This is a genomic window from Marinobacter sp. M1C (assembly GCF_023314135.1).
In the GTDB taxonomy this organism is placed as follows: domain Bacteria; phylum Pseudomonadota; class Gammaproteobacteria; order Pseudomonadales; family Oleiphilaceae; genus Marinobacter.
In genome coordinates, this window is sequence record NZ_CP092289.1 from 173015 (window position 1) to 228727 (window position 55713).

58 protein-coding genes and 3 pseudogenes (2 of these 61 only partly in view) are annotated in these 55713 nt (G+C 53.5%); 34 read left to right on the top strand and 27 right to left on the bottom strand.

Annotated elements, in window-relative coordinates; translation table 11 throughout:
* On the top strand, nucleotides 1–1650 hold the 3' portion of the coding sequence (locus tag MIH19_RS00700; protein ID WP_249007083.1) for an EAL domain-containing protein. The gene continues 696 nt to the left of window position 1, outside the view; only the last 1650 of its 2346 coding nucleotides appear in the window; the start codon falls outside the window, past its left edge; it ends in the stop codon at nucleotides 1648–1650.
* A gap of 39 nt (nucleotides 1651–1689) precedes the next feature.
* On the opposite strand, the gene MIH19_RS00705 is transcribed toward MIH19_RS00700, so the two are convergent.
* Complete coding sequence (locus MIH19_RS00705; RefSeq protein WP_249007084.1) at nucleotides 1690–3027, bottom strand: NAD(P)/FAD-dependent oxidoreductase; 1338 nt, start codon at nucleotides 3025–3027, stop codon at nucleotides 1690–1692.
* 211 nt (nucleotides 3028–3238) lie between these two features.
* Complete coding sequence (locus MIH19_RS00710) at nucleotides 3239–3982, bottom strand: fused MFS/spermidine synthase (RefSeq protein ID WP_249007085.1); 744 nt, start codon at nucleotides 3980–3982, stop codon at nucleotides 3239–3241.
* A gap of 176 nt (nucleotides 3983–4158) precedes the next feature.
* Here MIH19_RS00710 and MIH19_RS00715 point away from each other — a divergent pair, with 176 nt between their 5' ends.
* The 4 genes from MIH19_RS00715 to MIH19_RS00730 all read left to right on the top strand — a co-directional run bounded on the left by MIH19_RS00715 (nucleotide 4159) and on the right by MIH19_RS00730 (nucleotide 7313).
* Nucleotides 4159–4794 (top strand): YbhB/YbcL family Raf kinase inhibitor-like protein, encoded by a 636-nt coding sequence (locus MIH19_RS00715; protein WP_249007086.1) that lies wholly within the window; start codon nucleotides 4159–4161, stop codon nucleotides 4792–4794.
* A 103-nt stretch (nucleotides 4795–4897) separates the two neighbouring features.
* On the top strand, nucleotides 4898–5854 hold the full coding sequence (locus MIH19_RS00720) for a sulfurtransferase (protein ID WP_249007087.1): 957 nt from the start codon (nucleotides 4898–4900) through the stop codon (nucleotides 5852–5854).
* A 36-nt stretch (nucleotides 5855–5890) separates the two neighbouring features.
* Complete coding sequence (locus tag MIH19_RS00725) at nucleotides 5891–7102, top strand: YeeE/YedE family protein (RefSeq protein ID WP_249007088.1); 1212 nt, start codon at nucleotides 5891–5893, stop codon at nucleotides 7100–7102.
* Nucleotides 7103–7118: 16 nt separating this feature from the next.
* Complete coding sequence (locus MIH19_RS00730; RefSeq protein WP_249007089.1) at nucleotides 7119–7313, top strand: hypothetical protein; 195 nt, start codon at nucleotides 7119–7121, stop codon at nucleotides 7311–7313.
* 23 nt (nucleotides 7314–7336) lie between these two features.
* On the opposite strand, the gene MIH19_RS00735 is transcribed toward MIH19_RS00730, so the two are convergent.
* Nucleotides 7337–7930, bottom strand: a complete 594-nt coding sequence (locus MIH19_RS00735) for a TetR/AcrR family transcriptional regulator (RefSeq protein WP_249007090.1) — start codon at nucleotides 7928–7930, stop codon at nucleotides 7337–7339.
* Nucleotides 7931–8069: 139 nt separating this feature from the next.
* Here MIH19_RS00735 and MIH19_RS00740 point away from each other — a divergent pair, with 139 nt between their 5' ends.
* From MIH19_RS00740 to MIH19_RS00770, 7 genes are all read left to right on the top strand, one after another.
* On the top strand, nucleotides 8070–8762 hold the full coding sequence (locus MIH19_RS00740; protein WP_249007091.1) for a TVP38/TMEM64 family protein: 693 nt from the start codon (nucleotides 8070–8072) through the stop codon (nucleotides 8760–8762).
* 94 nt (nucleotides 8763–8856) lie between these two features.
* Nucleotides 8857–9702, top strand: coding sequence for a DUF547 domain-containing protein (locus MIH19_RS00745; protein WP_249007092.1), 846 nt, complete (start codon nucleotides 8857–8859; stop codon nucleotides 9700–9702).
* A 231-nt stretch (nucleotides 9703–9933) separates the two neighbouring features.
* A complete protein-coding gene (locus MIH19_RS00750) occupies nucleotides 9934–11013 on the top strand; it encodes a phosphotransferase (RefSeq protein ID WP_249007093.1) in 1080 nt (359 codons plus the stop codon).
* 58 nt (nucleotides 11014–11071) lie between these two features.
* Nucleotides 11072–12274, top strand: coding sequence for an ABC transporter substrate-binding protein (locus MIH19_RS00755; protein ID WP_249007094.1), 1203 nt, complete (start codon nucleotides 11072–11074; stop codon nucleotides 12272–12274).
* A 29-nt stretch (nucleotides 12275–12303) separates the two neighbouring features.
* Entirely contained in the window at nucleotides 12304–13980 is a 1677-nt protein-coding gene (locus MIH19_RS00760; RefSeq protein ID WP_249007095.1) for an ABC transporter permease, read from the top strand.
* Nucleotides 13947–14609 (top strand): ATP-binding cassette domain-containing protein, encoded by a 663-nt coding sequence (locus MIH19_RS00765; RefSeq protein ID WP_249007096.1) that lies wholly within the window; start codon nucleotides 13947–13949, stop codon nucleotides 14607–14609. Before MIH19_RS00760 ends, MIH19_RS00765 begins: the two co-directional genes overlap by 34 nt.
* Nucleotides 14610–14737: 128 nt before the next feature.
* The gene (locus tag MIH19_RS00770; RefSeq protein WP_249007097.1) at nucleotides 14738–15436 is read left to right on the top strand and encodes an SDR family NAD(P)-dependent oxidoreductase; all 699 of its coding nucleotides are present in this window, start codon (nucleotides 14738–14740) and stop codon (nucleotides 15434–15436) included.
* 25 nt (nucleotides 15437–15461) lie between these two features.
* On the opposite strand, the gene MIH19_RS00775 is transcribed toward MIH19_RS00770, so the two are convergent.
* From MIH19_RS00775 to merR, 3 genes are all read right to left on the bottom strand, one after another.
* Nucleotides 15462–15614, bottom strand: a complete 153-nt coding sequence (locus MIH19_RS00775; protein ID WP_014869468.1) for a hypothetical protein — start codon at nucleotides 15612–15614, stop codon at nucleotides 15462–15464.
* Nucleotides 15602–17287 (bottom strand): acetolactate synthase large subunit, encoded by a 1686-nt coding sequence (locus tag MIH19_RS00780; protein WP_249007098.1) that lies wholly within the window; start codon nucleotides 17285–17287, stop codon nucleotides 15602–15604. The genes MIH19_RS00775 and MIH19_RS00780 overlap by 13 nt, the downstream gene beginning before the upstream one ends.
* Nucleotides 17288–17403: 116 nt before the next feature.
* Complete coding sequence (merR, locus tag MIH19_RS00785; RefSeq protein ID WP_249007099.1) at nucleotides 17404–17841, bottom strand: Hg(II)-responsive transcriptional regulator; 438 nt, start codon at nucleotides 17839–17841, stop codon at nucleotides 17404–17406.
* A gap of 73 nt (nucleotides 17842–17914) precedes the next feature.
* Here merR and MIH19_RS00790 point away from each other — a divergent pair.
* The 6 genes and pseudogenes from MIH19_RS00790 to MIH19_RS00815 form a co-directional block, all read left to right on the top strand.
* Nucleotides 17915–18126: pseudogene (locus MIH19_RS00790) on the top strand (mercuric transporter MerT family protein); the annotation flags it as partial.
* Nucleotides 18051–18332, top strand: a complete 282-nt coding sequence (gene merP / locus MIH19_RS00795; protein WP_249007100.1) for a mercury resistance system periplasmic binding protein MerP — start codon at nucleotides 18051–18053, stop codon at nucleotides 18330–18332. The pseudogene MIH19_RS00790 and the gene merP, both read left to right, overlap by 76 nt.
* Nucleotides 18333–18334: 2 nt before the next feature.
* The gene (merF, locus tag MIH19_RS00800) at nucleotides 18335–18583 is read left to right on the top strand and encodes a mercury resistance system transport protein MerF (protein ID WP_249007101.1); all 249 of its coding nucleotides are present in this window, start codon (nucleotides 18335–18337) and stop codon (nucleotides 18581–18583) included.
* A complete protein-coding gene (gene merA, locus MIH19_RS00805) occupies nucleotides 18580–19983 on the top strand; it encodes a mercury(II) reductase (RefSeq protein WP_249007102.1) in 1404 nt (467 codons plus the stop codon). The genes merF and merA overlap by 4 nt, the downstream gene beginning before the upstream one ends.
* Before the next feature lie 237 nt (nucleotides 19984–20220).
* Nucleotides 20221–20607 (top strand): hypothetical protein, encoded by a 387-nt coding sequence (locus MIH19_RS00810; protein ID WP_249007103.1) that lies wholly within the window; start codon nucleotides 20221–20223, stop codon nucleotides 20605–20607.
* A 774-nt stretch (nucleotides 20608–21381) separates the two neighbouring features.
* Nucleotides 21382–22320, top strand: a pseudogene (locus MIH19_RS00815) (group II intron maturase-specific domain-containing protein).
* Nucleotides 22321–22458: 138 nt separating this feature from the next.
* On the opposite strand, the gene MIH19_RS00820 reads toward MIH19_RS00815, so the two are convergent.
* The 5 genes from MIH19_RS00820 to MIH19_RS00840 all read right to left on the bottom strand — a co-directional run bounded on the left by MIH19_RS00820 (nucleotide 22459) and on the right by MIH19_RS00840 (nucleotide 25257).
* Entirely contained in the window at nucleotides 22459–23214 is a 756-nt protein-coding gene (locus MIH19_RS00820) for a YiiX/YebB-like N1pC/P60 family cysteine hydrolase (RefSeq protein WP_249007104.1), read from the bottom strand.
* A gap of 87 nt (nucleotides 23215–23301) precedes the next feature.
* Nucleotides 23302–23712, bottom strand: coding sequence for a hypothetical protein (locus tag MIH19_RS00825; RefSeq protein ID WP_249007105.1), 411 nt, complete (start codon nucleotides 23710–23712; stop codon nucleotides 23302–23304).
* A gap of 262 nt (nucleotides 23713–23974) precedes the next feature.
* Entirely contained in the window at nucleotides 23975–24286 is a 312-nt protein-coding gene (locus MIH19_RS00830) for an EthD family reductase (RefSeq protein WP_249007106.1), read from the bottom strand.
* 96 nt (nucleotides 24287–24382) lie between these two features.
* Complete coding sequence (locus tag MIH19_RS00835) at nucleotides 24383–24643, bottom strand: zf-HC2 domain-containing protein (protein WP_249007107.1); 261 nt, start codon at nucleotides 24641–24643, stop codon at nucleotides 24383–24385.
* Entirely contained in the window at nucleotides 24637–25257 is a 621-nt protein-coding gene (locus MIH19_RS00840; protein WP_249007108.1) for an RNA polymerase sigma factor, read from the bottom strand. The genes MIH19_RS00835 and MIH19_RS00840 overlap by 7 nt, the downstream gene beginning before the upstream one ends.
* A gap of 187 nt (nucleotides 25258–25444) precedes the next feature.
* Between MIH19_RS00840 and MIH19_RS00845 the strand changes: the two genes are divergently transcribed.
* Both MIH19_RS00845 and MIH19_RS00850 read left to right on the top strand, forming a co-directional pair.
* A complete protein-coding gene (locus MIH19_RS00845) occupies nucleotides 25445–27595 on the top strand; it encodes a bifunctional TVP38/TMEM64 family protein/FAD-dependent oxidoreductase (protein ID WP_249007109.1) in 2151 nt (716 codons plus the stop codon).
* Nucleotides 27596–27703: 108 nt separating this feature from the next.
* On the top strand, nucleotides 27704–28684 hold the full coding sequence (locus MIH19_RS00850) for a radical SAM protein (RefSeq protein WP_249007110.1): 981 nt from the start codon (nucleotides 27704–27706) through the stop codon (nucleotides 28682–28684).
* A 184-nt stretch (nucleotides 28685–28868) separates the two neighbouring features.
* Here the strand turns inward: MIH19_RS00850 and MIH19_RS00855 are convergent, their stop codons facing one another.
* Nucleotides 28869–29348 carry a MaoC family dehydratase gene (locus tag MIH19_RS00855; protein ID WP_249007111.1) on the bottom strand — a complete coding sequence of 160 codons (480 nt, stop codon included), beginning with the start codon at nucleotides 29346–29348 and terminating at the stop codon, nucleotides 28869–28871.
* An 87-nt stretch (nucleotides 29349–29435) separates the two neighbouring features.
* On the opposite strand from MIH19_RS00855, the gene MIH19_RS00860 reads away from it, so the two are divergent.
* The 3 genes from MIH19_RS00860 (at nucleotide 29436) to MIH19_RS00870 (ending at nucleotide 33332) form a co-directional block, all read left to right on the top strand.
* The gene (locus MIH19_RS00860; RefSeq protein WP_249007112.1) at nucleotides 29436–30839 is read left to right on the top strand and encodes a sodium:solute symporter; all 1404 of its coding nucleotides are present in this window, start codon (nucleotides 29436–29438) and stop codon (nucleotides 30837–30839) included.
* A 322-nt stretch (nucleotides 30840–31161) separates the two neighbouring features.
* A complete protein-coding gene (gene ectA / locus MIH19_RS00865; protein ID WP_249007113.1) occupies nucleotides 31162–31677 on the top strand; it encodes a diaminobutyrate acetyltransferase in 516 nt (171 codons plus the stop codon).
* 194 nt (nucleotides 31678–31871) lie between these two features.
* Entirely contained in the window at nucleotides 31872–33332 is a 1461-nt protein-coding gene (locus MIH19_RS00870; protein ID WP_249007114.1) for an aspartate kinase, read from the top strand.
* A 123-nt stretch (nucleotides 33333–33455) separates the two neighbouring features.
* Here the strand turns inward: MIH19_RS00870 and MIH19_RS00875 are convergent, their stop codons facing one another.
* From MIH19_RS00875 to pdxH, 4 genes are read right to left on the bottom strand one after another with little or no spacing between them, the layout of a single operon-like run.
* On the bottom strand, nucleotides 33456–33911 hold the full coding sequence (locus MIH19_RS00875) for a DUF3429 domain-containing protein (RefSeq protein ID WP_249007115.1): 456 nt from the start codon (nucleotides 33909–33911) through the stop codon (nucleotides 33456–33458).
* A complete protein-coding gene (locus MIH19_RS00880; RefSeq protein WP_249007116.1) occupies nucleotides 33908–34213 on the bottom strand; it encodes a DUF6482 family protein in 306 nt (101 codons plus the stop codon). The genes MIH19_RS00875 and MIH19_RS00880 overlap by 4 nt, the downstream gene beginning before the upstream one ends.
* Before the next feature lie 57 nt (nucleotides 34214–34270).
* Complete coding sequence (locus MIH19_RS00885; RefSeq protein ID WP_249007117.1) at nucleotides 34271–35032, bottom strand: 4'-phosphopantetheinyl transferase superfamily protein; 762 nt, start codon at nucleotides 35030–35032, stop codon at nucleotides 34271–34273.
* Entirely contained in the window at nucleotides 35033–35680 is a 648-nt protein-coding gene (gene pdxH / locus MIH19_RS00890) for a pyridoxamine 5'-phosphate oxidase (RefSeq protein WP_249007118.1), read from the bottom strand.
* A gap of 154 nt (nucleotides 35681–35834) precedes the next feature.
* Here pdxH and MIH19_RS00895 point away from each other — a divergent pair, with 154 nt between their 5' ends.
* Nucleotides 35835–38564, top strand: a complete 2730-nt coding sequence (locus MIH19_RS00895; RefSeq protein ID WP_249007119.1) for a DUF748 domain-containing protein — start codon at nucleotides 35835–35837, stop codon at nucleotides 38562–38564.
* A 5-nt stretch (nucleotides 38565–38569) separates the two neighbouring features.
* Nucleotides 38570–39166: a 5'-deoxynucleotidase gene (gene yfbR, locus MIH19_RS00900; RefSeq protein WP_249007120.1), complete on the top strand. Its 597-nt coding sequence runs from the start codon at nucleotides 38570–38572 to the stop codon at nucleotides 39164–39166.
* Nucleotides 39167–39341: 175 nt separating this feature from the next.
* Here the strand turns inward: yfbR and MIH19_RS00905 are convergent, their stop codons facing one another.
* A complete protein-coding gene (locus MIH19_RS00905) occupies nucleotides 39342–40652 on the bottom strand; it encodes a CHC2 zinc finger domain-containing protein (RefSeq protein WP_249007121.1) in 1311 nt (436 codons plus the stop codon).
* A 122-nt stretch (nucleotides 40653–40774) separates the two neighbouring features.
* On the opposite strand from MIH19_RS00905, the gene MIH19_RS00910 reads away from it, so the two are divergent.
* Nucleotides 40775–41161: a helix-turn-helix transcriptional regulator gene (locus tag MIH19_RS00910; protein ID WP_249007122.1), complete on the top strand. Its 387-nt coding sequence runs from the start codon at nucleotides 40775–40777 to the stop codon at nucleotides 41159–41161.
* 26 nt (nucleotides 41162–41187) lie between these two features.
* Here MIH19_RS00910 and MIH19_RS00915 read toward each other — a convergent pair whose 3' ends face one another.
* The 6 genes from MIH19_RS00915 to MIH19_RS00940 form a co-directional block, all read right to left on the bottom strand.
* Nucleotides 41188–41811: a DUF4272 domain-containing protein gene (locus MIH19_RS00915; RefSeq protein WP_249007123.1), complete on the bottom strand. Its 624-nt coding sequence runs from the start codon at nucleotides 41809–41811 to the stop codon at nucleotides 41188–41190.
* 11 nt (nucleotides 41812–41822) lie between these two features.
* Nucleotides 41823–42116 carry an HNH endonuclease gene (locus MIH19_RS00920; RefSeq protein ID WP_249009076.1) on the bottom strand — a complete coding sequence of 98 codons (294 nt, stop codon included), beginning with the start codon at nucleotides 42114–42116 and terminating at the stop codon, nucleotides 41823–41825.
* Between the two features lie 46 nt (nucleotides 42117–42162).
* Nucleotides 42163–42594: a hypothetical protein gene (locus MIH19_RS00925; protein WP_249007124.1), complete on the bottom strand. Its 432-nt coding sequence runs from the start codon at nucleotides 42592–42594 to the stop codon at nucleotides 42163–42165.
* Between the two features lie 5 nt (nucleotides 42595–42599).
* Nucleotides 42600–43487 (bottom strand): RHS repeat-associated core domain-containing protein, encoded by an 888-nt coding sequence (locus MIH19_RS00930; protein ID WP_249007125.1) that lies wholly within the window; start codon nucleotides 43485–43487, stop codon nucleotides 42600–42602.
* Between the two features lie 19 nt (nucleotides 43488–43506).
* Nucleotides 43507–44604 carry a hypothetical protein gene (locus tag MIH19_RS00935; protein ID WP_249007126.1) on the bottom strand — a complete coding sequence of 366 codons (1098 nt, stop codon included), beginning with the start codon at nucleotides 44602–44604 and terminating at the stop codon, nucleotides 43507–43509.
* Between the two features lie 220 nt (nucleotides 44605–44824).
* Entirely contained in the window at nucleotides 44825–45382 is a 558-nt protein-coding gene (locus tag MIH19_RS00940; RefSeq protein WP_249007127.1) for a hypothetical protein, read from the bottom strand.
* A 909-nt stretch (nucleotides 45383–46291) separates the two neighbouring features.
* Here MIH19_RS00940 and MIH19_RS00945 point away from each other — a divergent pair.
* A complete protein-coding gene (locus tag MIH19_RS00945) occupies nucleotides 46292–46699 on the top strand; it encodes a transposase (RefSeq protein ID WP_249006779.1) in 408 nt (135 codons plus the stop codon).
* Entirely contained in the window at nucleotides 46696–47517 is an 822-nt protein-coding gene (locus MIH19_RS00950; protein WP_249007128.1) for a DDE-type integrase/transposase/recombinase, read from the top strand. The genes MIH19_RS00945 and MIH19_RS00950 overlap by 4 nt, the downstream gene beginning before the upstream one ends.
* A 338-nt stretch (nucleotides 47518–47855) precedes the next feature.
* Here the strand turns inward: MIH19_RS00950 and MIH19_RS00955 are convergent, their stop codons facing one another.
* A complete protein-coding gene (locus tag MIH19_RS00955) occupies nucleotides 47856–48770 on the bottom strand; it encodes a LysR family transcriptional regulator (RefSeq protein ID WP_249007129.1) in 915 nt (304 codons plus the stop codon).
* 94 nt (nucleotides 48771–48864) lie between these two features.
* Here MIH19_RS00955 and MIH19_RS00960 point away from each other — a divergent pair, with 94 nt between their 5' ends.
* Nucleotides 48865–50112: an MFS transporter gene (locus MIH19_RS00960; protein WP_249007130.1), complete on the top strand. Its 1248-nt coding sequence runs from the start codon at nucleotides 48865–48867 to the stop codon at nucleotides 50110–50112.
* Between the two features lie 60 nt (nucleotides 50113–50172).
* The gene (locus MIH19_RS00965) at nucleotides 50173–50853 is read left to right on the top strand and encodes a glutathione S-transferase (RefSeq protein WP_249007131.1); all 681 of its coding nucleotides are present in this window, start codon (nucleotides 50173–50175) and stop codon (nucleotides 50851–50853) included.
* 441 nt (nucleotides 50854–51294) lie between these two features.
* Here the strand turns inward: MIH19_RS00965 and MIH19_RS00970 are convergent.
* A pseudogene (locus tag MIH19_RS00970) lies at nucleotides 51295–52389 on the bottom strand (IS3 family transposase).
* 225 nt (nucleotides 52390–52614) lie between these two features.
* On the opposite strand from MIH19_RS00970, the gene MIH19_RS00975 reads away from it, so the two are divergent.
* Both MIH19_RS00975 and MIH19_RS00980 read left to right on the top strand, forming a co-directional pair.
* Nucleotides 52615–52905, top strand: a complete 291-nt coding sequence (locus tag MIH19_RS00975; RefSeq protein ID WP_249007132.1) for a type II toxin-antitoxin system RelE/ParE family toxin — start codon at nucleotides 52615–52617, stop codon at nucleotides 52903–52905.
* A gap of 9 nt (nucleotides 52906–52914) precedes the next feature.
* Entirely contained in the window at nucleotides 52915–53205 is a 291-nt protein-coding gene (locus MIH19_RS00980) for a HigA family addiction module antitoxin (protein WP_249007133.1), read from the top strand.
* A gap of 49 nt (nucleotides 53206–53254) precedes the next feature.
* On the opposite strand, the gene MIH19_RS00985 is transcribed toward MIH19_RS00980, so the two are convergent.
* Nucleotides 53255–53656 (bottom strand): PIN domain nuclease, encoded by a 402-nt coding sequence (locus MIH19_RS00985; protein WP_249007134.1) that lies wholly within the window; start codon nucleotides 53654–53656, stop codon nucleotides 53255–53257.
* Nucleotides 53653–53847 (bottom strand): type II toxin-antitoxin system VapB family antitoxin, encoded by a 195-nt coding sequence (locus MIH19_RS00990; RefSeq protein ID WP_249007135.1) that lies wholly within the window; start codon nucleotides 53845–53847, stop codon nucleotides 53653–53655. The genes MIH19_RS00985 and MIH19_RS00990 overlap by 4 nt, the downstream gene beginning before the upstream one ends.
* Nucleotides 53848–53996: 149 nt before the next feature.
* Here MIH19_RS00990 and MIH19_RS00995 point away from each other — a divergent pair, with 149 nt between their 5' ends.
* On the top strand, nucleotides 53997–54314 hold the full coding sequence (locus tag MIH19_RS00995; RefSeq protein WP_249007136.1) for an antibiotic biosynthesis monooxygenase: 318 nt from the start codon (nucleotides 53997–53999) through the stop codon (nucleotides 54312–54314).
* 556 nt (nucleotides 54315–54870) lie between these two features.
* Nucleotides 54871–55713, top strand: partial view of a group II intron reverse transcriptase/maturase gene (gene ltrA, locus MIH19_RS01000; RefSeq protein ID WP_249009077.1) — the 5' portion only. It continues 486 nt past the right edge of the window; only the first 843 of its 1329 coding nucleotides appear in the window; its start codon is at nucleotides 54871–54873; its stop codon lies off the right edge, out of view.

Below are 55713 nucleotides of genomic sequence, written 5' to 3' on the forward strand. Positions count from 1 at the left end.
ATTTCGTGGAGCCCGGAATCAGCAGACCGCTCTCAGCAGCGCAAAACAAGCGGTTTGTTGTTTGAACGGCTGAATAGCCTGATCGATACATCAATGCTGTCAGACGACGTGTTGATCAGTGACGGGTTTGAAAGCGATAGCCAGGCTGCGGGATTGCCACCCGGCCACCCGCAGATTACCCGCTACATGGGCGTTCCCATATTTTCCGGCGATAACCGCGTTGGTTTGGTGGGGCTTGCCAATCGCCCGGAGGGGTATACCAAAAAATTGGCCATCGAGCTTGAACCACTGCTGCAGACGGTGGGCCAGTTGATTGAGCGTAAGCGCATGTACAAGGAGCGGCAGGAACACCAGAAAGGTCTTGAACAGGCAGCAAATTTCGATTCTCTGACAGGTTTGCCCAATCGCAGGCGGTTAACCGAACTGTTCGAACAGGAGCTGACGCTCGCAGACCAGCGCCAAGGCGCCCTGTCCATTTGCTTTATTGACCTGGACTGTTTTAAAGAGATAAATGACAACTACGGTCACTCAGTAGGCGATGCGGTTTTGAAAACCGTTGCTGCGCGGCTTCAGCACGTTCTTCGCGAGTGCGACATTATCGCCCGCTTGGGGGGTGATGAATTCGTAGCCATTATCCGTGATGTCGAAAATAACGCGGTTTACGAGCGTATGCTTGAAGCGATTCGGCGCCCGATAAACCACCAGGGTGTCACGCTTAATCTTGCGGCCAGTATGGGTGTTACCTTATACCCAAGAGACCAGTCCGCATCGGATCTGCTCTTGAGGCATGCTGATCAGGCTATGTACGCGGCAAAAGATGCCGGTCGCAATCGCTACAGCATTTTTGATTTCGAAACGTACGTGAGCCGGGTTGAGCAGGGGCGGGTTTTAGAGCAAACCGCCAAGGCGCTGGGCGAAAGCCAGTTTGAAATGTACCTGCAACCTAAAATTGTTCTGGCTAACCATCAGGTGGAAGGCTTCGAGGCCTTGATTCGCTGGAATCACCCAGAGAAAGGGTTACTTGGGCCGATCAGATTTTTGCCACAATTGGAGCACACTGAATACGCCGCGGCGGTAGGCCGGTTTGTCATTGCAGATGCTGTGGCCAAGCTGCAGCACTGGAAACAGCTGGGGTTGCCTTATTCACTGAGTATCAACCTGAGCCCTACGCACCTTCTTAGCGATAGGTTGGTAGAGGATTTACAGGTGGCTTTGCAGGGTTGCGATTCAGATGTACGCTCGCGCCTGATTATTGAGCTGCTGGAAACCACGGCGTTAAATGATCCGGGAAGAATCATGGGCATTCTGTTGCAATGCCGGGATCTGGGCGTGCAAGTATCCCTGGATGATTTTGGTACCGGCTATTCCTCGCTAGACCATTTTCGTCGCCTGCCGGCGCAGGAAATCAAGATCGACCGTTCGTTTGTTAGCGACATGCTCAACAATGCGGATGATGAGATGATCGTAAAATCCATCATCAGCTTGTCAAAAAACTTTAATCGCCGAGTCGTGGCAGAGGGCATTGAAACCTTGGCCATGCAGGACAAACTGATCGAAATGGGTTGTGAGCAGGCTCAGGGTTTTTTCTATACAAAACCCCTTCCTGCAATCGCTGCTCTGGCCTGGGCCGAGGCTTATCAGAAGCGTTAATCGATTTCAGCTCGGCAATACAATCCGCCTCTGAAAACCTCAGTGCAGCTTTAAACGCGGCTGCATCGCACGGCTAATTTTGTCCATCAACCAGATAACGCCGGTACGCAGGAAACCGTGCAGGGCCACCTGATGCATGCGATACAAAGACACGTAAAACAGTCGCGCTACCTTGCCTTCAATGTACATGCTGCGCCCCGACAAACTACCCATCAGGTTACCTACGGTGGTGTAGCGGCTGAAGTTGATCAAAGAGCCGTGGTCGTTGTATACAAATGGCACAGCTGCTTTGCCTTGCAGGCGGTTGCACAGAGTTTTGAATAGCGCGTCGGCCTGCTGGTGTGCAGCCTGGGCGCGAGGAGGTACCGGGCGTTCTGAACCTGGTTGAGGACAGGCGGCGCAATCGCCAAGAGCAAAAATATCCGTGTCATTGGTGGTTTGCAGGGTTTGTAGCACCACCAATTGATTACTACGATTCACTTCCATACCTTCCAGTTTACTCAGAAACACAGGTGCTTTGATGCCAGCGGCCCAGATGGTCATGTCGGATGGCAGCTCGGTGCCGTCTTTCATCACAATAATATCTTTTTTTATTTCGCTGACCGGTTGGCCCGTCAGCACCTTTACGTGCTGATGTTCCAGCTCGCGAGTTGCCGCAGAAGACAGTCGTGTGGGCAGCGCAGGCAAAATACGGTCGGCCGCTTCAATCACTGAAATAGACACGTCAGACGCACGCAGGTGGTTCATGCCGTACACCGGCAGTTCGCGCGAGGCCAGGCGCAATTCGGCTGCCAGCTCCACACCGGTGGCGCCGGCGCCAATAATGTTGATGTGCAGGCGGTGTTGGCGGCCTTGCTGAGCTTCGTGGTTTTTACGCAAAAATGCGTTTAACATCAGGTTATGAAAGCGCCGGGCCTGTATCAGACTGTCCAGAAACAGGCAGTTTTCCTGTGCCCCGGGGGTGCCAAAATCGTTCGCGGTACTGCCTACGGAAATCACCAGCGTGTCGTAGGCAATTTCCCTTTCGGGCACGACTTCTACGTCGTCTTCACCCATAAACGGCGCAACCACCAGGGTTTTAGTGGCGCGGTTCAGGCCGCTCATGCGGCCGAGCTGAAATTCGTAATGATGTTTGCGAGCGTGGGCGCGGTAATTGATTTCGTTGGCATTGGCGTCTAGGGAGCCGGAGGCAACTTCGTGCAGCAGAGGTTTCCAAACGTGGGTCAGACCGTCATCCACCAGGGTAATACGGGCTTTGCCTTTTTTCCCCAGCGTGTTGCCAAGGCTGGTGATCAGCTCAAGGCCGCCGGCACCGCCGCCAACGATGACTATGTGGTGCGGACTATTATTATTGGGTTTATTTTTCGGAGCAATCATCGCATTGGGCCTTTACAGAAAAGAAAACAAAGCGCTCTTGCTACTGCCGTATAAAAGCGCTTTGTTGTCGTGACTGAGACCCATAGCAAGCGTGTGATATTAACGCGCCATGCGCCAGCAGACAATGAACACCACGTAAGCAATGTTGCTGAGTTATTGCACCTGTAAAGACATTAGAGGCGCCGTGCGCGTTATTCCAAGCGACTCATTTTTATTCTAGCCAATGCACTTTGGTCATCAGTTTCCGCCAGCCAATGGGCAGCGTGCGCTCCAGAGCGTTCAGTTTCGGATCTTTGGCATTGATGGTGTCGAGCGGCTGCCTACTGGCGTAAAGCACGGTGTTATTGGTTTTGCTGCGGAACACCAGCAATACCGGAAAATGCTTCTTCAACTGGCGGAACCAGGCGTCGTTGGGTACGGGTGGGCGATGGTAGTTCAGCGCCAGCCAGCCGTCGCCCGTTAATACCCGGGCGCAGTTGTCCATAAAAACCCGCTGTGACTGGGCCGGGCTCATACGGTCGGCGTTGTACAGGTCGGCCAGGATCATATCGCTGCTGGCGTCGGGCATTTGCTCCAGCGCAACGCGGGCGTCGGCGACGGTAACCTGCATGCGGTCGGTTTGCGGCAGGCTGAAAAATTCTCGCGCCACATCCACCACAATCTGTCGCAGTTCCACCACGTGTACGGTGCATTTGGGGTTCAGATGATGAAACGCACTCGCCAGCGCGCCTCCACCCAGGCCCAGAACGGTTACCCGGGCCGGCATATAGAAGGCGGCAGGCAGCATCATGGCGCGACTGTATTCGTGCACGGGCAGGTGGGGAGTGCGGCGGTCTATCTTGCTCTGTTCAAAAATGGAGTTAAATGTGAGAACACGATGTTTGCGTTCGTCAATGACCAGCACACTGCCCAGGGCATCTCGCACGTGATGAATAATTTCTCCGTTATTGAACATAAGGCAGACTATGGTTCCATGCTGTAGTGATGACTAAAAAGTGACCGTTGATAAAAAATGGCTGTTATATGGTTGGCCTTTGTATCACAGATTCGCTGTAATTCTGCCACAATGGAGAGGAAAACGTTGACGATCAATTGCTGACCAAAGGCGGTCAGGGCTAAGGAGAATTTGACGTGAAACTGACAGTGTCAGGAATTGAAGACGGTAAAGCGGTGCCAGAGAAGTTCGCCTTTGGCGTGTTCAATGAAGATGACCACATGAGTTTTGGCGCCAACCGCAGCCCGGAAATGGTCTGGGATCAAGTGCCGGAAGGCACGCGCAGCTTTGCGATTATTATGTTCGATCCAGATGTCCCCAGCATCGCAGACGATGCCAATCAGGAAGGTAAAACCATCTCCAAAGACATTCCGCGGGTGGACTTCTTCCACTGGCTGCTGATAGATATTCCTGCTCGGATGCGCTGCTTGCCGGAAGGCGAAGACAGCGACGGCGTTACTCCGAAGGGCAAAGAGTTCGGCGGCGGCCCGGTAGGCGTGCGCGGTGTGAACAACTTCACCCAGTTTCTGGCAGGCAATCCGGATATGGCCGGCACCTACTTTGGCTACGACGGCCCGTGCCCGCCCTGGAACGACGAACTGCTGCACCACTATCATTATGAAGTGTTTGCGCTAGATGTAGAGTCTTTGGGCCTTAGCGGCGAGTTTGACGGCGAAGCGGTACGCAAGGCCATGAAAGGCCGTGTGCTAGACAGCACTCGGGTGGTTGGCCACTACACGCTGAATCCCGAATTGCCCGAGTGCCAGAAATGATTATGATTAGGTTATGCTAAAAAAGAATAAAAATCTGTGTATTAATTCGTTTTTGTGACGATCATAATGCCACTTCGTTTGAGCCTATGTCTGGAGTGGTGTTATGGCCCGTTTTCTTGTTTCCTTCCTTATTCTGTTCAGCTCGCTGGCAACAGCTGCTGCCAGCGACTTACCTCCATTGGTAGATGCCGACTGGCTGCAACAGCAGCGCCAGCAGTCTGAACTGGTTATTGTCGATATCCGCTCCGGGATTGATAACGGCGGCGACCGCAGCGCGTTTCGCAAGGCTCACATTCCCGGCTCGGTTTATAGCAGCTACACCGACGATGGCTGGCGTGAAAGCCGTGATGGCGTAACTGGTGTTATGCCCCCGGTGTCCAGCCTGGAGCGACTGATCAGCGGTCTGGGCATCAATAATGGCGACACGGTTGTACTTGTGCCAGCCGGAACCGGCCCCACCGACTTTGGCAGTGCTGCCCGGGTGTACTGGACTTTCAAGGTACTGGGCCACGATGCGGTGACCATTTTGAACGGCGGCTTCGCCGGCTGGAATGAGGCCGGATTTGAAGTGGCCAGTGGTGAAGGCGCCCAGCGTCCTTTCGGTGCTTTCAAAGGCGAGCTACAACCAAAGCTGCTGGCCACGCTTGAGGAAGTGGACGACGCTCGCCAGAATCAAGGCCAGCTGGTAGACGCCCGCCCGGCGGACTATTTTACCGGTAAGGAAAAATCATCGGCGGCCAAAGCTGCTGGCACCATTCCGGGTGCGATGAATCTTCCCCATCAAAACTTTCTCAGCCAGCAGGGCAAAGCCTGGTACCTGAACTCCGACACCATTGCCGGCCAGCTGCAAAGCACCAGTCTGGATCGCGACAAGCGCGCTATTGCCTTCTGCAACACCGCCCACTGGGCCGCCACCGACTGGTTTGTGCTGAGTGAACTGGCCGGATTTGACGAAGTGGCGCTGTACGACGGCTCCATGGCAGAGTGGTCTCAAAACAGCGATCGGCCGATGCAGGCGGAGAAGAAAGGTTTAGCGAAACTGCTCGACGTATTTAATTGATTCCGTGTGATGTTTTAGACAGCAAGAGAGAATGGCATGAGTGAAGTTGCTGCCCCCACTTCGGCGATTCAATCGCCCTGGCAGGTAGATCGTTTTGTTGTCGTAACAGCACTGGTCGGTTTTGCCCTTCTGGGCGGATTAATCTGGCTGGAAACCGCACCGTACATGGTAGCGCTGTTTGCGATTGGTACTGTGCTGGGTATGGCGTTGTATCAGGGCGCGTTTGGTTTTACCGCCGGATGGCGCAATCTTGTTGTGCACAAGCGCGGCGCCGGCATGCGGGCTCAGTTGCTGCTGTTTGGGGTAACCTCCATTGTGATGGTGCCGCTGCTTTACAGCGGTCAACCCGGTTTGATTGGTGCAGTAGCGCCGGTAGGCACCTCACTGGTGGTGGGTTCCTTTATTTTTGGTTTGGGCATGCAGCTGGGTGGTGGCTGTGGCTCTGGTACCTTGTTCACTGTAGGTGCGGGCAATCTGCGGATGGTCATCACCCTGGTATTCTTCATCATCGGTACGGTGGTGGGTTCTATCCACTTGCCCTGGTGGCTGGATCAGCCCGGGTTTGACCCGGTGCCGCTGGTCGCGAGTTTTGGCGTTACCGGCGCCATAGTGCTGCAGTTGGTCGGCTTGCTATTGATTGCTCGCTGGGTCAGTCGCATTGAGCGCAAAGCCCACGGCCAAGTGGCCAGCGATGAGCTGTTGTGGAAACAGAAAGGTCAGGGTTTCTGGCGCACGCTGGTAACCGGCCGTTGGCCGTTCACCTGGGCCATTCTGATTCTAGCCGCCGGTAATATTCTTACCCTGGCCATCGGTGGGGCGCCCTGGAGCATCACCTTTGCGTTCAACGTATGGGGCGCTAAAGCACTGCAAGCCATCGGCGTTGACATGGGTCAGTTTGAGTTCTGGCAGTGGGAATACCCGGCCATGGCTTTGAAAGATTCGCTGCTCACCAACATTCCATCGGTGATGAATTTTGGCCTGCTATTGGGCGCCATGCTGGCCGCAGGATTGGCTAATCGTTTCAACGAAGCCAGTCGCAACAAGCTGCAAGGTCGCCCGTTTCTGGCGGCGGTGGTGGGCGGCCTGTTGCTGGGCTACGGTGCTCGCTTAGGTTTTGGCTGCAATATCGGTGCACTCTTCTCAGGTATTGGTTCGGCCAGCCTGCACGCCTGGATCTGGTTTGCCTGCGCGTTTGGTGGGTCTTACATTGGTATTCGCCTGCGGCCCTGGTTCCGCCTGCCGAACTGACAACGGGAGCACAGTTATGAATCCAGCTTACCGTAAAGGTCGCGTTCTGGCGTTATTGGGTGCGATTCTGCTGCTCATTGTGGTGGACCACCTGAACAGCCCGACGTTTGCGTTCAACTCGGGCCAGGGCAATGTGCAAACCGCGCTGTCGCAGAAAGACGAATCAGCCTGCGCGCCCTGTGGCGCGCCTTGCCCGTCTACCCGCGACTGACATCAGTCATCGCCCGTCCCGGGTCAGTAAGCGTCAAGAATATGCGCCATATCGTCGCCTAACGCTTCCAGATCTCCGGCAGAGAGGTTCCGCTCGGCAATAGAGCGCAGGCCCATGATCTGACTTTGCATCAGTCGTGCCAGGCGGGCGCAGTCTGTTGCGTCTTTCAGTTCACCCCGTTGTTTGGCTTTCTCCAGCAGTTCCGAGAAAGATTGCTCGATGGCTGCAAGAATTTCCCGGGCCTGTTTTGAATGCCCCGTATGTGTGTTGCTCGCCTCCAGCAGGGTTTTAACGATTAGACAGGCCCGGCTGGGCATTTCGTCTTTATTGATACAGCCACGTGCGATTTTTCGCAGGTAGCCTTTAAGCCCGTCCAGAATGGAATCGTAGCCCGCTATATGCTTTGCCAGCTCCGCACCGCCAGCCTCGGCATAGCGGGCCAAAGCTTCAGAATAGAGGCCATCCTTGCTGCCAAACGTTGCGTAGATGCTGCCGGGACGCATATTCAGTGCGTGCTCAATCTGCTTCATTGAGCTGCAGTGATAGCCCCTTTCCCAGAACAGACCAATGGCCTGGCCAAGGGCCGCTTCCCGATCAAAACTGGGACTTCTCGCCATGGATATCACCGTTAATTGCGGTTTTGAATGTTCGTTCAACTATATATTGAATGATCACTCAGTAACAGGTACCGTTATGATGCTGCTGAAAATTCCCGGAAACCCCTCCCGCTCTCAACGTGGCCGGTAGAATATTCTAATGAACCGTTCCCCATGGGCTTTCCGGCTCACTTTTCTGATCATAGTCGTACTCGTAATGGGGGCCATTTGGCTGCTTCTTCGTCAACTGGGTATGCCTGTTAGTCTGGCGCCAGAGGCGCTGGCTGACTGGCTCAACCAGCAGGGCATGTCCGGGCCGCTGTTGCTGATGCTGTTGATGATCCTCGCGGTGGTTGTCGGACCGATTCCGACACTGCCCATCAGTGCTGCTTCAGGTCTCGTTTACGGCGTGTTCACTGGAACTGCAATCGCAGTGTCGGGTGCCCTCGCCGGGTCTATCATTGCTTTTTATCTGGCGCGGGTACTGGGGCGTGAGGCTGTTCGGCGCAAACTGGGCGATAACCCGGTATTTTCAGCCACCGGTTCCCAGCGTTTTCTGTTCATGGCGGTGACGCTGACGCGCCTGATCCCATTGTTTTCGTTTGCGCTGATCAGTTATGCCGCCGGTGTCACTGCGATATCGTTCTGGCGCTACGCGCTCGCGACAACCCTCGGCATGATCCCCATGACCTTTGTGTTTGCCGGACTGGGCCACAGCTTTGAACTCAGTCCCGTGCTGACGGTGGTTGCCGCGGCCGTCATCCTTGTGGTGATGAGCATCTTGCCGCTGTATCTCGGCAGACGCCCCCACTCCCGGCTGTCTCGTTTTTTGCACCTGGATACTAAGACCTGAGGTTTCGAGCATCGCCTGTGTAACAGAGCGGCGTTGTCTTTGTCTGTAGCCATGATTCTGAAGTATTACTGACGAAACTGACTTGGGAGCGATTATGCGTGGATATCGATTAGTGACAGGCTTTCTTGCATGGATTCTATTGCCAAGCCTGGTATGGGCGGATATCAATCCTGGCCTCTACCAACCCTACCAAAGCCTTTTATCCAACTATCTTATTGAAGAGACATTGCCCGGTAACGGGCTGGTCTCTGCTTTTGATTACCAAGCCGCCTTGGCGGATACAGATTTGGCACAGACGCTGGAACAGCAGCGCAAAGCTCTGGCGGAATTTGATACTGGAGCCCTAGAGGCTCAGAAAGAGTCCGTGGCCTTCTGGGTTAATGCCTACAATTTTTTCATGCTCGAACAGATTCTTACCGAAAGGCCGGATGGCCATCTTGTTTCATCCGTCTGGGATTACGGCGGCCGGGTAAATCCGTTTGTCGACAGTGTTTTTGAGCGGGAGAGCTTTGTGATTGGTGGGGAGCGCTTCAGCCTGAGCCAGATCGAAAAAGGCGTTTTGCTGGGTAAGGATTATCAATCCCGGGGCTGGAAGGATGCGCGGGTTCACTTTGCGGTGAACTGTGCTTCTGTCGGATGCCCACCCCTGCGGAACACGCTCTATACTGCTGACAATCTTGAAGGCTTGCTGGCAGAGAATACCCGGCGCGCATTGAATACCGACCGCCACCTGAAGATACAAGGCGATACCCTCTACGTAACGGAATTGTTCAAGTGGTATCAGGACGATTTCAGCGAGGCGTCCGGTTCCACAAAGGCTTTTATTGAGGAATGGGCGGATTCTGCAGTGGTGAAAGGGGTTGCCGGGACATCGAGTATAAAGTTCATCAACTACGACTGGGCTTTGAACTTGCGAGCTAACTTTCCCGAATTGCGTTAGTTATTGATCGCCAAAAAACGCCTATTATTTTCGGAGTTTCTGTAACTTTCACCAAAGTCATGTGTCCCGAAGATTCAAATTTTTGAATTTTCTGACCGAGCAAGGATCAAAGATCGTGGAATCCATCTATTACGTCCTTTGTTGGCATTGTCACCGACGCTGCAAACACAGCCACGAAACCCGCTCCCGCCCCCAGCGGCGTGCCAGCCGACATGGTGTCGTGGCAGTATCATGACCCGGAATCTGAACCACGGGCAAAGCGGACTGTTCCACGCCCTTGGCGTATCGGAAACGGGCCTTGAAAACCTCCTGGTGGACACCGTCTGGCGCGGACAATCCTTGCGCTTCCTCCCGGACATCGGGTTGGCCCACGCCCATGTGCGTCTTGGCAACAGCGGCCAGTTACTGCGTATTCCCAAACAAAGCCAGGTGGGCCTGGATCCAGAACCGCATCTGGCCCATGAAGCAATCTGTTTTCAGGCGGCGGCGCCCTCTTTGGTGACCCCAGCATTGCACCAGGTGTTACCGGTCAGCCCGGCGCTGCCCCGGGGAGCTTTGGTGCTGGATTATGTGGATGGTGTTCCATTGGCGTTGCCTGAGCATGTGGCGTCTCTGAGCCTGTCATTGGCGAGAATACATTGTGTTGATGTGCCACCAGCCATTCACCGACGCCTGAGCCTTCTTGAAGATCCGTTGGCCAGCATGATTCGGGAAATCCGGACTCAGGTGGAGTTCCTGGCGCGTGCCGGTGTGTCCGCCGACGTTCAGGCCCGGGTGCAGGGGCAGCTTGAGATTGCCACCAGACTGACCGGCCTGAATGAGCGACCGTCAGAAAGCCTGATTACCTTTGATGCCCACCCCGGCAACTTTCTGGTCGATAAAAAAAGCGCCGCCTGGATGGTGGACCTTGAAAAGTGTCGTATCAGTTATCCGGGCTTCGACCTGGCCCACAGCACCCTGTACACCTCGACCACCTGGGACATGAACTCTTACGCCGTTCTGGAGGTCCACGATATCGCCTATGCGTATCAGTCATGGGAGCAGGCTTTCGGTGCCAGGGGCGCCGATCACCGCCCCTGGCATGTGCCGCTTCGCCGACTTATGTGGTTGTGGTCAACGACCTGGTGCGCAAAGTGGCTGGCATTGTCCCGGGATACATCCGGGCCGGACAGGGGCCAGAACTGGTCTGAATCCAACAATGAAGATGCCCTCAATGCCCATGTGCGGGATCGGGCGAACCATTACCTGGAACCGGCGGTTATTGACGCCATCGTATCGGAATTCGATGAACTGGAACGGCTGCTGGCTTAGCCGGTTAGCTGAACAAATTTTGACCAACTAATAACGACAACGACAAACAGAGGTTCTGATGAAGTCTACTTTACTGGCGTTATCCGTGAGTCTGGCGCTGCCGCTGGGCAGCCATGCCGCAGTATCCGATGAATGGCCGGCCATTGTTGAGCAGGCGCGCGGACAAACGGTTTATTTCAACGCGTGGGGCGGTGAATCGAACACCAATAACACCATTCGCTGGGCCGCAGGGCAGGTTGAGGAACGTTACGGTATCGACCTTGTCCACGTGAAGCTGGGCGATACCGCCGAAGCCGTGTCACGTGTCGTTGCAGAGAAACAGGGGGGCAACACCTCCGAAGGTGCCGTTGACCTGATTTGGATCAACGGCGAGAACTTCGCAACGCTCAAGGAGGCAGGCCTGCTGTTTGGTCCCTGGGCCGAGCAACTGCCAAACTTCAGCCTGACAGACCCCGGAAACAACCCCGCAGTAACGACCGATTTTACCGTGCCGGTGGAGGGCATGGAGGCGCCCTGGGGCAAGGCGCAGGTGGTGTTCTATTACGACAAATCGCTGACGGACAACCCTCCGGGCTCGATGCCTGAGCTGCTTGAATGGGCGCAGGAAAATCCCGGTGAGTTTTCCTATCCCAAGCCGCCTCAGTATCTGGGCACCACGTTCCTGAAACAGGCTTTAATTGAACTCACAGGCGATGGAGACGCGCTGTATGGACCGGTTGCCGAGGCAGATTTTGAGGCGGTCACAGCGCCACTCTGGAATTTTCTGGATCAACTTCACCCACACCTTTGGCGGTCCGCCCGTAATTTTCCCGACAATGGTCCGGCCCTGCGTCGCCTGATGGGGGATGGCGAGCTCAGCCTGGCTTTCTCCTTCTGGCCCGCCGAGGTGCCAGCCGCCATCGCCAACAACGAGCTGCCGCCAACGGTGGAGAGCTATGTGCTGGACGGGGGCACCATCGGCAACGTCAGCTTTCTGGCCATACCCTTCAACGCCCAGCATAAGTCAGCCGCCATGGTGGTGGCGAATTTTCTGCTGTCCCCGGAAGCCCAGGCCTACGCGCAGCATCCGGACAACTGGGGCTTCCTGACGGTGCTATCCATGAATCAACTGGACGCCGAACAGAAAGCCCTGTTCGAAGCATTACCGTCGCCTAAGGGCGGAGTGACACCGGCAGAGCTCCAGCAGGTCGTGGAGGAACCTCATGCCAGCTGGGTTGAGGCCCTGGAGGCCGCCTGGCTTGAGCGATACAGCGGCAACTGACCCCATTTGATGATGATCTGAGCTTGCCAATGCTGCGCCTTGCACCCTGGATTATTGTTCTCAGTCTGGTCTTGCCGGTGGTAGGAGGCACCTTGTTTACCGTGCCACCGGCTTTTGGCTACCTGCCTGTACTTGGGGGCGATGACTGGTCGTTTCGTCCGTGGTTTGAGCTGGCGGCAACGCCCGGCATTCTGCGGTCGGTTGCCGTGAGTTTTAGTAGTGGCCTGTTGGCGACCGGCCTGGCGCTGATCATCGTCTTTCTGTTTCTGTCGACCATTGCCAATACCCGGTTTGATCGCTGGATCCAGCGGCTGGTTTCTCCCCTGTTGTCGATCCCCCATGCCGCCGCGGCGTTTGGGTTTGCTTTTCTGGTCGCGCCTTCCGGCTTGCTGCTGCGGTGGCTTTCCCCGTCATTGACCGGGTTTGAGCGTCCACCGGATTGGCTGTTGCTGAATGATCCTTTCGGCATGTCGCTGATCAGCGGCCTGGTGTTCAAGGAAATTCCTTTCCTGCTGCTGGTCAGTCTGGCGGGTTTGCCTCAGCTCAATGCAGGTCAGCGAGTCATGCTGGCACGTTCCCTGGGTTACCTGCCTCGGGTTGCCTGGTTCAAAACGGTGGCTCCGGCACTTTATCCGCTGATCCGACTGCCAGTGTATGCGGTGCTGGCGTTTGCCACGTCCACGGTGGATGTGGCGATGATTCTGGGGCCCAATTTACCTTCCACCCTGAGTGTTCAGGTGATGCAGTGGTTCAATGACCCTGATCTTTCCCGCCGTTTTCTGGCCTCGGCTGGAGCGCTGCTTCAGCTTCTGGTGACCGTATCGACGTTGTCAGTTTGGTGGGGGTTGGAGAAACTGATTGGCGCGGGCTTCAATGCCTGGATAGCCGGCGGCAACCGGCAGCGATCGGATGGCACGTTATGGCTGGCCGGGCGGGGACTCATGTTGATTGCAACGTTGCTTCCGGTGCTGGGGCTATTCGCCCTAGCGCTCAACTCCGTCGCCGGCTTGTGGCGTTTTCCCGACACCTGGCCAGGGTCCATTACCCCGAGCCACTGGCTGCAGGCACTGCCGGATTTGGCCCGGCCGTTCTGGATGACCATGGTCATTGCGACGGCGGCATCTGTGCTGGCGGTGGTCATGGTGCTCGCTGCGTTGGAGCATGAACAGCGGCGGAACCAACCGGCTACACGCGCGCTCTGGCTGCTTTATCTGCCATTGCTGGTGCCGCAGGTGGGCTTTCTGTCCGGCATTACCGTGCTAAGCCAAATAGCGGGGCAGGCGCCGGCGCTCTGGGTGGTGGTCTGGGCCCACCTGCTTTTTGTGTTGCCTTATGTGTATTTGACGCTGGTGGAACCCTACCGTCGCTTTGATTTCCGGTGGGTCATTCTGGGCCGATCGCTGGGACTCTCGGTCAATCAGGCTTTCTGGCGCATTCGATTGCCGATGATGCTGAGGCCGGTGCTGACCGCGATGGCTTTGGGCGTGGCGATCAGCGTCAGTCAGTACCTGCCTACCCAGATGCTGGGGGGCGGGCGCATCGTCACGGTGACGACGGAGGCGGTGGCACTGTCATCGGGCGGGGATCGCCGTCTTATCGGGGTCTGGTCTATGGTGCAGGCCATTACACCTTTCATCGGTTTTCTGCTGGCATTACTGATTCCGAGGTTATTATGGAAAGAACGTCGGGGCATGCAGGCCCTTTAGCTGAGCCTGGCTGCTTACAACTGCAGGACGTTGCCTTGGAGCTGCATGGGCATCGTCTGCTGCATCTTACAGAAACCATCAGTCCCGGTGGAGTGCTAACCGTCATGGGCCCCTCCGGCTCTGGCAAATCGACGCTGCTGGCCTGGATTGCCGGCTTCATGTCGCCCAGCTTTCACGCGACCGGCCGGGCCATTCTGGATGGTGAGGATATTACCGGCCGACCGGCAGAAAAGACCGGGGTCGGCTTGCTGTTCCAGGACCCGTTGCTGTTTCCGCATTTGTCAGTAGCCGGAAACGTAAGATTTGGTGCTCGCGGAGGAAAAGACGACGTCGCCGAGCGGGTGGAAAGTGCGCTTGCCAGTGTTGGCCTGGCGGGGTTCGGACACCGCGACCCCGAGACGCTTTCAGGTGGACAGCGGGCGCGGGTCGCGCTGGTAAGGCTGATCATTTCCCGACCCCGGGCCATCCTGCTGGATGAGCCCTTTTCCAAGCTAGATGCGCCCTTGCGGCGCGAATTGCGCGCTGTCGTTTTTGAGCACCTGCGTCAACAGAATGTGCCTGCGGTGCTGGTAACACACGATCAGGAAGATGCCGACGCGGCTGGCGGTATTATTGTCAGAATCGACTGATTTGTTGGGCCTTGCCATGCAGCAAGGACAATGCAACGAAGCCTGCAACGGCTAGTGGCCTGGTCAAGCCGTTACCTGTAATTTGTAATGAGACGATGTCCAAGATGGTCGAAAAAAAGGAGCGATCAATGAACAAAGTGTGCGTGATTATTGGTGTAGGTCCCGGTAACGGTGAAGCATTGGCCCGCCGTTTCAGTGAGGGCGGCTTCCAGGTGGCGATGCTGGCGCGCAGCCGGGATTACCTCGAATCCCTGGCGCAACAGATTCCGAATACTCATGCCTATGAGTACGATGCCACAGAGATTGATAGCGTAAATTCAACGTTCCAGGCGATCGAGCAGATACTCGGCCCGGTATCGGTGCTGCTCTACAATGCCGGGGCTGGTGTTTTCAAGAATGTGGAGGAGGCCAGCTTCGACGATTTTGAGGCCAGCTGGCGCACCAACGTCCAAGGCCTTGTAGCGGCCACCAAGGCAGTTTTGCCGCAACTGCGCCAGCACGACACGGCCAGTATTGTGGTGACCAGTGCGTCTGCTGCGACCCGGGGGCGGGCAAATTCTGCGCCTTTCGCTTCGGCCAAGGCGGCCCAGCGCAGCCTGGCGCAATCCCTTGCCCGGCAGTTGGGGCCGGAAAGAATTCATGTGGCCAACGTGGTGATTGACGGCGTGGTGGATTTGCCACGTACCCGCGAGTGGCTGCATGACAAAACGGATGATTTTTTCGTCAACCCATCTGCCGTGGCGGATGCCATTTGGACCCTGTGTCACCAGGATCCTTCGGCCTGGACCTTCGAACTGGACATAAGACCGTTCGGGGAAAACTGGTAACGGTGTCGAGATTGCAGTTTAAGGCTCAGTCCGAGGGCGACTGATCCTGAAAGAGTTGATGCGCCTCAGCGAGGGCGCCCATGACCATTTCCGCCGAGTCCATGGGGATCTCGCGGATCACCCTTTGGTCATAAGGCCGAAACACTTGCACACTGTTGGTTGTGTTCACAGTTGGCATGTTTTCTCCTTAAGCATGACGTTGAGGATTTCGTGATTGAGTGAGTAATCCACGGGGAGTTCAATGACGTGAACCCCGGTAGACGCCAAGCATGTGTCCAGAGTTTGTTGAAAGTGCTCATCGTTTTGTATCCGGTAGCCGTGGGCGCCGTAACTTTGGGCGTAAGTAACAAAATCCGGGTTGGCATAATCCAAACCAAAATTATCAAAACCCATGGCATGCTGTTTCCATTTAATCATGCCGTAGGCATTGTCGTTGACGATGATCACCACGAGATTAAGCTTCAGGCGAACAGCGGTTTCCAGCTCCTGTGAGTTCATCATGAAACCGCCATCACCACAAACAGCCACGACTTGAGTATTGGGGTACAGCATTTTAGCCATCATGGCGCTGGACAAGCCCGCGCCCATCGTAGCCAGTGCATTATCCAGCAGCATGGTGTTGGGGAAATAACATTTGTAGTTGCGGGCAAACCATATTTTGTAAACGCCGTTATCCAGGCTAAGCACTGCATCTTCCGCCAGGGTTTCCCGCAGCACATGTACTAAACGTTGCGGCAGCATCGGGAACCGGGTATCGAGAAAATACTTCGACAGATGCTGGTCTACTTCTGTTTTGATGGTTTTGAAAAAGGACAGGTCCCAATGGTTCTTGTTTTCAATAAGCTTCGCCAGTTGCTGCACGGAAAAGGCAATATCTCCCACCACGTTGAGTTGGGGGAAGTACACCGCGTCCACCTCGGCGGGTGAGAAATTCACATGAATTACTTGCTTGCCGCCATGCTCCATAAAGAACGGTGGCTTTTCCACTACATCATGGCCCACATTGATAATCAGATCCGCTCGGTCAATGGCGCAATGCAGGAAATCGTGGTCGGACAAGGCGGCTGATCCCAGGTAAAGGGGATGGCGTTCGTCGACAACACCTTTGCCCATTTGGGTCGTGAAAAACGGAATGCCGGTGGCCTCGACGAAAGTCGTCAATGCCTCGCTGACGCGTTTGCGGTTAGCACCCGCCCCGATCAACAGCAGCGGGCTTTTTGCCGCCTCGATCATACTGGTTGCTTCGCGCAGTGCGTCTTCTGTGGCGTGGGGGCGGCGATGACCAATGGGCGGAAAAACCGTCTCCGCACATTCCTCGTCGGCGATGTCCTCCGGTAATTCCAGATGCACGGCCCCCGGCCTTTCTTCGATGGCCAAGCGAAACGACTCGCGCACCAGTGAGGCGATAGTGTTGCCATTGACAATCTGCTTGGTGAATTTAGTAACCGAGCGCATCAAATCCACCACATCGAGGATTTGAAAGCGACCTTGCTTGCTTGTTTTGATTGGTTTTTGCCCGGTAATCATGAGCATCGGCATGGCGCCCAGCTGGGCGAAAGCCGCCGGCGTGATCAGATTGGTTGCGCCAGGCCCAAGCGTTGCCAGGCAGACGCCGGGCTGACCGGTTAAACGGCCATAAGTGGCGGCCATAAAACCCGCGCCTTGTTCATGGCGGGTGAGAATTAAGCGGATGCTCGAGTTCTTTAATGAATTCAGTAAATCGAGATTTTCTTCGCCGGGAACGCCAAAAATGTACTGGACTCCCTCATTTTCCAACGCTTTTACGAATAAGTCAGATGCTTTCATCAGTCTTGCGCGAGATTTTCTGTCGCTGGGCACGTTGTTGGTCATTGGAAATCCTTATTGGTCAGGCTCAGAATTGGAGATCAAGAAAGTGCACTTCTAGCGCTAAATGTACGCAGTTGCCAGGGCCGCTTTTGGGCTGGCCATTTAGCAACGGGAAAAGCTCATCTTTCGACCCCCTCGTTCGGGACATCACGTTTACCCTGCAGCGAATGAATGATCGGACATCGCTGCGGGTCCTCACCGTACCGGCAACGTTCCACTAGGCTATCCAGAGTGGATTCCATCTGTCGCAAGCTGGCGATCTTGCGTCGCAAATCATCCAGTTTGCGCTCAGCCAGGGCTCGAGTCTCATCACAGTGGGCGCCGTCTTCCAGCTTAAGCAGCCCTCCGATTTCATCCAGACTGAATCCCAGCCATTGGGCCATTCGAATGAAGTGAAGGCGCGCCAATGCCTGCTCGTCGTAATGACGAATGCTGCCATAGGGTTTTTCAGGTTCAGCCACCAGTCCTCTGCGCTGGTAATAACGGATGGTTTCCACACCCATACCGGCGGCCTTGGCCAGTACACCGATAGTCATTGAGCATTGTTTTTTAGACATAGGGCTTGATTCCGTAGCTGACTACGGGAGTAACCTTAACGCCGTCATCCATGTCATGAAAGGAACCATTGTAATGTCAGAATCAAAAGCAGGTCGCGGTTCGCTGATTGCTGGGGGCATTGCAGCTGTCGTGGCCCCTTGGTGTTAATCACGTTGGGCATTTCCGGCGCCTGGATCGGCAACCTGGCCGCCCTGGAACCCTTTCGACCATGGTTCATCGGGGCTGCGCTGGTGGCAATGACTTTTGCCTGGCGTCAGATATACCGGCCTGCGGAGGCCAGCCAGGCATGACCTGCTCGGCCTGCCCAATCACCGTCAAAGTTGTTCTCAACCGGGTCGAGGGAGTGAATGCTGTCGATGTCCGTTATGAAGAACGTGATGCTACGGTCACCTTCGACGATGCGAAAACCTCCGTTGAGGCACTGACTCAAGCCACGACTAACGCAGGCTATCCGTCCACGCTGAAACAAAGCCAGGCGACACAGGAGTAACCATGCACAACCCCAAAACCCTGTTGCGGGTGAGTGTCATTGGCACCGTGCTGGTTGCGCTTTGCTGCTTTACGCCGATATTGGTGATTTTGCTTGGGACGGTAGGCCTGGCTGCGCTGACCGGTTATCTCGACTACGTGCTGTTGCCCGCGCTCGCCTTTTTTATTGGCCTGACCTGCTATGCCGTATGGCGCAAGAAGAAACACGATGCCTGCTGCGATAGCCCATCGACTAAGGAGCAACGTTTATGAGTGACAACAACTTCCACATTGCAGTGATTGGCAGCGGCGGTAGTGCCATGGCCGCCGCCCTGAAGGCGACTGAACGCGGTGCCCGAGTGACACTGATCGAGCGCGGCACCCTCGGCGGAACCTGCGTCAACATTGGCTGTGTGCCCTCCAAAATCATGATCCGGGCGGCCCACATCGCTCATTTGCGCCGCAAAAGTCCATTTGATGAAAGCATCACGGCGACCGAACCCATGATCGACCGGCCCCTGTTGCTGGCCCAACAGCAGGCCCGTGTTGATGAACTGCGCCGCGCCAAGTATGAAGGGATTCTGGCAGACAATCCTGATATCACTGTCGTGCAGGGTGAGGCTCGTTTTAAGGATGCCCGTACGCTGTTGGTCAATGGTACCGACGGCAAGGAACACAAGATCGGCTTTGACCGTGCGTTCATTGGTACCGGTGCGCGACCAACCATTCCCCCGATTCCGGGCTTGTCCGGTACGCTATACTGGACATCCACCACTGCGCTTGCCAGTGACACCATTCCGGACCGACTGATTGTCATCGGGGCCTCGGTGGTGGCGGTGGAACTGGCCCAGGCGTTTGCCCGGCTGGGCAGCGAGGTGACGATTCTGGCACGCAGCCGGCTATTATCTCGTGAAGACCCCGCTGTTGGAGAAGCCATTCAAACAGCGTTTCAGGCTGAGCGTATAAGCGTCCTGAATGACACGCAAGCGAGCCAGGTCAGCTATACCAATGATGAATTCATTGTCGACTCGAATGCCGGGGAGCTGCGGGCCGATCGACTTCTGGTCGCGGTAGGTCGCACCCCGAACACTGAAAGGCTGAACTTGGATGCGATCGACGTAGAGACCGATCACGGTGCCGTCATCGTGAACGAGCAACTCCAGACTCGGGTGCCGGGCATTTACGCCGCTGGAGACTGTACCAACCAGCCCCAGTTTGTTTATGTAGCAGCCGCCGGAGGCAGCCGGGCTGCGGTGAATATGACCGGTGGCGATGCACGGCTGGATCTCAGCGCCATGCCGGCGGTGGTCTTTACCAATCCCCAGGTGGCTACTGTCGGCCTGACAGCAGCCGAGGCCATCAGGCGGGGCTTCAAAGTGGACACCCGTTCGCTCAATCTGGAAAACGTGCCGCGGGCGCTGGTGAATTTCGAGACTGGCGGTTTTATCAAGATGGTGGCCGAGCGTAGCTCAGGACGGTTGCTTGGGGTCCAGGCGGTCACCGGCGAGGCGGGTGAACTGATCCAGACGGCGGTGATGGCATTGCGTGCGCGCATGACAGTGCAAGAGGTGGGCGCCGAGCTGTTTCCCTATCTCACCATGGTGGAGGGGCTGAAGCTCTGTGCCCAAACCTTTACCAAGGACGTCAGCAAGTTGTCTTGTTGTGCCGCCTGACAAAGGTGAATGCACCTCAAGTTCAGGTAGAACATTACGCCACAGGTAGGGCCAGGTAGGCTGCCAAGTCAGTAGGTTATGAAACGAGGTGCCTGCTCTCTACACATTTCGAAGCTCACCGTTATCAACCACGGCCGGTCATTGCGGCCCCTGCCACATTCTCCGGCATCGAGCTTTCACGAATAGGGTTCTGAGCCGCAGAAAAGCTCAGTTCTTGGTGTGACAGTTGCAAATCACATGTGTCTCTATCTTCGAAACGCCAACAATCCCTTCAGCTATCAGACCAACCCGGACGTTAATGCCCTGACCCTGGTTGCCGACATGGTTGAAATCGTGGGCCTCAATAGCAAGCCTGTCGCTTTGGAAACCGGCTCTGTGGTTGAGCGGCTGGTCTGGGAATCCCAAGATGAAATAGCCCGCAGCGGCGGCTTCAAGAACCTGGTTTCCGGAACCGACACGGCGGCGTATCTGCCTTTCATGGCGCTGCCACGACTGTCCGACTGGGTGGTGTCCAGGTATTGTCTGACCGCCCTCTTCAGCAACCACATCTCGAACGCTGGGTGGCGGAAGACACCCTCAGTGAAGGTCAGGTGTATCTATACGACACTCGCCTCGATCACCTGAGCGGTCTGAACGAAACCGCCTCGCTGATCTGGCTGATGGCCACCGAAGGTGCAGGGCCGGACGACATTGCTGCAACCCTTTACAAATCGGCCAGCCGGCAGCAACGGCAACGCTTACCTAAACACTTTCAAGAATTACCTAAACACTTTCAAGAATCAGTACCCTCACTTTGTTGCCATGGGCAAGCGAGACTTCGGTATGGACATGGTGCACCTAGATGAAATGGTCCAGATATGCATGATGGCCGCCGAGCCTCTTTAGTGGGATTCCAAGGAGTTGGCAGCATTGACCGAATACACTCCCCAGGAGCAGCAGAAGTGTATCGATAAGCAGTAGCGTTGTTTGCATTGACAAGTCCATTGTCGATCTTGGGTGGGGCCACGCGCCCCGTTTTTTGTGCGCCCGGCACGGGCGCACTCCTGGAGGTGCAAGTCCTCCCGTAAGCTGGCCACAGCAAACGAAGTGAAGCGCAACTGCGGAAGGGTGACCGACCGTGGGGAGGAAGCGTGGAGCGTAAACCGCGAGCCGATGAACAAGAATCGGATATGAGGCGCTGCTAAGCAGGGCGAGCGGGCAAGAAGCCGCGAAGCTCTTGTGGTCAAGGCAAGGTGGTGTAAATCCGGCGGTTGTGCGGTGAAGGAGTGTGTTCTTACCCGGGGAGATCTCGCCTCATGCCTGAAAGGGCGACGTGGAAACACGGAGCGAGAAGTCAGCAGCGGCCATAGTAGCTCCACCACGGAGCGAAGGGCCGAACGAGAAGGAGCGTCAAACGACTTGACGATGAGGTCTGCCAGGCATCAGATGCCCGCATCCGCGGGGCGGGTCACGCACCGGGAAGGTGAAGCCTTGCCGTGCGTGTCCAGCGATGAAACAGAACTCCCGCGTCGAGATCCGAAGGGCGCAGGGCGAAGCCTGCTAGAGCAGGCGTTCGCGAGAGAGAAGATTGATCCTAGCTTCAGCGAACACAGTCACGGCTTTCGCCCGGGCCGCCGTGCCCACGATGCCGTTCTGTCCGCCCAGCGATACGTCCAGCAAGGCCGCCACATTGTGGTTGATGTGGATTTGTCCAAGTTCTTTGACCGCGTCAATCACGACATTCTGATCGACCGCCTGAGGAAACGCGTGAACGACCCCGGCCTGATCCGGCTGGTGTTTACGTGCGCAGCCAGAAGGCGGGAGAGCGGGTGATGCGGCTGCTGAGGCGCTGCTACGACAAACTGCATTTGAAGATTAACGAATCCAAGAGTGCAGTGACGAGCGTGTTTGGGCGCAAGTTCCTTGGCTATGCTTTATGGCAGGGTCCGAACGGCGAAGTCCGCCGTGCGGTCTCAGCGAAGGCATTGCAAGCGTTCAAGCTGCGGATCCGGCAACTGACTCGACGTTCGGGAGGGCGCAGCATGGAACAAGTGGTGGAGAAGCTTCGACGCTATCTGCTGGGCTGGAAAGGTTACTTCAAGCTGTCGCAAACTCCACGCATCTGGCGCTCGCTGGATGGATGGATGGATACGTCGGCGCTTGAGGGCTATGCAGCTTAAGCAGTGGCGACGAGGTAAGACGATCTATCGGGAGCTGATGCGCCTGGGCGCAAATCCCTGGGTGGCACAATCGGTAGCGGCTCTGAGCCGGCGCTGGTGGCACAATAGCTTGTCTGCTATCCACAACGTGTTGACGGTTGCCTATTTCGATCGGCTGGGTGTGCCAAGACTCTCATGACCTCAACTTCTCGAACCGCCCGGTGCGGACCCGCATGCCGGGTGGTGTGGGAGGGGCGGAGCCTCATGGCTCCCCCCTATCCCGATTTGGATGGCAAAGAATTACAGATGCAGGTTCTGATTGCTTTCAGCCTCGGGGTTAACCGTCCTCCCAGGCGATGGCCCGGTAATCGAATTCGCCTTCAATGGTGGGTTTTACAATTCGGAAATAGGGTGAGGCATCAAAGTCTCTTGGGGTGAACAAAGAGTGGTGCTTAACCCGAAAACGCTCGCGCACGCAGTCGGCACAGTCAGGATCGTTGGCGGGAAGTGTTTCTACGACCGGCAGAATCGGATAGCGCAGCTGCTGAAAACCTTCGGCAATGAACGTTGAACAGATCGCCCGGGTGGGATCGCCGCTTCCGAAGGCGAGCAGTTTGTGCCTGTAGCGGGTTGGCACCGGAGGCGTTGACCACAGGTAACGGGCCAGATCAAACACGTTTTTCATATCGTACTGATGGCCGAGCCTGCTGCACGCGTATTCAGTAAGCGTTCTGATGTCCGTGTCGCTTAACCCGACCGGGCGACAGATGCGGGTGTGGGCGTGTCGGTAATAGCAAAGTGGGAGCGGGCGAATACCGTTCTCAAGGTCCGCCTCAACCAGCGCGTGAGCTTCACCATCACCCGATGTTCCAAGTCCGGCATTCGGTCCAAGGTAAAGCGCAGCGTGAGACCAGGTGGACTGAGTCAGGTACTTGATGGCAACGCTGATCCGCGTGTTACCCTCTACCAGCAGAACGTCTCCGGGTTGAAGAGTATTCACCATTGCTTCCCAGGTTGACGTTCTGATGGAGTGCCGGGAAACTTCCTTCGAAAGGTAAGCGGCCAGGCGCCTCGAAAGCCAATTCAATAACATGCCGTACCCCGGTTGTTTGTCTTTGTTGATGTAGTGATAGCACAGACAAACAGCCGCGAATACGGTTGCAGTACCCGCTGATCGTGCCTAGGCGGTAGCTAGAACGGGTTTCCGCGACAGTGTCAGCGTGTCGTATTCACGCAACAGGAACAGCGCAGCGCAGGCGGCCAGCATTGGCCAGGCAGCAAAGAACAAAAGGTTATCGAAGGGCTGGAGGTATTTGCTGAATGCCGAGAGGGTAGATGCCCCATGAAAGATCAGGATCGCGCCATAGGTCCAGGTTTTAAACAGTCCCAGTACGAATGCAAAAATCAGCACAAGCTGGGCGGCGCCTATCGCATAGAAGGCGCTTTCGCCGAGGCCTCCCAGCCCATAGAACGCGGTAAAGACTTGAGCCGTGTGTTCGGGCTGGACGAACTTGTCCAGGGTCCAGACCAGGAAAACGATGAATACACCGAGTCTGAGTAGCAAAAGTGCGAGAGGTAACTGTTTAGGCATTTCTCTTTCCTTTGGTTTTTGAATGATCGTTCCAAAGACAAAGGATTGTAAGGTAAGTTCCAGAAAAGGCGAAGATTTGTAACAAATTGGAAGACCCGGTGTTTAGGTCGGTCGTATCACTCACTATTCACTGAGGCTTGAATGATTGCTAACTGTTTGCTTTTCAGAGGGGACCTCAAAGAGGCGCTAAGAATGGCAGCCAGCCATGGCACGCCCAGACGTGCCATGGCTGGCTGCGGCGGCAAGCAAAGAGCGTCTGCGTTTACTCGATGACTTCGCTGATCTGAATCGTCGGCTGTACATTGGTGAAATTCGGGATATCCCCCAGGATCTCTTTGGCGTGGGGCCCGAACGCCGCCTCGAAATCACTGACGGAGTCAAAATACAGGTGGCCCATGGCGATGTAGGTGGGCGCCTCTCCCGGCGTGCCTCCTGCAAGGCCTGATTCGATAGCTGTTCGCTTGCACGCGCCCGCGAGTTTTTCACGAACCAGCGCCATATGGGTGTCACGGTAATAGGCAATGTCGAACGTGCTATCTGCAGCCTTGGGGTAAAGTACGCTGACTTTTATCATTATTGGGTCTCGCTTTTTGAAGTTCGGATATAAGGCTTCTAGTGAACCGCATCTGCAGCACATGGCCAATGGCACTTTAGAACGAATTTTGAACAATCACTCATTATTCCCATCACGGGGTTTTCGTGTCTTGAGCGCTTCCGCTACCCGTTTATCAATCCGACGTATGAATTCCTCGTCCGGCTTGCTGGAGGAGTGCGCCTTCATAAGATCGGTGCTGGCACGAAGGTTACCGATAAACGAGCGGCAGTGCTTGCACATCATCAGATGCATTTTCACAGACAGATTCCGCCGGCCGGTCAGCTCACCATCGATGTAATCACTGGCGATTCCGGCCAGGTCCCTGCACATTAACATTCGCCCGTCTCCTGGAAGGTTTCCACCATGAGAAAAATCTTCTGCCTGGCACGGTGTAAAAGGACACGAAGGTTAGAGGCACTGACATCCAGAATGTTACAGACATCCTCGGATTTGTGTTGGTGGGCTTCGTACAGCATCAGGGCTGAGCGCTGGGTTTCTGGTAGTGCGGACAGGTGTTTGTCCAGGCAATCGCTGAGCGCGTCATTTTCCATCAAGATATCTGCGGATTCGTGAAACTTAAGTGATGGCGGTAGGTTCCAATGGCCTTTTGCATTGAAGCGGTTGGCAAGCTCCGGTTCCAGGCTCTCGGAAAAATCAATGGCTACTTCCCGCTTGCTGGATCGGAGCTTGTTCTTGCAGCGGTTGGCGACAATTCGGTGCAACCAGGTTTTCAGGCCGGAGCGGCCTTCAAATTTGTGAATGGCATCGATCACCGTCACCCAGCAATCCTGAACAATCTCTTCAGCACTGGAATAATCCAGGTAAAACCGGGCGACGGCCAACATACCTGGGGAATATTCCCGAACGGCTTTTTTGTAGGCAGATGAATCGCCTCTTTTCAGGTCTTCGATCAGCGAGCATTGGGGGTCCGGATGCACTGCGGTGTTCATGGGATTCCGTTCCTTATCAGGCTGGGTTTGGTCGTTATGTTTGTATAGTATTTCGGATTAAGGGAAAGTTTCAGTATTCTGGAACGAATGTTCAAAAATCTTAGTTCAATCGCTTTGTAACATCCAGTCGGTGATCGTGTCTTATCGTGAACAGCGTATTGGTTTATACATCTTAAAAGGCATGGATATGACGCGTAGCAAGCTTTTACTCATTTTGGTTATCGCCGTGATTGTTGGTTTTTTTCTCGGCTTCGACGGGCACAAGCTGCTGACGCTGGAGAACCTGCAGGCGAATCAGGGAGCCCTGGCGCAATGGATTGACCAGAACCTTTTGATCGCTGTTGCTGGTTATGCCGCAATTTATGTGGTGGTCACAGCGTTGTCCCTGCCGGGAGCAACCATCATGACGCTGGCCGGCGGTGCCTTTTTCGGTAACCTGTATGGCTTGGCGGCGGTTTCTATTGCCTCAACGCTGGGGGCTTCCCTGGCGTTTCTGGTGGCAAGATTCCTCATGCGTGACACCCTGCGGGAGCGCTATCGGGAAACCATCGCCAAAATGGACCGTGGCATTAAAAAGGACGGTGCGTTCTACCTGGCAACCCTGCGCCTTGTGCCGGTTTTCCCGTTCTTCCTGATCAACTTGGCGATGGGCCTCACCGGGATGAGGCTGCGAACTTACGCACTGGTCAGCTGGGTTGCCATGTTGCCCGGCACGTTTGTTTTTGTGAATGCCGGTACCCAGTTGGGTCAGATTCAGTCCACTGGCGATATCGTTTCTGCGGATTTGCTGCTGTCGTTTGCCTTGCTTGGGCTTTTCCCGTTGATTGCAAAGTTTGTGGTTGGCTTTCTCCGTCGTCGCAAGGTCTATGCCGGCTGGAAGAAGCCGGAGCGCTTTGATTACAACCTGCTGGTGATTGGTGGTGGTTCGGCGGGTCTTGTATCGGCCTATATTGCGGCCGCCGTCAAAGCCAAAGTGGGGTTGATCGAAAAACACAAACTGGGCGGCGATTGCCTGAATACCGGATGTGTTCCTTCGAAGGCACTCATTCGAAGCGCGAAGGCGGCGGATACATTGCGCCATGCCAATCGCTACGGGCTCGAGTCGGTGCCGGTGAAAAGCTCATTCCTGAACATCATGAACCGTGTCAAAGACGTGATTGCCAAAATAGAGCCGCACGATTCCCCTGAGCGCTACCGGGAGCTGGGCGTGGACTGCATCGCTGGCGAGGCCAGCTTCGTCTCTCCCTGGGAATTGGAGGTGCGGCACAACGATGGCCACACAGAGCGGCTGACGGCGCGGAGCATTATTGTCGCCACCGGCGGTAAGCCGGCCATGCCGCCGATTCCGGGGCTTGAAGATATGAAGCCTTTGAACTCTGAAAACCTTTGGGAATTGCAGGAACAGCCGGGGCGTTTGCTGGTGTTGGGTGGCGGCCCCATCGGTTCCGAGCTGGCCCTTGCCTTTGCCCGCTTGGGCAGCCAGGTGATTCAAGTAGAAATGGGAGACCGGCTGCTGGCAAAAGAAGACAGCGATGTGTCTGAATTGGTGAAAATACAATTCGAAAATGACGGCGTCGACCTTCGTCTGGAACATGCGGCCAAAGAGTTCGCCATCGAAGAAGGCGAAAAGGTGGTTTACTGCGAGCACAAAGGGGAGCGGGTTCGTATTGCCTTCGATCAGGTGCTGGTCGCGGTGGGCCGTGCCGCAAATACCAAAGGCCTGGGGCTTGACAAAATCGGCATTGAACCCTTGCCTAACGGAACTGTTCCGGTGGAAGAGGATATGAGTCTGCGCTATCCGAATGTGTTTGCCTGTGGCGATGTTGCCGGGCCCTATCAGTTTACCCATGCTGCGGCGCACCAGGCATGGTATGCCGCGGTGAATGCCCTGTTTGGTCAGTTTAAACGCTTCAAGGTCGATTACCGGGTTATGCCGTGGGTCACTTTTACCTCGCCGGAAGTGGCCCGCGTGGGGCTGAGTGAAGCCGAAGCCAGGGAGAAAGGCATTGCCTTTGAAGTTACCCGATACGGTCTGGACGATCTGGACCGGGCCATTACTGATAGCGAAGACTCTGGTTTCATCAAGGTGCTGACGCCGCCGGGCAAAGACAAAATCCTCGGCGTGGTGGTGGTGAGTTCCCACGCCGGCGAAATTCTGGCGGAGTTCACTCTGGCGATGAAGCACGGCCTGGGGTTAAATAAAATTCTTGGCACAATTCATCCGTACCCGACCTGGAATGAAGCCGCTAAAGCCACTGCGGGCAAATGGAAACAGGCCAATGCGCCCCAACGTTTGCTGGCCATAGTGGAAAAAATCCACCGCTGGCGTCGCGGTTAGGACACGTTCGGCGTCAGCGCCGGTCTGATTGCTGCTGTTTGACGGCTATCGCAATGCTGTCTGAATACTGAGTATAACGAGTGTCGATTTTTTAATTATGGAGCCTTTATGCCCCCCACCCTAGCCAGCACGCCGGTTAAGGCGACCCGCACGCGCATCCCGTTGGTGGAAGTTTTAGAGCCCCGTGTGGCTGACAGCTGGACTCATACTCGCAATGGCGATCCTCGCGGATATATTGATGCGCACGCGCTAAAAGAGCTGTGGATTCACACCGGCACCGCCTGCAACCTGGCTTGCCCGTTCTGTCTGGAAGGCAGTCATCCTGGTGATGGCCGCATTCCCGGGATGAAGCTGAGCGATGTGAAGCCGTTTATCCACGAAGCTATGGACATGGGTGTGGAGCAGTTTTCGTTCACCGGCGGGGAGCCGTTTGTGATTCGAGATTTTGTGAATATCCTGGATTACGCCAGCCAGCACCGGCCATGTTTTGTACTGACCAACGCCACCGAGCCGCTGTTGAAACGCCGCCATCAGGTGCTGCCGCTGCTAAACAATCCTTACCCCATTCATTTCCGCGTTAGCCTGGATTTTCCTGACCGCGCCCGCCACGACAAAGACCGCGGTGAAGGCAGTTTTGATCAGGCCTTAGAGGGCGTGCACTGGCTGATTGAACAGGGTTTTAAGGTGTCTATTGCCCGCCAGACCGACGTTGACGAAGTGCCGGCCAAGGTAGAGGCCGCGTTCCGCGAGATTTTCTGCGAATGGGGCATTCCCGAGAATCTGGCGTTTACCGCGTTTCCAGACTTGGGTACGCCGGGTTCGGAAGACGGTAGTCCGGAGATTACTGAAAACTGCATGGAGAAATACCCCACCGTTGATAGCCGCGCGCACTTCATGTGTACGTACACGCGGATGTTGGTGAAGAAGGGTGATGATGTGCGGGTGTATGCCTGTACGTTGGTGGATGATGATCCGCAGTACGATTTGGGTGGCTCGCTGACCCAGAGCATGGATGAGCGCGTTATGTTGCGCCATCACCGGTGCTTTTCTTGTTATCGCTATGGGGCTAGTTGTTCGGCGCCTGCTTAGGTTTGGTTTTGGGTGTTTGGGCTTGTTCATTCTGGCGTTGGAGTTAACGGCCTGGGCGCCGGGGCTTTCTTTCCTGGGAAAAGAACTCGCTGCGCTCAGACACCTTTTCCGGGCGGAAAGAAAGCCCCACCACCCAGCCCTGACGGACTTAGTTTCGGTATTTTGGAAAGCTTGAAGTTCGCCATCAGTGCCCTTCGTTGAGTAATTCGGCCAAGCGTTGGCGCTCGTCTTTATTGGGTAGGACACCGGTTATTTCTGCTTCCAGAACAGTGATTCCGTCACTATTGATGACGCTGACTTCTGCTTTCGCGCGTTCTCGCTCGTCGATTTTGCTGATGACCCAGTCGCAGGTCAATGTTTCACCGGCATAGACCGGTCGCTTGAACTTGAATGACATGCTTGATGCTAGCCAGCCTATTTGGCCGCCGATTTCGGTGATCAGGCTTGCTGTCAGAAGGCCGTGAGCAATAGGTTCACGCATACCTTTCAGCTTGGCAAAATGGCTGTCGCAATGGACCGGATTGTAGTCTCGGGAAATCGCCGCGAAGGATGCGATGTCTTCGGAGCTAAAACAGCGGGTTATGATAAAGCGATCGCCGACACTTAGCCCTTCGGCAGCGCGCTGGCGGATGTTTGTGATGAGTACCTGGGGCTTGTCTGGCATGACTTGTTTTCCTTATGAGGCTGAACCCGCTGGGCCGTATGGTATCAACCCCACCTAAAAATCAGAACTGCAAGGAATAAACAAACAATGAACATCACCGAAGCCACGCTATTTTGGGGTTTTCTTTTGGCTTACGGCGTGATTATGTACGTTTTGTCGCCGAAAAGCCGGAATCCAGAATCGTTTTATAAGGGTACCGACGACCATGGGAATCCGGTGGGGCAGTGGTCGCTGACGGCGAGTATTTTTATTAGCTGGATTTTCGCGAAGTCGGTGACCAACGCGGCCAATCTGGGGGCGGCCTACGGTGTTGTGGGTGGCCTGGCTTACGCCAGTTATTGGCTGTCGATTCCGGTGGCGGGCTATGTGATCTACCGTATTCGCTGCCAGACCGGTGCCCGTAGCTTGCAGGAGTTTTTGACCTCGCGCTTTGGCCGACTGGCATCGCTGGCGTTTGCGGCGGCGATTCTGATTCGGTTGTACAACGAAATCTGGAGCAACACGGCCGTGGTGGGCGGTTATTTCGGTTCGCCCGGACAGTGGCAGTATTACACCGCTGCCATGGTGTTTACCGGGTTTACCCTGGCTTACAGTTTGAAGGGCGGGCTGCGGTCATCGATTTTTACCGACGTTATTCAGACCTTTGTGTTTGTGTTTTTTCTCGGCGCGGTTCTGTTTATGATCTTGCCCGCAAACGATGCGGGAGTGATGCTGCGCGAAGGTGATTTCCGCTTGGACGCGGGGTTGGATTTGCTGCTAGTGGCGCTACTTCAGCTGTTCAGCTACCCGTTTCACGATCCGGTGCTGACAGACCGAGCCTTTGTAAATCGTGAAAAAACGATGCTCAAAAGCTTTGTGGTGGCTGGTTTTTTGGGCTTTTTGGCGGTGTTTATCTTTAGCTTGGTGGGGGTTCATGCGCGTCTGAATGGTATCGACGCCATGGGTAACGCACCGGCTGCAGTCGGCCGTTCGCTGGGTTTGGCAGCGCTGTTCTTTATGAGTGTGGTAATGATGACTTCAGCCGGCTCAACCCTGGATTCCACCTTTACCTCCCTGGCCAAGTCGCTGGCGGTAGACCTGCCGCGGTTGGCGCGCCGTGCAGCAAATCGGCTGCCCAGTATGCGGGTGGGAGCGGTGGTGATGGTGGTGTTTGCGCTCTTGGGGAATCTGCCGATGTTTGCTGGCACGGATATTCTGGCGGCAACCACCATTTCTGGCACGATGGTGATGGGGCTGGCGCCGGTGTTCCTGTTCTACGGCTTTACCCGTTGGTCGCCGTGGAGTTTTCACCTGAGTTTCTGGACCGGCCTTGCGCTAGGTTTGGCCTTGGCCGTAGGTGCTATTCCGGCAAGTTGGGGCATTGGCGACGGTAAGTACGGGTTGTTGTTGGGCGTTAATGCCTGGGGCTTTGTACTTTGTACGTCGGGCTTCTTTGCGCCCTTGCTGGTCGCCCGATGGCGTCGCCAGCCCTTAGCGGTTTCGTCTTCCTGATTGATCAGTTCCGCTTTGTGTTAGGCCACTGGCAAAATCCGTTAGTGATGGGTCTTTCGGGGCCTAAGAATTTGTTTTCATAACCCTTCCGCGATTTTTCCTGGAGCTTTTTGCTTTGGCACAGATTTAAACCCCTGAGTTTGTCAATTCCGTACAAAAAGTAATCAAAAATCGCTATCGAATCTCGGTATTGACGGCTATTATTCTGATGAATTATGCGAGTTCCAGTAGTCAATTCGTCTGTCATTTTTAGAGTAAACTTGAAATTTAATTTGTGGTCTATATAATTTAACCCTAAATTTTCAAGGTAAACAGATTCGTTATGACATCAGAAGGATCGAATACCACCGTCATTAACCTGCGCAAACCTGTGAAGGGTGATGGCTTCAAGCTGAACCAGCTGGTAACGGAATGTCCACCGCTGGATCCGAACTCAATTTACTGCAATTTGTTGCAGTGCAGCGACTTTGCCGACACCGCAGTGGCTGCAGAGAAAGACGGCGATCTGGTCGGCTTTATTTCCGGTTATATCCCCCCCCGGAAGTCGGAAACCGTATTTGTATGGCAGGTTGCGGTTCACGAGAAAGGCCGGGGCCAAGGGCTCGCCAAGCGCATGCTGAAGGCGATTGTGGCACGTCAGGAACTTAGCCACATTAGCCATATGGAAACCACCATTACCACTGACAACGACGCTTCCTGGGCGCTGTTCCGCTCGTTCGCCCGCGACATGGGCGCCGAATTGACCTTTGAGGAGCACTTCACGAAAGACGTGCACTTTGGCGGTCAGCACGACTCCGAAATTTTGCTCCGCATTGGGCCCTTTACCAAGCCTGGCTGAGCCCGAATGCCCGAGTAAATGCGCCAGCCGACAAGCCACTAGGTGAGCTTGCCACATCGTGCCGTCTGAAATCTGACGTGCAAAGAGGTAAAATCATGGGATTATTCAAAACCGTTGAATCTGAAGTGTGTGTCTATAGCCATGCTTTCACGGGTTTGTAATCGCACCAAAGAACCGATAGCAAAGGCGAAATTATGACGACGCAATTACATACCGTTGAAAAAATCGGCGGCACCTCCATGACCAACTACGAGGCCGTACGCGACAACATCATTATTGGTAATCGCAGCAAAGACGAGCTGTATCAGCGCATCTTTGTGGTATCGGCCTACGCAGGTGTCACCAACGAGTTACTAGAGCATAAAAAAACGGGTGAGCCGGGCGTTTACGCTTTGTTCGCCGATGCAGAATCGGACTGGGCCTGGGGCGACGATCTCACCAAGCTGGTGCGCTTTCTTACTGACATCAACGGCGAGATGTTTGAAGACTCGATGTTAAAGCAGCAAGCCGACCAGTTCATCACTGATCGGGTGGAAGGCGTGCGAGGCTGCCTGATCGACCTGCAGCGCTTGTGTTCTTATGGTCAGTTTCAGCTTGAAGAACACTTGCTGACGGTGCGTGAGATGCTGGCCGGTATCGGCGAAGCCCACAGCGCGTTCAACACCACATTGAAACTACAGCAGGAAGGTATCAACGCCCGCTTTGTAGACTTAACCGGCTGGCGCGATGCAGAATTGTTGCCGCTGGATGAAAAGCTCAAACAGGCGTTCGATGCGGTAGACCTCAGCCGTGAACTGCCCATTGCTACCGGTTATGCGCAGTGCAAGGAAGGCCTGATGCGTACCTTTGATCGCGGCTACAGTGAAATGACCTTCAGCCGGGTAGCGGTGATCACCGAGGCCCGTGAAGCCGTTATTCACAAGGAATACCATTTGAGCTCGGCCGACCCCAACATTGTGGGTGCCGATAAGGTAGTACCTTTGGGTCGCACCAATTATGACGTAGCCGACCAGCTGGCCAACCTGGGTATGGAAGCCATTCATCCACGTGCCGGCAAAGGCCTGCGCCAAAATGATATTCCACTGCGGGTGATGAACACCTTTGAACCGGAGCATACCGGAACTCTGATTACCAAAGACTACGTTAGCGAAAAACCCCAGGTCGAAATTATTGCCGGTGCCAAGGGCATCTTCGCTATTGAAGTGTTTGATCAAGACATGCAGGGCGAGCCAGGTTCAGACCGTAAAATTCTGGACGTGCTGACCCGCTTTAGAGTGCGCTTTGTATCAAAAGACACCAACGCTAACACCATTACCCATTACGTGAGTACCACGCTGAAACACGTAAAGCGGGTGGTGAGCGCGCTGAAAGAGACCTTTCCCAATGCTGAGGTGAATACTCGCAAAGTGGCGCTGGTATCCGCCATTGGCAGCGACATGAAAGTGCCGGGCATATTGGCACGATCAGTAAAAGCGATGGCCGATGCAGACCTCAGTGTTCTGGCGTTGCACCAGTGCATGCGCCAAGTGGATATTCAATTCGTGATTGATGAAGACAACTATAAGGCTACGATTGTGGCACTGCATGCCGCGTTGATTGAACCCCATAATCACGAGTATGCGATTGCCTCGGCCGAACAGTGTGCGCTCGGTTAAAGTGCGCTTTGGGTTAAAATATGCCCTGAGTTAAAGTGTGGCCTGAGTTAAAGAATGCTCCGGATTGATAAGGAAGCTAGCGCAGAGCTTTTGCTGCGAAGCGAGCCACCTGGTTCTGAAATGTCAGCCGTGATGAACGGCAAAGAACCAGGTGGCTACAATCACCTGACACACAACCACTGTCAGCGTTAGCCCTAAACGCAGGCGTAGATACCACGCTGGCCAGTAAATTTTCATCCAGCATGCGTCCACCAGATACAACCCCAGAAAGGCCAGTGTGAACAGGACCGCTTTCCACGGCGAAGACGCTAATAAACCCACGCCTGCGGCGATAAAAAATATTTGGCTGAACAACATCGACACCAGCGGCGACATTGGGTAACAGCGGTCTTCACGCTGCAGCGCGATTGTCCAGTAAACGCCCGCCATAAAGGCCAGTATTCCGGCGCTATACATGTAAAACCAGCTGCTGACCACAAGGCTGTGCTGGGGCATAAAAAACAGCGCCAAAACCGCGCTGATAAAGGGAATCAGGCCGGCCAAGCCAACAAAAATGGCCAATCGAGCCACTGCAATCACAGCTTTTGCCTCTGTACCCGAACTCTCAGCGGTTCAGCGCTGCTAGGTTCCATTCCCACCATTTCATTGTATGCCGATGCATGAACAACTTGAGTTTCGAGTATGTGGAAACTGCTCAACATGTCTTGGGCGTGCCAGGCGCTGCGAAACTGCGCGGTGGCGCCGTGCTCATCAGACAGAATCTTCGGTTGGCCATCGACTGTAAGACGTGCCATGTAACTCTGGCCTTCCAGAGACAGTATTTCCATCAGTTCGATGCTCGCGTTTTTGCGGCTTTTCAGTTGTTCCAAGGTAATACGCACAATAACTCTCCGGTTTACTTCCTACCGAATTAGATACGCAGGATCAGTTGTTTAAGATCATCTGTCGCGGGAGGCCATAGAGCGTATCGGGCGCTGCAGTAGTGGTTCCCAGATGGAGTCCAGAGTATCTGCCGGAGTGAGCCTGTAGTCGTCCAGGGGTGGTTCCAGCAAAAGGATAGGAGGCCAGTTAAGAGGCGTTTCAGGCGCCTCTGCCGCCAACCGGCGATACACCAGAGTGACCAAAAAGCCGTCTACATAAATGCAGCAGGCCTGCCATGGCCGAGTGTCGTCGCACTGGTCGCCGTAAAGTTCGAACCCGCGGCGCACCTCCAAGGTTTGCATATTGCCGGCGATGCCGCGGCCGGTGGCTTTCAGCCAGGCTTCTTTCAGCGTCCATACTTTCAGAAATTCCAGGGCGTCGTCTTGGGCTAGCAGCCATTCCTGTTCAACCGGTGAAAACCAGCGCTGCACGACTTTCTGCCAGTTTGGGCGGCGCTGGCAGGGTTCAATGTCGAGGCCTACTTCTCCGTGCAGATTGGTCGCACAGGCCGCTATTCCGTTGCTGTGGCTGAGCGATAGCAGCCAGCCAGGAGGGTGCTGCGACTCTTTAGGTCGCCCCGCGCGCGGGGAACACGCGCCAGGCGCCTCGCCGCTGGCACCCGCCAAAGCCTGACGAATCAGCCAGCGGCTACTAAGAAATTCTGCACGCCGAGCGCCGTTATAAGGCAAAGCCTTGGCATATTCACTGGCGTTTAACCAGGATGGTAGTTCAAATTGAGTGCTGGTAGTTTGATGGCAAAGCCATACAGTCGGTGTCACTCAGGGTTGCAACCTTTCGATGGTCCAAGGTGTATCACCGCCTTGTTCAGTTCGGTTATATTCGAACCGATCGTGAAGCCGGCTGGGGCGACCCTGCCAGAACTCGATGCTGTGGGGTACCACCCGAAAACCACCCCAAAAACTGGGCAGCGGTACTTCACCGTCACTAAACTTGCGTTTTATTTCCGCAACTTTTTGTTCCAGCAGTCCGCGTGAGGTAATGGCTTTGCTTTGCTCTGACACCCAAGCTCCAATCTGGCTGCCGCGGGGGCGTGAGGCAAAATAACGCAGGGACTCGGTGTTGCTGACTTTTTCGACTTTGCCCTGAATCCGCACCTGGCGATTTAAGCCTAACCATGGAAATAGCAGGGCAGCTTGCGGGTTCTGCTCCATTTCACGCGCCTTACGGCTGCCATAATTGGTATAGAACACAAAGCCGTTGTCGTCGAAGTACTTCAGCAACACGGTACGCAAATCGGGCAGGCCATCGTTGCCGCTGGTGGCCAGCGACATGGCATTGGGTTCCAGAATGTTAGCTTTCCGAGCATCTTCAAACCAGGCTTGAAACTGCTGGACAGGGTTTTCATCAAGTTGGTCCCGATCCAGACCGTCGCTCTCGAAATCTCGGCGCATATCTCCAATGTCCATCAACCTTCCTCATTTACGATAAAAGCGTGTGCCCGGCGGTGATTGTCCCACAGTCTGTATACGAAACGGGACCTTGTCGGGTTCATGAGAGCTGACAAAGGGCCTGCTTGGCGTCTATCCTTCAATACATCGAATATTCTTTAAGGAGACCCCTGTGGCTGAACGCCCTATTCGCCAGATTCGTCAACGCAGCTTGTGGCCAAGGTTAGCTGTGGTTGTATTGATCGTTCTGTTGCTGTGTTACGCGCTGGGCGGATTTCTGCTGTTGCCCTGGTGGGTGCAGAAAAATTTGCCGCACTACGCCCAGCAACAGCTGGGCTGGCAGGCAATGGTAGGCGAAGTTCATGCCAATCCCTTTACGTTCAGCGCAGAGCTGCAGAATCTTCAGGCCAACGACGCAAACGGCGAGCCGGTGCTGGCCTTTCAGCGGCTTTATGTTGATTTGAAGGCGTTTGACCTGTTTAACGGTACCGCCGGTTTTCAAGCTGTCGAGCTGGAGCAACCCATGTTGCGGCTGGATGTGTTGGCAGGTGGGCAGTTGAATCTGCTGCGCGACTGGCAACAAGCCCCGGCCCGTGCCGGGCAGCCGGCAGACACTCCTGATATTCAGAGCGATACCGGGCCGAGCAGTCTTCGCATCTATTTGCAGCAGGGTGACTTGAGTGCGGGCACGCTGGTGCTGCGTGATTTTAGCCAAAACAACAGCCAGAACGACAGCGTTGAGTTCCGCATAACACCGCTTACCTTCAGTTTTCAGAATTTGGCGACCTGGGCACGGCCCGGCGATATTGGCCAATATCGGCTGGAGGCCGTGCTGGACCAACAAGCGTTGAGCTGGCAAGGCAGTTTTGAAGTAGACCCGATGTATTCCCGCGGCAGCCTGAGTATTGATAACCTGGGGCCGGGCGTGCTGTCTTACCTGCTAGCGCCCTATATGCCCTACCAATTGCGTTCCGGCCGGGTCAGTCTCAGCACTGATTACCAATGGCAGGCAGCGCAACCCATGGAGTTGTTGACCCAGCACGGCGAGCTGACGTTTGATGATGCAACCCTGGCTTTGGCGGCCGAGCCTAGTGAAGTCGCCTTCCGCAGCGGTGCCCTTACTGTTGACCAGGTTCGTTTTGACCTTGCCGCCAGGCGAATAGAGGCAGGCAAGATCGAGTTCGACGGGCCGGAATTGAGCCTGAACCGCAGCGCCAACGGTGACATCGACTGGCTGGTCGCTGGCGTCCGGCCCGCGGACGAAGGCTTGGCTAGCAGCTCTGGGCAGTACGACAGCGGCCCGGGGTTGCGCTGGTCGGTGGCCGGAGTGAACATTCGCGATGGTCAGTTAAACTGGCGCGACCAAGTACCTGCTAATGCTGCGGAGCTGCAACTGAATGGCTTGAACCTGAGCCTGGGGCCATTTACGGACCACTTTGACGAGCCGGTAAATTACCGTGCAGAAGCCGTTCTTGCCAGTGGTGGTAGTCTGGACCTGAATGGCCAGTTCACCACGCGACCATTTAATCTGGAAATGGCCATTGTGGGCAACGAGTTGGCATTGCCTGCGTTCGCGCCTTATGTGCAACAACGCATGGCATTAGAATTACCGGCGGGGCTGCTGTCAGTCGATGGTAGTTTGAATCTGGACCAGCAACGTTCACCTCTGACCGGCACTTTTAGCGGAAGTGCTTCAGTGACCGGTCTGGAAACCCGGCTGCCCGGCAGTGGCCAACCACTGCTGGCTTGGCAGACGCTGCAGCTAGCGCCCATTGAGTACAACGTGAACCCGGCCCGCCTGGAAATCGGCCGCGTAACGCTGATCGACCTTGTCGCGAACATTACTCGCAACAACGATGGCAGTCACGACATCACCCATCTGTTGACGCTGGCGCCGGCAGGCAAGCCGACGGCTGCGGACGCTAACGAAAACCAGGGCTTTATATTTCGCATTGGCGAGTTGCAGTTAGACAACGCCGATGTGGACTACACCGATCGCACTCTGAAGCCCGAACTGATTACCCGCCTCGGGGAGCTTCAGGGCAACCTTAGTGGCTTGAGTAATATTCCGCCACAGCAGGGTAGAGTGAGCTTGAAGGGAAGGGTCAATCAGGTGGGCAATCTTGATATGAGCGGCTCTATCGCCACATTGGGTACCGACCAGCAAAGCGACCTGGTGTTGAATCTGGAAAACCTGGAGTTGCCGCGCCTATCACCCTATTCCGGCCGTTATCTGGGGTACGGCATAGCCGGCGGAAAACTGGATCTTAAGTTGGACTATCAGCTACAAGGCACCCGTATTAACGCCTCAAATCAGATTATTTTGAACCGCTTGGAATTGGGCCAACCCATTCCCAGCGAGCAGACGGTTGGCGTACCCATTAAGCTGGGGCTGGCGTTGTTGCGCGACGGCAATAATGTGATTGAATTAAACGTGCCGGTAAACGGCGATTTGGCAGACCCCGAATTTCATGTGGGCAAGATAATGATGCGTGCTTTTGTCAACGTGCTGACAAAAGCGGCCACCTCGCCGTTTGCACTGATAGGCACGTTGGCAGATATCGCCGGTCTGGGTGGCGAACAGATGCAACAGGTCAGCTTTGCGCCGGGTGGTATCGAGTTGACCGAGGCCAGCACCCAAAAGTTGGCGGCGCTGGCGCAGGTTTTGAACCAGAAACCAGAGCTCATTCTGAGTATTCGCGGCGCAGCAGCGCCCGAGGCCGACGCCGGTGCTCAGTCACCTGGCGCCCTTGCTGACAGTCGCGCGATGGCTTTGCGCCAGTTACTGGTGAATACTCACGGTGTAAACCCGAAACAGATCTTCGTGCGCGCACCCGAAACCGACGCCAGCGTGGATGCCAATGGCAATATTGCCGTAAATTTCACTCTGGACGCCCGCTAACCACTATGAGTCGCCCTGTGAGCCACTTTTTTGCCTATATTTCCCGCCTGCGCTGGATAAAGCGTTGGGGCCTGATGCGCAACGCCATTGATGAAAACGTCGCCACCCATTCCTGGGAGGTCGCGACTCTGGCCCACGCCCTGGCTCTGATCCGTAATGAACAGTTTGGCGGTTCGGTAAACGCCGACCGTATTGCGGCGGCGGCGCTTTACCACGATGCCACCGAGGTGATTACCGGGGATTTGCCGACACCGGTAAAATATCACTCGAAGGTGATGCGCCAGGCGTTCGGAGACATTGAGCACAAAGCCGAGGCCGAACTGCTGGCGTTATTGCCGCCACATTTGCAAAAGGTGTTTGCGCCCTATGTGCAGGAATCTGCTTTGGGTGAGGAAGAGAAAAAACTGATTAAAGCCGCAGACCGGTTATCGGCGTGGCTAAAATGCCGCGCGGAAGTGGCGGCAGGAAATCGCGAATTCGAGCCAGCTGCGGCGCAGATACACCGGCGGCTGACTCAGGAAACACTGCCAGAAGTAGCGTATTTTCTGGAGGTTTTCGCCCCCAGCTACGACCAGCCCCTGGACAACCTGCTGAGCCTCTAAGAGCCGGGATAGCGTTGTTGCGATGTCTTGGTTTGGAACTACCAAACCTTCACCACCGCGCCTGGCTCTTCGAATTCTCAGCGGCTTAGTGTTCATGACTCAGCCGATAGGGAAACTGCGTTTACGTTCACTTACGTTTCGGTGAGTAATGGGGAGTGGTTGTTCTCTAAAATGGTTAGGCGACAACTACGGTGACATGGTGGGGTTCACTCACTTCAGCAGTTACATTATCGGCGGGTTCTGGTAGCGGTGAGGCGCTGGAGGTTTCAGGGATAGGCTCTATTTCTGGCTGTTCCTGATCGAAGATTTCGCCGGTATCAAGATCGAACGCTGGTTCAACGGTAGTCATCTCAAGCTGGCGCTCTGGGGGTTTTCCTTTGCCCATAAAATCCGCTTTTCTAATCACAAGCCCAAGTGTTTTTTGGGCTGGCGTTACCTGCTGGGCATACTCGTTAACGTCCATGCCTTTGGGTAACAAGATTCTAAAACAGTCTATGCCTTCGGCCTGTAATTTCTCCGCTAACTGTTCGGCAGCTTTGTTGCCTGCTTCATCTCGATCATAAGCAATGAGCACACGCTTGATTTCGTATTTTTTAAAAGCGGCTAAGTGAGAAGAAGTAAAACCACTGGTGCCATAGCTGGCAGTCACATTTCTAAAGCCGTGAACCCAGAAGGTCATCGCATCAATTAAGGCTTCACATAAAATAATTTCGTTACAAGCCTTGAAGGCTTCGACATTCCACACACCGTTATGTGGCTCAGGTAAATACAGATGTTGGGCCGTCCCTTTCCTTAACCGCTGTCCTAATATTTTACGGCCATAGACTTCGCTGATTACACCGTTTTCATCCATGATCGGCACCACTAACGAACCGTTAAAATGCTCGTGACCACTATCGCGTAAGATGCCGATTTCTTGCAGCTTACCGCGTAATTCCGCACCGGCCTTACGGTTCTTTTCTGGCAGACGATAACCCAAGGTGCGATTGGCAAAGCCTAATTTAAAGCGGTCTATTAATTCGGGATGTTCCAAGCCTCGTGAGCGTAAATACTCGATAACTTCGGGCGACTGTTTGAAGGTCTCGTGATAATAATCAATCACTTGGCGCAAAGCCGTTTGACTATCAGCATTAGCGGCTAAGGGAGGAGTGAGTTTTGTCGTGGTGTTTTTGGTCTTGGCGGTTGTGCTGCTTTCGATCACTAAGCCAAGGTCTTTTTGCAGCATTTCGCAGGCAAAGCGGAAGCTTACACTTTGGGTCTTCATCACCCAGTCAATGACACTGCCACCCGTACCACAGCCAAAGCAGTTAAAGAGGTTGGTTTTTGGGCTGATAATACACGATGGCGTTTTTTCCTCATGGAAAGGACAACACACCACATAGTCCTTCCCTTGTTTGGTCACATTATGACCTTGGCTTTCCACCAATCGTAGTAACGACACGTCTTGTTTGATGCGGTTTATCACGTCATCTGCCAGTCTTGCCATGTCGATTCTCCCAAAAACCTGTCAATAGCTTTTCAATAAAAATAACTTGGACTTGATAATACCTCATATTGAGGTATTATCAGCAGCACTTTGAGGATTAATTAAAAAGAGGGGTTAAGATCATGTCATCTGTAATCGACCATTACCTACATAAGATGACTGAAGACGATAAGACATTCTTTCAAGCGCTTGGCCAACAAATAGCCAACCTACGCAAAGAGCACAATATGACGCAAGGCCACTTAGCGGAGTACCTGGGGATCTCTCAGCAGCACATGGCCTCGTTTGAAAAAGGAATCAGGAAGGTTCCCGCTTCAATGCTACCAACACTGGCGCAATTGTTCGGGGTTAGTGTGGATAAACTGATAGGGCTTAAAGATACAGCAGCTAAGCGAGGGCCGATGCCCAAGCTTCAACGGCAAATCGAACAAGTAGCCTTGCTACCCAAGGCTAAACAGAAGTTTGTAAGTGAGATGTTAGAGACTGTGATTCAACAGACCGCACATTAAAAAGCCCCGCGAGTGCGGGGCTTAAGTTAGGTATCCAGACTGACTTCGTCCCAGTCCTCTGTAGTAAGCATCCATTCTAATGCTCTTCTACGCTCAACAATTACATGACTAGCCACACATCCAGGAATATCTCGATTATTGACATCAGCATCTCTTATAGCCCAGTGAAGACAATAAGCAAGATCACAAGCTGATAAGATTTCTTCGATTGAGCGCAGTTGAGATTGGTCTTTATATTCAGAAGAACTCTTACCATTCTTAATATCTGGAAAGAGCTTAATCAAAGTATTATCACACACAGAATCAAAATGCATCGACTTAACAACCCCTAAAGCCCATGCAAAAGCATTCAACCCTTCAATCTGAGACTGAAAATAAGAGCTATCTCCTTCTCCCGAAACAAGAAACTCTCTTTCTGTTTCCGCTAATTGGTCGGCAGCACCTTCTTGCATAATCCAATTGATAGCAGATTCTTTATCAAAACCATAAGATCCTGCCACTACGCCAAAAAGAGCTAGGCTTCGACTAATAACCTCATCAACCGGTCGTAACGATAAACTACTATCAAGTAAAGGCAGTGCTGGGTTAGTTTCATAACCCAGATTTTTAGCTTTCTTCAATGACTCGTTTCTAATTTTTTGAAAATTCATAACTAACTCAACTAGAAGTGATCTGCAAAACCACCCGTACCATCTTTATGCAAGACATTTTGCAGGCTTTTATCACGATGCACCTCTTTTCGTAAAAGCTGCATAGTACCTGCGTCTCCTTTCGGGTGATGCCATTCGGTACCAGGTGGATTCTTCAACCCACTTTTACCAGATTTCATATGCTGAAGGGCGTCTTTGCCCAGGAGTTTATTCATGCCTTGCGCAAAATTAGAATCACCTTCAAGAGCGTTAGCTAAATTTTTATTAGCTGAATTCCTATGAGCACTTCGAGTTGTACCAGATATCGAAGAGGAGGTAAGAACTTCATGAAAGTCTCCCTTCTTTGTAACATTAGCTTAAGTTTTCAATCGAAAAATCTACCTTATTCAACTCTAGATATGAAATATCACCGGTGGATAAATCTTTTACCGAAACATCTTTGAGAGGCGGTTCAAATTTAGTCGAGTTCAAATCTTTTGAAGTAAAACTCAGAAAGCAGTATTTTTTATCATCTCCCTTCATACTGACTAGAACTCTATGTGTAGCCGCCTTTCCTATGTTGGTATGCCTGCATTCCGGTTTAACATCATAGCCATAGGGCGGCAAAAACTGCTCCTTATCGAGCAACTGCTTCTCCACCATTAATTCCCAATTTGCCTGGACCCAATTGTCAACAAAATATGGATCATTATCCCAGTCCAGATTACCCATAATTACACTTAATTGTGGCCAACAAGAAAGAATATACTTCTGAAAATTTAAGATTAATTGATTTGTAGACATAACTGTTATTCCTTGAAAGGCAACTTTTTCTTATCAAGAGAGCCTTTATACGACTTAGCTCTATTTACATCGACATGGTTGGGCTCTGGAAACTTACCCCACTCTTTAGGATCAATATGGTATGAACGGCCTGTTTTAGGGTTTACATAACCACCAGTACCGCCTGCAGGATCAGGCCCCCTCTTTTCAAAACCCTTCTTCGTAAACATATCATCAATTTCTTTAGCGGACTTATTCTTAAACGGGTTACCCAACCCTTTCCCTGCGCCCTTCGTAGCAGCCACCTTGGCAAGCTTGGCACTTTTCACCAAGGCTCCAGCAATCGCCCCAATTGGAATAAATGACTCTGCGTCCTGGTATAAAGAACTGGCAAAACCAGCACCCTCACCGTTGTACCCATCGGCTAAGGCACCCTGAATCCTTCCAATATCGAATCCTTTGCCCATCACCGCGTTGTAGGACTCAACAAGCAACCCACCGAATGCCGTGACAGCATTACGCCCGTTGGTGTCAACATAGGTGTACGGACTATTGCTGGCGTAGGCGTATCGGTTAAACGAATGAATATTCGACTCGTGCCATTTCACCGGGTCGATGGCCGTAAAACGGCCGATCGATGACGTATACCAACGCGCCTTATGGTCCGCGAGGCCGGTTTCCTCATCCAGCCAGTTTCCAGTATAACCGCGCGCGTCAGTGTTGGTTTTGAGTTTGAGGCCCCAGGGATCATAGGTTTGCTGCCAAACCACCGCGCCTGAGCTGTCGGTACTTGCAATGGGTGAACCCAGATGGTCATTGTGATAGTAGGTGACGACCTCTGCAGCCTTGAGCGGCAAAGCCGTCAAAAGTAAAAGCGAAAGAGCCCACAGGTGCTTGATGATGAATTGATTCATGACAGATCCTCCTTGATGCTCATTGGCCAACAACGGTGGTTGAGTCGGTTACCTTGGCGGCCACCTGCGAATCGACATAGATATATTCCTTAAAGCCGCCTTGAGGCTCGTATTCTCCCAAGAGATCACCAGAGGCGTTGTAAACAATGTTGGTGGTCTCTGACGGCGTTTCCCGCTTCACTCGGGTGTTTGCTCCGTCGTAGTCGTAGTCAACGAATAGGGTGCCGTTATCTGTAGTCCGCAGATTGCCAGCTCCGTCATACACCATGATATTCAGCCCATCGCTGGTCATATTGCCTCGGGCATCGTGAGCGATGATGTAGTAGAAGTTTGGGAAAACCCGGTACGTCATTTTGTCGGAGCTGTAGTAATACTCCTGCAAATCGCCATTGCGGTCACGGGTAAGTATATTGCCTCGGCCATCGTAAGAGATCGTCTCCGTGCCCCATGGGCCGGTAGCTGAGGTCAAGCGATTGGCACCGTCATAACCGATTGTTCTGTCGTGCAGTGAGCCCACGTTATCGACAACGCTATCCAGATTGCCTGCCAGGTCGTACCCGAATTGCAGATCAACGAAGTTGAGTTGGCCATTACCTGCCACAAGCGAATCAGGCCGCAGTCGACTATCGAGGTTCTGATCTGTTACTACACCGTTTGCATAGCTCATGGTATCCAACGAACCGGAGGGGTAATGCGTAACGGAGCTAACGTAGGGTGCCGCCTGGGTCTGCCAGCCGAACGCATTGGTGCCGTAATCAACCACACGGCCACTTGGGTAGGTCATGCTGCTCAGGTAATCCAGGTTGTCAATTCCGTAGGACACATCGTAAGTGGCGCTGCCAATAGTGAGCGATTCGGCCTTCAGGTTGCCGTTCAGGTCATAGTTGTAGGTACGAGTGGAGGTCGAATTAGACACAGAGGTTACGTAGCTGTTGTCATCGTAGGAGAATGTGGCGGTTGGAGTACCATCGGAATAGGAAATGGCCTCCACCCGATTCAGGCCATCGTAAGTCCGAGTTTCCACAATGCCACTTAAGCCAATTTCTTTGCTGGTCATGTTGCCAGCATTATCGCGGCCGTATACCGTCGTGCCCGTTTCCTGATGGGTTTCCTGCATCAGAAAACCACGGGTATCTCGTCAACGGGCTTTAAGTGAGGACTACTATTTCTGGCTCTAACTAACGCAAATTGAGTCATTATCAGCCTCCCCTATCGCCACGGTTCCTGCGTTCCCTCATCGCTCCACCTCTTAAGGCGTTGTCAGCGCGGTCTAAATCTCTGCCATCAGTCCGCTTAATTTCACGGATGCGACCACGTTACAATCTAAGCCTCTATCATCAATAGGGGGGTGATGATCCACCTTTGTGGCTACCATCTATTAAATCAACAATAAATTTAACATGCTTTTCGGTCGGAGCATCCCAACTTTTTCCTATAATTTTTGTGTCAGTTACTTCATCGATTTCAATTCCATCCCAAGATATTCTTTCCGTTTCCCAAGCAATCCCTTTTTCGTTATATGCCACAAGTTCAGTATAGTCATGGAACAACATAAGGTTTCGGCTTGGAATAGGGATTGCCCTGATAGCAGGGCACGATTTCACATGGACAATCGATTCCGGATTGTAAGGCGATGCTATATAAGCATCACCCTCGGCCATGATAGTAAAGTGCTTAGAGCCAGGCCCAGAGAGCACCTGAGATTCTCCTTTCGGTAACATATCGCCAAATGCAAATATGCCAACCCAAGGCTTTCCATTCTTAGGTAAAAACTTCACCATTACTCCATCACGCCTGACACCCGGATATTTATTAGGTATATACACTATTTCCGTATCACCTCCAGGCAGCTCACTAAGCACTCGGTATTCAAATTTACATTCATTTTCCTCCATTGTTCTCTTTCCTGTCCTATTTCTTGTCGGGCCTGAAGAATCGATGTGTAATGACCTCTGTTCTACCTGACCCAGAAGTACGCACACCTATTTCGAACGCTCCTGAGCGCCCGTTCAGGCTACCGTTTTTTGTGTATAGGTGATAGTTATCATTAACTACCGTCTTATTTCCCTTAAATATTTCAGCATTAAAGGACTCTGGGAAATTATGGTTGGGATTCGGAGTGTTATTGGTTATTGGTTATTGGTTATTGGTTCTTGGATCTTCAGATCGACGTTCCAACTCCCGTGCTGAGTATATGCGATTGGGTTCACTAGCATTGTGTGCACCTTTCGCAGTGTCGCTCGTTTTATCACCCATTCTTGCCAATTTGCTGCTACCCGCGGGCAAATATGGGACAAACATAGCCGCCAAATCAACGGCCATATCCGTGGTCGCTTCCGCCACCATTTGATCGTTGCCCGTTGCGTTACCGTAAGCAATACGGGCACCATCATAAACAACGTTCAAGGCGTCCCAGATCGTATCAACCTCGCTAGGCGCCGTAAGCCGTCAGATCCGTGCACTTGAGGAGTCGCTGCATGTCACTCTTTTTGCAAGAGGATCAAACAAAGTGACTTTGACCGCGCAGGGGAAGGAGCTTGCTAGCAGAGTCTCAAAAGCGTTCACAATACTTCAAGCTGCTACCGAAAAGATAAGTCCAAATAAGGATGGAGCAATTATACTCACATGCACGATTTCGATGGCAAGCCACTGGCTCAGTAACAGAATGGCAGACATCTTGGAGACACAGCCTGGTCCCTTGCAGCTTACCGTGGACGCGACCCCCCCTGTGTGTCAACCTCAGTCCATACACCCGGTCTATGAGTTAACATAGATTTCAGGGCGCGGATTGAGGAGTGTAAGCAATGCCAAAACCTGAGTCACAGATACCCGATAATCACATCTTGCCAGACAGTCAGTTGGAGAAGCGGACCCGTCGCCGATTTTCCACAAAGTACAAGCTGAGAATACTGGCCGAAGCGGATCAATGCGCCTACGGTGAACTCGGCCCTTTATTACGCCGTGAAAACCTCTATAGCAACCAGTTGCGTGATTGGCGTAAGCAGTTGGAAGTCGGTGGCGAGGCTGCTTTATCCAAGTCTGCGCCGGGGCCTAAAGCGTCAAAAACACCGGACCAGAAGCGCATTGAGCAGCTAGAGAAAGAGCTGACCAAAACGCAGCACCGGTTGCGGGTGACTGAAGACTGTGTGGATCTCCAAAAAAAAGCCTTGTCGATGCTCGATCTGTCGAACAATGGGAGCGATCCATCATGACCGTCCTTGAGGCGCGCCCGGCGCACATTCCGTTCCGCTCTGCCTGTGATGCTTTGGGACTGAACCGGAGCACCGTTTACGCGTGGCGACGACGTCAGAGCACAGCACCAGACCCAGTCAGGCGCTCTCGTAAAACGACGCCGCAGCCCAGAGCGCTCTTAACCTCGGAGCGTGTGCAGATACTTGAGCGGATGAACGAACCCGAGTTCTGTGATCAAACGCCGTATCAGGTCTATCACACGCTGCTGGAACGTGGTGAGTGCCTGGCCTCGCTCAGCACACTGTATCGCGTGCTGCGACAAGCCAATCAGACCGGTGATCGCCGGAATCAACGTGCGCCTCAGTCGCATGCTATACCGCGCCTGACCGCGACACGGCCAAACGAAGTTTGGACGTGGGATATTACGAAATTGGCGACTACACGCCGGGGTAACTACCTGAACCTGTATGTGGTTATGGACCTGTTCAGCCGCTATGTCGTGGCTTGGATGATCTCCCGCAAAGAGAACAGTCAACTGGCGCAGCAGCTCATGGAACAAACACTGACACGATATGGGCTGACCAACCGCGGGGTCACCCTGCACCAGGACCGTGGATCGCCTATGATCGCCCAGAGCTTTCTCGACCTGATGGCCGATGTGGGCGTGGTCTGCAGCCACAGCCGCCCCAGAGTCAGTAATGACAATCCATTCAGTGAAAGCCAGTTTAAAACACTCAAAACGCTCCATGGTATACCGTTGCGGGTAGAGGTGACGCCTGTTGGAGTGAGTGGTTTGAGACTTTTAAACTTTCGGAACGATGCCCAACTCCTTTGTTGACCTTTACTCGCGTTGGCTGCGCCATGCAAGAAGTGTTAATGAATGGGGCATAATGATAGGGAGTACCGCGGTCGGCGTAGACGCAATAAGAGAAAAAACACTCGTGAAGATTTTCGGCGACAGGTACGTTCTTAAATCGCCATATGAGTACCGCATACTGTGGGGCGAGTCCGCCAATACTTCACCTGAAATTAGGGCACTAATAGACAAGCTTTTACTGGCAGCAGGAAAAAACCCTGAGTTTGGTGATCAAGGCTACTCATAAAATATGCTCTACCTGAGAACTCTTTCTGACCTTGCCGTCTGACCTTATTTGATCAGGTATGGCGGCGTAGAGGTCAGGAGACCTTCTTTGTTAGCGAACCTGCTTCAACATGCTCGGCGCCTATAAAGCAGCTGCTCACCAATCGGGCTACAGCTGAGCATGCTTCACTTACCTGCTGAGAAGAGAACTTCAGCCGGACAGAATAAGCAGGCAGTGCTGGAAAACCATCACTTGGTTGAAGCAATTTCATACCAGCATCAACTTGCCCGCGGTCTAGGATACCCACAGCTACTCCGGCCTTTATAGCTAACTTCAGTGCGTTAGGAGTGGCACTTATGACCATCGGCCTCCATTGGGTCCCCAGCTTAGTCAGCGCATCAATGGCTGCAGCTCTATAAGGGCAGCCCTCTCCATGAAGAGCCAGTGGAATCTCATTTTCTGCATCTATTCTATAGCTGTGGGCCGAGACCCAGACTGGCTGGGTGAGGCCCAGGTCCTGCGATAACGGATCCGTGTTTCGTTCTATGTCTAAAAGATCCACAAGAAGAGCAATATCCAGCTTTCCGCGAGAAAGAAGAGAAGCTAAAGACCCGCTATACCCAGTGACCACTTCTAACTCAATCCCGGGATATTCCGCGGCGAGCGGCGGGAGCAGCCCACGAAATAGAACATCCCCATACTCCTCAGAGACACCAAGCCGGACTTTACCCGATGTAATGCCTTCCTCCCGAAAGCCAGCGAGGAGCCTATCATGCATCTGCAGATAGCCAGAGGTCTGCACGTAGAATCGTCTTCCAACTGGGGTAAGGGTTACAGCCTGGTTGTCCCGCTCGAACAACTGCCCTCCAAGCAATTCCTCTAACCGTCTCACGTGCATACTAATTGTAGAGGGGCTGCGGCTGAGATGAGTAGACGCAGCGCGAAACTGGCCGAACCTAACGATCGTGTGAAAAGAGCGGAGTAGGTCTATATCAAGGGTTGCTGACATGATTCACGATTCCTGCACGAGTTGTCCAGATAATATCGTTTGATTGTACTGGTAAGGTGTGGGACGTTCAACAAAAGCCAGCGGGAGACCTACCATGGTATCGAAATACAGCAATGTTACGCCTTCGGCCGGAGCTGAAATACGTCGAGAATCCCAAGCCCAACAGAACAAGTCCTCTGGCGCTCTTACCTCCTGGGTGAGCGTATTTATGGCTGCGGCGGCGGGGGCCGCGATGGCCAACAATTACGTCATGCATCCTGTGCTGCCAGATGTAGCAGACTCGCTAGGAGTCTCAATTTCAGCTACCGGCATACTCGCTGGTGCCACACAGGCTGGATATCTTCTAGGCATTATTTTCCTGGTCCCCTTGGGAGATATCTTCAACCTGAAAAAAGTGATCATCATCCAGCAGATCACTTTAAGTATGGTCCTGCTTTTAAGTGCGCTATCCCCTAGTTTTGTCATGCTGGCTTCTGCCCTTTTTCTAGTAGGGCTAATGTCTTCCAGCAGTTTACAGATAAGTTCGTTGGGCTTTCGTGCCTCTCCTGCCGGAAGCCGCGGCGCCACAATGGGCGCGATAATGGCAGGCATCTCCTCGGGCATCGTACTTAGCAGAATCGTAAGTGGAGCTCTGTCAGAGCAATACGGCTGGAGAATCATGCTTGCAACTCTTGCCGCCATGACTGCGCTCATAGCAATCATCTCCTTAAAAGCGCTGCCCAGTTGGGGTTCGGACGAACGTGCATCAGACAGCTACTGGGGACTCATTAAGAGCCTGCCTGATATTTTCATCAAGCATGCCTCGCTGAGGGCTAGCGTGGTCGCAGGGTGCTGTTGGTTCTTCGTTTTTAGCATACTTTGGGTTTCATTATCCGTATATCTGGCGAATGAATTCTCTCTTTCTTCAACAGGAATCGGGCTTTTCGGATTTGCTGGTCTAGCAGGGGTACTTGTTACGAGGCCCGCAGGTGCTCTCGCGGATAGAATTGGAAGTAAACGCGTTATCCTATATTCGTTCGCCGTTATCATCTTAGGTGTAGTATCTCTTGCAGTGGGAAACAGCAATTTGTGGCTTCTCGGGTTAGGGGTAGTTCTTTTCGATATGGGCGTCTTTGCCGCTCAAGTTGCTAATCAAACGAGAGTCCTAGATGCCAATCCTGATGCGAGAAATAGAACGTTGAGCGTATATATGTGCTTTTATTATGGTGCTGGCGCTTTGGGTTCAAGCGCAGGATCGTATTTCCTTTCCATTTTCGGATGGATTGGTGTATGCGCTATTGCTGGCTTTGTAGCTCTATTTGGTTTCATTTTTACACTTAAATGTATTGGGTCCAGACAATAAGTACGTATGCCTAAAGCAAGAGGGGACTCCTTCAAACACCTTCAGTTAAAGGATAAAATAATGAAACTTATCGGAACTTTAGACTCACCATACGTCCGCAGAGTAGCAATCTCTCTCAACTACTATGGGATTCATTTTAAACACGAGCCTATGTCTGTATTTAGCAATCTGGAAAGGTTTAAGAGCATAAATCCAGTCCTTAAGGCCCCGACTCTCGTGCTAGATGACCAAACTATTCTTCTCGATTCCAGTTTGATACTCGATTATTTTGAGACTGAACAACAGAATAAAAGAAAGCTAATGCCCGAAACCAGACAGGAGCGGAGCAGATCATTGCGTCAAATAGGTCTAGCGCTAGCTGCTTGCGAGAAGACAATTCAAATTGTGTATGAAAGAAATTTACGCCCGATCGAAAAACAGCATGAGCCGTGGGTCTCACGTGTCTGTGGGCAACTCCAGGCAGCTTTTGCAGAACTTGAAAAGGACATAATCGAATGGCCCTTGAATACAACTGAAGATTCCATTGACCAAGCTAGCATAACCGTGGCCGTCGCTTGGTCCTTTAACCAGAAAATGCTTGGTGACGGTACTGCTGACATTCGCTATCCCTTTTTAACGCGTTATGTTTCAGAGATCGAGCAACTGACTGGGTTTGTTACCGTCCCGCCTGAAGATCAACATAATTTAGAAGATGCTAAACAGAAAAGGATGAGGTTAGAAAGAGCATTGTTTCGCAGCTAGGCCAGTAGCCCCAGCAGCTAGGATGCTCAAAGGCGTTGGTCTATCCAGGGAATGAAGCTAGCGCTGCTTGGAACATTTTGATATCCGCAGCTGGAACAGCGAAATCGCAATGGTCTTCCTCACTCAGGACAGTTGCACCCTGGAGGCGACGTACTAATTAGGATTTAACGACGGTGGCATTACCTCGGAGATGGTCCATAATAAGCGTCGCTGTGACCATGGCATTCCGACTTCGTGACCTCGGTCGAGTGCCGCATTCGATACAACGGATATCTGTTAGTACTACGTACCCCATCGTCAGGCCAACATGGAGCTTCTGCCGTTCTCTGAGCTTCCAGGTCTGGGCCACCGCAATAATAGGCTATAAATTAATGTCGGAGAGTAGTAAGCGTCCGGTGATCCGGTAATCCCCCCATTTATAACGGGGTTCAAAAGTCGACCTCAGGCCATTATGGCCAATTTCTGTTGAGGGGTAATCCCTCCGAGTCCCATATTGGGTCGTTCATTATTGTAATGCCAGAGCCAGCGAGTGGCGTAGTCCTGGACCTCTTCGGTACTGCCGAACAGATACTGTGCTAGCCAGTCGTAACGCACGGTTCGGTTGTAGCGTTCGATGTAGGCATTCTGCTGGGGCTTGCCCGGCTGGATAAACACCAGTTTGATGGCCTGGTTCTCAGCCCATGTCGACAGCTTGGTGCTGATATACTCCGGACGTTGTCACAGCGAATGGAGCGCGGTTTTCCACGCCATTCCATGATCTGTCCAGTGCCCGGATGACACGTTCTGTCGGCAACGAGAAGTCCACTTCAATGCCAAGACCTTCGCGGTTAAAGTCGTCAATCACGTTCAGCAGTCGGTAACTGCGACCGTCACTGAGCTGGTCATGCATGAAGTCCATTGACCAACTGTCGTTGATGATTTCCGGCACCGCTAACGGCTCAGGTTTCTCACGAACCAGGCGTTTCTTTGGCTTGATCCGCAGGTTTAATTCCAGCTCCCGGTATATGCGGTAAACCCGCTTGTGGTTACAGCCAAAGCGCTTCACATTACGCAGGTGCAAAAAACACAGACCAAAGCCCCAGTTCCTGTGGTTATGCGTCAGACGGATCAGCCAATCGGCAATCTCGGCGTTTTCATCGCTGAGCTTGGCCTGGTAGCGGTAGCAGGTCTCGCTGATGCTGAACATTGCGCAGGACGATCGGATGCTCACACCCTTTTCGTTAACGGCTTTCTGCGCCATCTCACGGCGACGAGACGGCTTTACCACTTTTTTTCGATGGCCTCCTTCAGGATGTCGGCTTTCAGTCGTTCTTCGGCATACATCTTCTTGAGCCGCCGATTCTCATCCTCCAGCTCCTTCAGCCGGGCCATCATGGATGCATCCATGTCACCGAACTTGGCGCGCCATTTATAAAAGCTGGCACTGCTCAGAGCCTGAACTCCAGGCGTTGGTCTGGTGACATTCGAAACTGGAAAGTCGCCGGAGCCGTATCGCTCAACCCTGGAAAATTGCAGGAAATTGAGCGCAATAAACAGGCTGCTTAAGTGCAGCTATTTGGACAACTGGGTTGCAAATCACCGAGGGCCTGCCGTACCAATCTCTGGTTTCCAGTGTTTTGCACAAGTATATCTCTGGTGGGTTCAAGGACATCTCTGCTAACAAGTCAGGCCAGCGGACGCGCTGACACGCGCCGCTGCCTTCTGCGTTACACACATCTATTGCAATTTGCATGAATGCCGTGTAGCTATTAAGATAACTGCATGATCCAATCATTTGGAAACCGTCTAACGGAAGATCTTTACCACGGCGTGAGCAGTGCGAAGGTTCGCAGGCTACCTAATGAGCTCAGAGAACCGGCGCTATATAAGCTCGACATCTTAAATTCTGTCGGATCGGTAGAGGAGCTTCGGTCTCCGCCAGGTAATCGGCTAGAAGCCCTCAAGGGAGACTATGCCGGATTCTTCAGTATTCGTATCAATTCACAGTGGCGCATTGTTTTTCGCTGGCAGGGCGGCGGAGCCTACGAGGTCAAGATAGTCGACTATCACTGAGGTGTTCTTATGATTCCAACGCAAAGAGTTAGCACGCATCCGGGCGTCATTTTACTCAAAGAGTTTCTCGAGCCTCTGGGGTTAAGCCAAACTGCATTGGCTGAGCATCTGGGCATCTCCGTTCAGCGTGTGAACGAGATCGTCCGCGGCAAGAGAGGGGTTACCCCGGAGACAGCTTGGTTGTTTGCAAAGGCCTTTAATATGTCCCCGGAGTTCTGGCTGAATCTGCAGTCAACCCATGATTTATCCTCTCACCGCCCCTTGGTTGAAATCTTACCCTTGGTATCAACGAGTGCGTAACAGTCAGCTGCACGAGACAGCAGCTGCGCTGCCGCTCATGAGCTAAGCGTTATGCTTCTCTCAGAGCAGGCGCAAGCCCAAGGTAATCAACAAAAGGGATAAAGTCGCGATCCAAAAACAGCAGGGGTAGCTTCTTCTCTATGCAGAACGTTGCGATGATCACGTCGGCAGTTTTTCTGATTGTGATACCCCTTTTACGAAGCGCGCGATAATTGTCGGCACACTTGGCAGCCATATCTTTGCCAAACATTTCATATTGATCCAGCGCAAGCAGGCTTTGTTTGGTCTGATGGTATTGCTGGTCGTTGCGGATGCCTTGAAGGATTTCCAGAAATATGAGGTCGCCGATAGCGACTGACCCTTGGGCTATCGATGCATCCAGTAGGTCAGTGTGCGGGTTTTTGACTCCGTTGAAATAGTCGATCCAGACGCTGGTATCCACCAGTATCATCCGGCGCTCCGCATTTCATCCAGGTCGCCTTCCCACTTGATTTCGCCTCGTAGCTTCCGAATCTCCTGCTGCTTGCTAAGCTGTACCAGAAGTTTCAGGCCTTGCTCAACAGTCTCTTTTTTGGTTTCGTAGCCGGAGGCTTTGAGGGCTTCGGCCATCAACTGGTCGTCAATGACGATGTTCGTTCTCATGTAGCACCTATGTGTATGGTTATTTATTTCTATACACAATCTAGCACTTCGAAGAGAACATAACAATCGGCTGCACAGCGACCGATTTTCCGCCGCTTCGCGGCTCCAAACCGGCGCGTGAGCCGAGCGTTAAATGCCAAGAGGAAGTTATGTCAGGGATCGCTAAAACTCCGAGTCCGCCATATTACGCGGTGATTTTCAGCTCTGTCCGCACGGATGGTGATCATGGTTACGGTGCTATGGCTGACAGAATGATTGAATTGGCAGCCCAACAGGAAGGGTTTCTTGGTATCGAGTCAGCCCGTGAGGATGTTGGTATCACCGTTTCGTATTGGGCCAGCGAGGAAGCGATCAGGAACTGGAAGCAAAATGCTGAGCACCTTGAAGCCCAGCGTCTGGGCCATAAAGCTTGGTATGCCGAATTCAAAGTCCGAGTCGCAAAGGTAGAGCGGGATTATAGCATTTAACCAGTCAATCAAGTTCGTTCCCGGCCTGCGGCCGTCCACCGGACGGCTTTTAGCCGCCGCTTATCTCAGCGTGTGTGCCGGGCATGGCACTTAACTAGTTGGGTGAAAGTCCCGATACCAGGTATTCGCAGAGCCGAAGGTTAGCGAAAGGGCAAGGGCTAAACCCGTGAGGGAGGTCTGGAGGAAGCCCAACGCGAAATCGCGGGGCGATGAACAAGAACTCAATATGAGGTGTGACATATTCGGGGCCAGCGGGCACGTGACTGCCAAGCCCTCCATCTGCAACTGGGATATGTTTTATAAATTGAGCGTCTACGCGATGAAAGTTAAGTGTCTTACCCCGGGAGATCTCCTGCTGCTGCGCTGGGAAACTGCGTGCAGTTGAAAACCGCTGGGGAGCGAGCAATCGCTCTCGACCGCACAGGAGAAGTCAGCAGAGGGCATAGTACCGGTGATTACTCGACTGATTTTTTTTTCAGTAGTGAATGTCTATGGGAAGGCCCGAACGGTACCCCTTGGAACAGGGGTTTGAAAGAAGAGAGCAGTTACTGTTGTGATGAGACCCCATAGTGCACCAGAAAAACAGCAAACGCTGACCCTGGAAACAGGGGGTGAAGTGGTGGCTGGATCTGATAGAGAAGACACTCCGGTTGTTCACGATCGACTGATGGAACGGGTGTTAGACAGGGACAACCTGCGCCGCGCCTTTCGTCAGGTCAAACGCAACAAAGGAAGCGCGGGGATAGACGGGATGACCGTTGACGACCTGACCGCCTTTGTTCAACAGCATTGGCCCAGAATTGCTGCACAACTGCTGGAAGGCACGTACCGGCCTCAGCCGGTACGACAGGTAGAGATACCCAAGCCCAAAGGCGGTGTGCGTAAACTGGGCATCCCGACCGTACTCGACCGCCTGATCCAACAGGCGATGCTCCAGGTCTTGCAGGCGGAGTGGGACGGAAGTTTCTCCCATTCCAGCTATGGCTTCAGACCTGGGCGCTCTGCCCATCAGGCCCAACGTTACATCAACGAGGGGTATCGATGGACCGTGGACATGGACCTGGAAAAATTCTTTGACCGGGTCAACCACGACAAACTGATGACGCTGGTGAAGCGACGAATCACGGATGAACGGATACTCAAACTGATCAACAGCGGCCTCAAAGCGGGTGCCATGGTGGGCAATGTCTGGGCTCCGGCCTCGGAAGGCACCCCACAGGGCGGCCCGCTGTCACCACTGTTAGCGAACCTGCTACTGGATGAACTGGACAAAGAGCTGGAACGACGTGGTCACCGGTTCGTCCGCTACGCGGACGACTGCAACATCTACGTCAAAAGCCAGCGGTCCGGTCAACGAGTACTGGCAAGCATCACCGGCTTCTTATCTTGCCGGCTGACA

Excerpts from the sequence above, each read along its gene's own strand:
- pdxH (WP_249007118.1), bottom strand. The coding sequence starts at position 35,680 with ATGGACATTGGAGATATGCGCCGAGATTTCGAGAGCGACGGTCTGGAT.
- merP (WP_249007100.1), top strand. The coding sequence starts at position 18,051 with ATGGTTCATCGGGGCTGCGCTGGTGGCAATGACTTTTGCCTGGCGTCA.
- MIH19_RS00745 (WP_249007092.1), top strand. The coding sequence starts at position 8,857 with ATGCGTGGATATCGATTAGTGACAGGCTTTCTTGCATGGATTCTATTG.
- MIH19_RS00845 (WP_249007109.1), top strand. The coding sequence starts at position 25,445 with ATGACGCGTAGCAAGCTTTTACTCATTTTGGTTATCGCCGTGATTGTT.
- MIH19_RS00755 (WP_249007094.1), top strand. The coding sequence starts at position 11,072 with ATGAAGTCTACTTTACTGGCGTTATCCGTGAGTCTGGCGCTGCCGCTG.
- MIH19_RS00945 (WP_249006779.1), top strand. The coding sequence starts at position 46,292 with ATGCCAAAACCTGAGTCACAGATACCCGATAATCACATCTTGCCAGAC.
- MIH19_RS00720 (WP_249007087.1), top strand. The coding sequence starts at position 4,898 with ATGGCCCGTTTTCTTGTTTCCTTCCTTATTCTGTTCAGCTCGCTGGCA.
- ectA (WP_249007113.1), top strand. The coding sequence starts at position 31,162 with ATGACATCAGAAGGATCGAATACCACCGTCATTAACCTGCGCAAACCT.
- yfbR (WP_249007120.1), top strand. The coding sequence starts at position 38,570 with ATGAGTCGCCCTGTGAGCCACTTTTTTGCCTATATTTCCCGCCTGCGC.
- MIH19_RS00870 (WP_249007114.1), top strand. The coding sequence starts at position 31,872 with ATGACGACGCAATTACATACCGTTGAAAAAATCGGCGGCACCTCCATG.
- MIH19_RS00915 (WP_249007123.1), bottom strand. The coding sequence starts at position 41,811 with ATGAATTTTCAAAAAATTAGAAACGAGTCATTGAAGAAAGCTAAAAAT.
- merA (WP_249007102.1), top strand. The coding sequence starts at position 18,580 with ATGAGTGACAACAACTTCCACATTGCAGTGATTGGCAGCGGCGGTAGT.
- MIH19_RS00940 (WP_249007127.1), bottom strand. The coding sequence starts at position 45,382 with ATGGAGGAAAATGAATGTAAATTTGAATACCGAGTGCTTAGTGAGCTG.
- MIH19_RS00990 (WP_249007135.1), bottom strand. The coding sequence starts at position 53,847 with ATGAGAACGAACATCGTCATTGACGACCAGTTGATGGCCGAAGCCCTC.
- MIH19_RS00910 (WP_249007122.1), top strand. The coding sequence starts at position 40,775 with ATGTCATCTGTAATCGACCATTACCTACATAAGATGACTGAAGACGAT.
- MIH19_RS00835 (WP_249007107.1), bottom strand. The coding sequence starts at position 24,643 with ATGTTAATGTGCAGGGACCTGGCCGGAATCGCCAGTGATTACATCGAT.
- MIH19_RS00985 (WP_249007134.1), bottom strand. The coding sequence starts at position 53,656 with ATGATACTGGTGGATACCAGCGTCTGGATCGACTATTTCAACGGAGTC.
- MIH19_RS00765 (WP_249007096.1), top strand. The coding sequence starts at position 13,947 with ATGGAAAGAACGTCGGGGCATGCAGGCCCTTTAGCTGAGCCTGGCTGC.
- MIH19_RS00960 (WP_249007130.1), top strand. The coding sequence starts at position 48,865 with ATGGTATCGAAATACAGCAATGTTACGCCTTCGGCCGGAGCTGAAATA.
- MIH19_RS00775 (WP_014869468.1), bottom strand. The coding sequence starts at position 15,614 with ATGCCAACTGTGAACACAACCAACAGTGTGCAAGTGTTTCGGCCTTAT.
- MIH19_RS00975 (WP_249007132.1), top strand. The coding sequence starts at position 52,615 with ATGATCCAATCATTTGGAAACCGTCTAACGGAAGATCTTTACCACGGC.
- MIH19_RS00740 (WP_249007091.1), top strand. The coding sequence starts at position 8,070 with ATGAACCGTTCCCCATGGGCTTTCCGGCTCACTTTTCTGATCATAGTC.
- MIH19_RS00705 (WP_249007084.1), bottom strand. The coding sequence starts at position 3,027 with ATGATTGCTCCGAAAAATAAACCCAATAATAATAGTCCGCACCACATA.
- MIH19_RS00850 (WP_249007110.1), top strand. The coding sequence starts at position 27,704 with ATGCCCCCCACCCTAGCCAGCACGCCGGTTAAGGCGACCCGCACGCGC.
- MIH19_RS00935 (WP_249007126.1), bottom strand. The coding sequence starts at position 44,604 with ATGCAGGAAACCCATCAGGAAACGGGCACGACGGTATACGGCCGCGAT.
- MIH19_RS00770 (WP_249007097.1), top strand. The coding sequence starts at position 14,738 with ATGAACAAAGTGTGCGTGATTATTGGTGTAGGTCCCGGTAACGGTGAA.
- MIH19_RS00825 (WP_249007105.1), bottom strand. The coding sequence starts at position 23,712 with ATGCCTAAACAGTTACCTCTCGCACTTTTGCTACTCAGACTCGGTGTA.
- MIH19_RS00735 (WP_249007090.1), bottom strand. The coding sequence starts at position 7,930 with ATGGCGAGAAGTCCCAGTTTTGATCGGGAAGCGGCCCTTGGCCAGGCC.
- MIH19_RS00830 (WP_249007106.1), bottom strand. The coding sequence starts at position 24,286 with ATGATAAAAGTCAGCGTACTTTACCCCAAGGCTGCAGATAGCACGTTC.
- MIH19_RS00750 (WP_249007093.1), top strand. The coding sequence starts at position 9,934 with ATGACCCGGAATCTGAACCACGGGCAAAGCGGACTGTTCCACGCCCTT.
- MIH19_RS00930 (WP_249007125.1), bottom strand. The coding sequence starts at position 43,487 with ATGAATCAATTCATCATCAAGCACCTGTGGGCTCTTTCGCTTTTACTT.
- merF (WP_249007101.1), top strand. The coding sequence starts at position 18,335 with ATGCACAACCCCAAAACCCTGTTGCGGGTGAGTGTCATTGGCACCGTG.
- MIH19_RS00950 (WP_249007128.1), top strand. The coding sequence starts at position 46,696 with ATGACCGTCCTTGAGGCGCGCCCGGCGCACATTCCGTTCCGCTCTGCC.
- MIH19_RS00980 (WP_249007133.1), top strand. The coding sequence starts at position 52,915 with ATGATTCCAACGCAAAGAGTTAGCACGCATCCGGGCGTCATTTTACTC.
- MIH19_RS00730 (WP_249007089.1), top strand. The coding sequence starts at position 7,119 with ATGAATCCAGCTTACCGTAAAGGTCGCGTTCTGGCGTTATTGGGTGCG.
- MIH19_RS00855 (WP_249007111.1), bottom strand. The coding sequence starts at position 29,348 with ATGCCAGACAAGCCCCAGGTACTCATCACAAACATCCGCCAGCGCGCT.
- MIH19_RS00710 (WP_249007085.1), bottom strand. The coding sequence starts at position 3,982 with ATGTTCAATAACGGAGAAATTATTCATCACGTGCGAGATGCCCTGGGC.
- MIH19_RS00820 (WP_249007104.1), bottom strand. The coding sequence starts at position 23,214 with ATGTTATTGAATTGGCTTTCGAGGCGCCTGGCCGCTTACCTTTCGAAG.
- MIH19_RS00780 (WP_249007098.1), bottom strand. The coding sequence starts at position 17,287 with ATGACCAACAACGTGCCCAGCGACAGAAAATCTCGCGCAAGACTGATG.
- merR (WP_249007099.1), bottom strand. The coding sequence starts at position 17,841 with ATGTCTAAAAAACAATGCTCAATGACTATCGGTGTACTGGCCAAGGCC.
- MIH19_RS00965 (WP_249007131.1), top strand. The coding sequence starts at position 50,173 with ATGAAACTTATCGGAACTTTAGACTCACCATACGTCCGCAGAGTAGCA.
- MIH19_RS00725 (WP_249007088.1), top strand. The coding sequence starts at position 5,891 with ATGAGTGAAGTTGCTGCCCCCACTTCGGCGATTCAATCGCCCTGGCAG.
- MIH19_RS00840 (WP_249007108.1), bottom strand. The coding sequence starts at position 25,257 with ATGAACACCGCAGTGCATCCGGACCCCCAATGCTCGCTGATCGAAGAC.
- MIH19_RS00860 (WP_249007112.1), top strand. The coding sequence starts at position 29,436 with ATGAACATCACCGAAGCCACGCTATTTTGGGGTTTTCTTTTGGCTTAC.
- MIH19_RS00955 (WP_249007129.1), bottom strand. The coding sequence starts at position 48,770 with ATGTCAGCAACCCTTGATATAGACCTACTCCGCTCTTTTCACACGATC.
- MIH19_RS00995 (WP_249007136.1), top strand. The coding sequence starts at position 53,997 with ATGTCAGGGATCGCTAAAACTCCGAGTCCGCCATATTACGCGGTGATT.
- MIH19_RS00905 (WP_249007121.1), bottom strand. The coding sequence starts at position 40,652 with ATGGCAAGACTGGCAGATGACGTGATAAACCGCATCAAACAAGACGTG.
- MIH19_RS00760 (WP_249007095.1), top strand. The coding sequence starts at position 12,304 with ATGCTGCGCCTTGCACCCTGGATTATTGTTCTCAGTCTGGTCTTGCCG.
- MIH19_RS00925 (WP_249007124.1), bottom strand. The coding sequence starts at position 42,594 with ATGTCTACAAATCAATTAATCTTAAATTTTCAGAAGTATATTCTTTCT.
- MIH19_RS00810 (WP_249007103.1), top strand. The coding sequence starts at position 20,221 with ATGTGTCTCTATCTTCGAAACGCCAACAATCCCTTCAGCTATCAGACC.